Genomic DNA, 57671 nt, shown 5'->3' with positions numbered 1-57671 from the left:
AACGAGAAAGATTACGTTACAGCGCGTGCCGATTTAGACACGCTTATTCGTATTTCTCCTCGCTATACGGATGCGTATTTGATGCGTACGGAGGTGTCTTTGAAACAAAAAGATACGCTTCAGGCTATGACCGATGCCGACAAAGCGATTGAAATGGACCGCTATAATCCGGATACATGGACATCGCGCGGTATGCTTTTTTTGCAGCGGTCGAAGTACAGCGATGCCGAATCGGATTTGACGGAAGCAATCCGGCTTTCGGTGCGTAATGCCGGTGTGTATATCAATCGGGCATTGGCGCGTTATCATCAGAACAATTTGCGCGGGGCGATGTCGGATTATGATATTGCTTTGGATATCGACCGCAATAATTTCATCGGCCACTATAACCGCGGATTGTTGCGGGCACAGGTGGGCGATGACAATCGTGCCATTGAAGATTTCGACTTTGTGCTGAATATGGAGCCGGATAACATGATGGCTACCTTTAACCGCGGGTTGTTGAGAGACCGGACGGGAGATTACCGGGGTGCCATCGAAGATTATACAAGAGTGATTGAAGAATATCCTAACTTTCTTGCCGGTTATCAGTACCGTGCGCAGGCACGCCGGAAAACGGGTGACTTGAAAGGGGCGGACGAAGATGAATTTAAGGTGTTGAAAGCACAGATAGATGCCCAAAACGGAACGAAGAATCAAGCTACGGCTTCGGCGGATAAAACTCGTAAGAAATCGGATAAAAACATGAACAACTACCGGAAAATGGTGGTGGCAGACGAGGATGCCAACGAACGTAAATATAAGACGGATTATCGGGGACGTGTGCAAGACCGTAACGTAAATATCTTGCCGCAGCCGATGTTTGCACTGACATATTACGAGCGTCAGGACGAAGTGCGCCGGCAGGTTAATTACTCGAAAGCGATTGACGACCTGAATAATCGCCATGTGTTGCCACACCGGTTGCTGATTACGAACAATGAGACATCACTGACCGAGGAACAGGTGAAACAGCATTTTGCTTCGGTCGATGCCCAGACGTCGGTAATTGTGAATCATCCCGACAGTGCATTGAGTTATTATGCGCGTGCATTGGATTTCTATCTGGTGCAGGATTTCGATAATGCCATTGCCGATTTGGATGAAGCAATCAAGCAAGACTCAACGTTCTTCCCGGCTTACTTCTCGCGTTCGCTGATTTATTATAAACAGTTGGAATACCGTAAGCGAGACAAGACGTTCGATATTGAAACGGTTAACGACGATAAGAATGCGCAAATCCGTTCTTACGATTACAATCGCATACGTGAAGATTTGGATGAAGTGATTCGTTTGAATCCTGATTTCGTATATGCTTATTACAATCGGGGAAATGTTCATGCGTTGCTGAAAGACTACCGTGCAGCACTGGCCGATTATGATAAGGCAATAGAACTCGATTCGCGTTTTGCCGATGCGTACTATAACCGTGGACTGATGAATATTTTCTTGGGAAACAACCGTCAAGGCATTCAGGATTTGAGTAAAGCTGGCGAGTTGGGTATCTTCTCGGCGTATAACGTAATCAAACGTTTTACAGCGGCAGAATAACTTCTGCGGAAATAATGTGTTATGATGAATTATTTGGATGAATTAAACCAAAGTCAACGCGATGCCGTGCTTTATAATGAAGGCCCTTTGCTGGTGATAGCAGGAGCCGGCTCCGGCAAAACCCGCGTATTGACCTATAAGATAGCTTATTTGCTTGATAACGGTTACGAACCGTGGTCTATCCTTGCACTGACTTTTACCAACAAGGCAGCACGCGAAATGAAAGAACGTATTGCCCGTCAGGTGGGTATGGAGCGGGCGCGTTATTTGTGGATGGGTACTTTCCATTCGGTCTTTTCGCGTATCTTGCGGGCAGAGGCTGCTGCCGTGGGCTTTACTCCCAATTTTACTATTTACGATGCTGCCGACTCGAAAAGTCTGGTGAAGTCTATCATTAAAGAGATGAAACTTGATGATAAGACTTACCGTCCGGGGATGGTATTAGGACGCATAAGCAACGCTAAAAATCATTTGGTGTTGCCCGATGCCTATGCCGCCAGTGCCGAATTTTATCGGAGCGACCAAGATGCGAAGATTCCGCTGATGCGTGAGATATACGCCCGTTACTGGGAACGCTGTCGGCAGAGCGATGCAATGGACTTCGATGATTTGCTGGTTTATACCTTTTTATTGTTTAAGCAGCATCCCGACATTTGCCGGCGCTATGCCGAACGCTTTCGTTATATATTGGTAGACGAATATCAGGATACGAACTTTGCCCAGCATAGTATTGTGCTTCAGCTTACGGGTACTCATAGCCACGTATGCGTGGTGGGAGACGACGCTCAGAGCATCTATTCGTTTCGGGGTGCGAACATCGACAATATCTTGAAGTTTACCCAACTGTATAAAGATGCACGCCTGTTTAAGCTGGAACAGAATTACCGCTCCACGCAAACCATCGTAAAAGCAGCCAACAGCCTGATAGCCAAAAATAAGGAACAGATTCGAAAGGAGGTGTTCTCGGAAAAGGATAAAGGCGAACCCATTCCCGTGTACTCGGCGTATAGCGACATGGAAGAAGGTGAAATCGTAGCCAACAAAATCGGCAGGCTGCACGCACGCGACGGATATGCGTATAGCGACTGTGCCGTTTTGTATCGTACGAATGCTCAAAGCCGTATCTTTGAAGAATCGCTCCGCAAACATAATTTGCCTTATCGCATTTACGGCGGATTATCGTTTTATCAGCGCAAGGAGATAAAAGATGTAATAGCTTATTTTCGTCTGGCAGTGAATCCGAACGATGAGGAAGCCTTTAAGCGAGTGATTAACTATCCCACACGCGGAATAGGTGATACAACGCTGAATAAGTTGATTGAGGCTGCCACCCGGGAGAAAGTAAGCCTGTGGGCGGTTTTAAACGAGCCGTTATCTTATAATGTATCTATAAATAAAGGTACGCACACCAAGCTGCAAGGATTCCGCGATCTGATAGCGGGTTTTGTGGAAGGTGTGGAAACAAAAGACGCCTACGAACTGGGCAGCGGGATAATCCGGCAGTCGGGCATTTTGGGTGATATTTACCAAGACCGTTCTCCGGAAAATTTAAGCCGTCAGGAAAACATCGAAGAACTGGTTAACGGCATTCATGATTTCTGTTCGATGAGGCGGGAAGAAGGAAACGACCGAATCCGTCTGACCGACTATCTTTCTGAAATATCCCTTCTGACGGATCAAGACAGCAATGCAGACGAAGACCAGCCGAAGGTAACTCTGATGACTATCCATTCGGCAAAAGGACTGGAGTTTAAAAATGTCTTTGTGGTAGGCATGGAGGAAGGGCTCTTTCCGAGCCTGATGTCTTCTGATTCTTATAGAGCGTTGGAAGAAGAACGCCGACTGTTCTATGTGGCGATAACCCGCGCCGAGGACCATTGCTTTCTTTCGTATGCCAAGAACCGGTTGAAGTACGGGAAAATGGAATTTTGTAATCCCAGCCGTTTTCTGAAAGACATTGATGCACGTTACCTGAGCTTGCCGCAGGATACGTCTTTAACGCGGCAGGTGGACGAATACTCTTCCCGCTTCCGCAGCAACTTCTCGCGTAGAGATGAAAGTCCGGTATCTGCCACTGATATGTTCGCGGATGAACCGCGTAGGTTTGTGAAGCCTCAACCTCAACGCACATTGCGTAAAGTTCCGGTTTCATCTTCCGCCTCGGTCGGTGCAGGAGGAACGGCTCCCGTATCGCCCGGTCAGCAGATAGAGCATGAGCGGTTTGGCAAAGGAGAAATCTTGCGGGTAGAAGGTACGGGAGATAATTGCAAAGCCACCGTCCGTTTTCAGAACGCAGGCGAAAAACAACTGTTGTTGAAGTACGCACGCTTTAAGGTGATAGGCTGAAAGCGGCGATAAAAATGCTTGGTGTGTAAACATTTCCGCCCGATGAAAATGTAAGAAAAATCTTCGGCGTCATGCCCCGAAAACGCTAACGGTAGCATTGCCCATCCCAAGCGGTAGCGTTGCCCGGTTCTACCCATAGAACACATCGACGCTACGGCTTGCGTTTTTTAAAGTTCCGAGAAAAGTCGGATGACTTTTTAATAAGTTAAAAATGAACTGATTATATATAATATAAAAAGTATGTCTATGTTGAATCCCGACAACGTTCCTTCTCCGTGCTACGTCATGGAAGAAGATTTGCTGAGAAAGAATCTGAGTTTGATAAAACACGTAGCAGATACGGCAGGCGTAGAAATTATTTTGGCCTTTAAAGCCTTTGCGATGTGGAAGTCATTTCCTATATTCCGCGAATACATCGACTATACTACCGCCAGCTCGGAGTATGAAGCCCGACTTGCTTACGAAGAATTTGGCAGCAAGGCGCACACCTATTCGCCGGCATATACAGAAGCAAATTTTCCGGCTTTTATGCGTTATAGCAGTCATATCACTTTTAATTCACTGTCGCAATTCAATCGTTTCTACCCGCAAGTGAAAGAAAGCGGAGCGCCGATTTCGTGCGGCTTGCGTGTAAACCCTGAATATTCGGAAGTAGAAGTAGAGCTCTATAACCCTTGTGCGCCGGGAACACGTTTTGGAGTGACTGCCGATTTGTTGCCCGATGTGTTGCCCGAAGGCATTGAAGGATTCCACTGTCACTGCCATTGCGAATCGAGTTCTTACGAGTTGGAACGTACGCTGGTACACATCGAAGAACACTTCTCACGCTGGTTCCCGCAGTTGAAGTGGTTGAATCTGGGTGGCGGACATTTGATGACTCGTAGCGATTATGATACCGACCATCTTATCCGGTTGCTTCAGGGATTAAAAGCACGTTATCCCCATTTGCATATTATTTTAGAGCCCGGTTCGGCTTTCACGTGGCAAACAGGTACATTGGTTTCTACGGTAGTCGACATAGTGGAAAGTCGGGGGATACGGACCGCAATACTCGATGTCAGCTTTACTTGTCACATGCCCGATTGTCTTGAAATGCCGTACCAGCCTCGCGTCAGAGGAGCAGAATCTCTTCCGTCCGATGCCGTGAAATCCGCAAAAAAAGAAGAACATATTTACCGGTTAGGCGGAAACAGTTGTTTAAGCGGAGACTATATGGGCAGTTGGCGCTTCGATCATGAATTACAAGTAGGAGAGCGGGTGGTTTTCGAAGACATGATTCACTATACAATGGTGAAAACCAATATGTTTAATGGCATACATCATCCTTCGATAGCATTGTTGCACAGTAGCGGAGAAGTTGAAATCTACCGTACATTTAAGTACGAAGACTACCGCGACAGGATGTGTTGAAAAGTTTTCGGAAACATAATTTGTTACTTTTTGCGTTCTTATTCGTTAAAAAAGTATCATAAGTATTTGGTATTTTCAGAAAAAGCACTACCTTTGCACTCGCAATCGGGAAAGAGTTCCGATTGTTAGTAGAAAGATTGCGGAAATAGCTCAGTTGGTAGAGCATAACCTTGCCAAGGTTAGGGTCGCGAGTTCGAGTCTCGTTTTCCGCTCTTTCGCAGATTGACACGATTGTATATAACGTAGCAGCTTTTAGGTTGTGATAAAGTTGCCCAGGTGGCGGAATGGTAGACGCGCACGTTTCAGGTGCGTGTGTCGAGAGGCATGCAGGTTCGAGTCCTGTTCTGGGCACAAAGAAATATTTGGAGGAATGGCGGAATTGGTAGACGCGCTACTTTGAGGGGGTAGTGACAGTTATGTCGTGTGAGTTCGAGTCTCATTTCCTTCACCAAAAGATTGCGGAAATAGCTCAGTTGGTAGAGCATAACCTTGCCAAGGTTAGGGTCGCGAGTTCGAGTCTCGTTTTCCGCTCTTTCGTAGATTGACATGATTGTATACGTAGCACCTTATAGGTTGTGACGAATTGCCCAGGTGGCGGAATGGTAGACGCGCACGTTTCAGGTGCGTGTGTCGAGAGGCATGCAGGTTCGAGTCCTGTTCTGGGCACTTATTGCGGAAATAGCTCAGTTGGTAGAGCATAACCTTGCCAAGGTTAGGGTCGCGAGTTCGAGTCTCGTTTTCCGCTCATTATACAGCGTGTATTTAAATTAGAAATAGATTGCGGAAATAGCTCAGTTGGTAGAGCATAACCTTGCCAAGGTTAGGGTCGCGAGTTCGAGTCTCGTTTTCCGCTCTTTCGTGAACCGGTTGAACAAACCGGTTTTTTTATTGCTTATATGTTGGTAGGAATAGAGGGAATTGATATATTTGCGCCTGCTATTTAATAAAGATTTATCCAAACGAAAAGAGTATGAAAACTTATGACATTTACTTTTCTGACGGAAAAATGAGCGACAATAAAGGATTTGCGCTCAAAACGCTGGAAAAAGCTATTCACATGGCAGAAGACATGTTGCTAAAAGGAAACAGTTATATTGATGATTATGCAGGCGGAATCATCTCGGTTGTCGATTCGGAAGGAGAGACAGTATGGAGCAGCCCGATACCCAAAAAGAATTAAATAAATTTATAGGAGAGAATATATGTTTTCAGGCATTGTAGAAGAATATGCGGAAGTGGTGAAGGTGGTAAAAGAGCAAGAAAACCTTCATCTTACTTTAAAATGTTCGTTTGTCGACGAGTTGAAAATCGATCAGAGTGTTTCTCATAATGGTGTATGTCTTACAGTAGTGAGCATTCAGGACGGAACGTATACGGTAACGGCTATGAAAGAAACCATTGAGCGTTCTAATATCGGATTATTGAAGCCGGGAGATAAAGTCAACGTGGAGCGTAGCATGATGATGAACGGGCGTTTAGACGGACACATCGTACAGGGACATGTAGACCAGACTGCCGTATGTACAGCGATTGAAGATGCGGATGGCAGTTGGTATTTTACTTTTAAATACGATTTTAATCCCGAAATGGCGAAGCGCGGTTACTTTACGGTAGATAAAGGTTCGGTAACCGTCAACGGCGTAAGCCTTACGGTTTGCAATCCTACGGAGGATACGTTTCAGGTGGCTATTATTCCTTATACGTATGAGCATACGAACTTTCACACACTGAGCGTAGGCAGTGTGGTCAACATCGAGTTTGATATCATAGGCAAATACTTGAGCCGGATGATGCAGCTTAGCAAATAAACAGAAAATAAGAGTATAAAGAAAGGAGAGCGAAAGGAGGAATATTCCTCGATTTCGCTCTCTTTTTTTGTCTCTTCGTCTTCGGTTTATAGGTCTTTCAGCAGAATCAGATTGTTTTTTCTTGTAAAATCCTCGCGGGCTTTGATTAAGGCTTCCCATGAATCGGAGTAAAGATTACGGTCTATTTTGAAATCTTCCGAACCGTTGGCATCCAGTTTGGCAAGCAGCATACCCACTGTCAGTTGGTTGATGTCTACCCCCGGAATGTAACTGACGTCCTGCTCCTTTCTTTCGTTTACCGTTTCATAAATCAGTTGCATGTCTTGCAGCTCATAAAGGATTCGTTTGGTGAGACGGATGGGAATCTTGTGTTCCCTGCTGATTCGTTCTGCGGTGTAAGGCGATTTCCCTTCTTCAAAGCGTTTGCAGATGGCAGACAGTATGATGGTACAGAAAAAATCGTGGAAACGGCGGCTGATATTTTCGGTCTCTTTCCCGAAGTTGAAAGAGGCGAGATTCTGACTCACATAACTCATTTCCGCTCCGAACAGACAGATTGTCCATGAGATTTGCGTCCACAGCAAAAACATCGGTATCGCGGCAAAACTTCCGTAGATGGCGTTGTAGTTTGAAATCCATATCTGGCTGTTGACGTAGATGTACTGAAAAGCCTGAAAAGCACTTCCGGCAAGTATACCCGGAAACCACGCATGGCTCAACCGCACTTTCGTGTTCGGAATAAAAACATACATCCCGATAAACATTCCCCAAATCAGCATGTACGGAATCAGCCGGATAAAAAACTTAATGACAGGCGCAAGTAGAAGGAAGTTTTCCATCTCCTTCAGGTAAGTCGTCATAAAGATAGTCAATCCTCCCGATACCACGATAAGGATAGGGAAGAGCAGCATCATCGAAAAGTAGTCGGTAATCTGGCGGAACATCGTGCGTGGATATTTCACCTGCCAGATGGTATTGAAACTCAGCTCGATGTTGTCTATCAGATTATAAACCGTCCAAAGCAGCATGATTAAACCTACACCGATAAAGATGCCGCTTTGCGCGTGTTCAAGATACGAGTTAATCCACGAAATGACCAGCTCGGCCTGTTCTTCGGTAACGTTGCTGCGGAACATGGTTTCTACGAACGAGTCGAACCCGAAGCCGCGGGCGATGGCAAACAGCAAGGCAAGAATCGGGATGATGGAAAGTAGGGTACTGTATGTCAGGGCAGAGGCGCGTACCAGCACGCGGTCGTTCAGAAACTGGCGGACGGACAGGATGATGATTTTGATGCAGGCATAGAGCCGTCGCTGTACGGGCGTCACTTCGTCTTCCGTAATGCGCCAGATGCCGTTGCTGAGAAATTGCAGCCAATACCTGATTGTTGCCTTTTTCATAAAGGATAGTATTAAATAAAAGAGATGCAGCCGGACTGTAAGCCGGGTTCTGTTTCCCTGACGGGCAGGGATGTCTGTCATTTATCTACATCTGCCGTCACCGGCAGACTCCAGCGGTCTACCCTCCGACGTGGGGCGAGCAGCCCTCGTTAATGCCGGTTTACATGACCTTACAACTCCTAAGACGCACAGCCCGCATGTCGCCATGCGGCTGGTAGGCTCTTACCCCACCTTCTCACCCTTGCCTTTTTCCTTGCGGAGCGAGGCGGTTATTTTCTTCTGCGTTACTCCACCCTTGCGGATAGCTTTCTGTTAGGAAGTAGGATGCTCTGTGTTGCCCGGACTTTCCTCCTGTATAAAACATACCGGCGACAGACCGTCCGACTGCATCTCTCATCTGCAAAGGTACGGAAATAAACCGAATATATTGGTTTCGCTCGTGTTTTTTTATTTCAACCGCACTGTAAACTCTACTTTCTGAAGTACCGGCTCGTGGAAATCTGAAACATTTGTGGTTTTATCGGTTTCATTTTTTTTATTGAATTTGTGGCTATAATAAAATTCGTTACTTATTCGGCCGGAAAACTATCATAAATTCTACCGTATATGTCTCATAACACATGCGGTAGAGTGACCGAATCCATCCGCTTAGGTTGATAGACTTATGCGGATGCGTTTTTGCAGGAAAACTGAAAGGCTGTCAGAACCGACGGACGTGGGCACGGCAGAGAGTGGTAACGAATGTAAATTTGGCAGATGTGCCCGTTAACTGCGGTTAATGGGTATTCTTTCTTTGTTAAAAGACGGAAAAAAGAACTGACAACGTGTACAACCGTATGGATTTTGTTCTACTTTAGCAACTGAAAAGTTAAAACAAACTCGAAATTAACAAATAAAGAAATATAAGATTATGAAAACGTCAACTAAATTTGCGATAGGGGCAGCAGCTATGATTGCTGTCAGTGCCGGAGTGGCAGGAGTTACGGCGTATGCTGTAATGCAGAACAAGACGGAGGCGAATGCTTCTTTTTACGATTCTTTCCAAACGGTTCCGCTGACACGTACGGCGGCGATGGATGCTGCCAACATGCAGCCGGTTGATTTGACAAAAGCGGCTGAAAGTTCGTTGAACTCGGTGGTACACATCATGGCTATCCAGCGCAGCAAGACTCAGATAGTACAGGGGCAGCCGGATATTTTCGACTTTTTCTTTGGCGACGGTCGCGGACGCCAGCGTGAGGTGCAGACTCCGGAGCAGCGCGGATTCGGTTCGGGTGTAATCATCTCGAAAGACGGATATATCGTAACCAATAACCACGTGGTGGACGATGCCGACGAAATCAGCGTGAAGCTGCACGACAGTCGCGAGTTGAAAGGCCGCGTGATAGGTACAGACCCCGACACAGACTTGGCTTTGGTGAAGATAGAGGGCGATGATTTTCCTGCCATCCCGGTTGGAAACTCCGACGCACTGAAGGTAGGAGAGTGGGTATTGGCCGTGGGAAACCCGTTCAACTTGGGTTCTACCGTAACGGCGGGCGTGGTGAGCGCAAAGGCACGCAGCCTGCGTGCCAATCAGGTAGAATCGTTCATCCAGACCGATGCAGCCATCAATCAGGGAAACAGTGGAGGTGCGCTGGTTAATGCGCGCGGCGAGTTGGTTGGTATCAATGCCATGCTGGTTTCGCCCACCGGCGCCTATTCGGGCTACGGTTTCGCCATCCCCACAAGCATCATGACGAAAGTGGTGACCGACCTGAAAGAATACGGAACCGTACAGCGTGCGCTTTTGGGCATCATGGGTATGGATATGGGACGCGAAGAATATCCTGAAGAAATCCGTAAAGAGCAGAAAGAACTGGGAATAGGTTACGGTGTACAGGTATCTGAAGTAACGGATGAAGGCTCGGCTGCCGGAATTTTGCAGAAGAACGATGTTATTATCGCGCTCGACGGCGAAAAGGTTGAATCAATGGCAAGACTGCAAGGATTGCTCGCCAAGAAACGTCCGGGCGACAAGGTGAAAGTAACGGTATTCCGCGACAAGAAAGAAAAAGAATTTACCATCACGCTGAAAAATGCGCAGGGTAATACGAAAGTGGTTAAGAAAGCCGACATGCAGATTCTGGGAGCAGCCTTCCGCGAAGTGCCCGACGAACTGAAACGCCAGCTCAACTTGGGTTACGGCGTACAGGTAACGGGAGTTTCAAACGGACGCATGGCAGACAGCGGCATCCGCAAGGGATTCATTATACTGAAAGCAAACGGCAAACAGCTACGCAGCGTACAGGATTTGGAAGACGTGATGAAGGCAGCTTCGCAGTCGCCCGACCAAGTATTGTTCATGACAGGTGTCTATCCGTCAGGTAAACGTGCCAATTATGCAGTTGATTTGTCGCAAGCCGAATAAAAATATTCAACGGCAATAGGATTTCTTAAGGAAGAGATTAACATGGAAAGAAGGCGTGTTATGTTTTGTTAAACATACACGCCTTTGGCATATTTATTGGTGGTATAATTGTTGATATATGTAATTGATGAGATAGAATCTGAAAAACTTCCGTCCGAAAGGCGGATATTTTCAAATTTATTTTATAACTTTGCATCCAAATCGTTTTATATAAAATGAGACAATTAAAGATAACCAAAAGTATCACTAACCGAGAGAGCGCTTCTCTGGACAAGTATTTACAGGAAATCGGTCGTGAGGACTTGATTACTGTAGAAGAAGAGGTAGAACTCGCTCAGCGTATCCGTAAAGGAGACCGTGCGGCATTAGAGAAGCTGACACGTGCTAATTTGCGATTTGTAGTATCAGTAGCTAAACAGTATCAGAATCAGGGATTGAGTTTGCCGGATTTGATAAACGAAGGTAACTTGGGTTTGATTAAAGCTGCCGAAAAGTTTGATGAAACCCGTGGTTTTAAGTTTATCAGTTACGCCGTTTGGTGGATTCGCCAGTCCATCTTGCAGGCTTTGGCAGAGCAGTCGCGTATCGTACGTTTGCCGCTGAACCAAGTTGGGTCTTTGAACAAAATCAGCAAGGCATTCTCGAAGTTTGAACAAGAGAATGAGCGTCGTCCTTCTGCCGAAGAACTTGCTGACGAACTGGAAATTCCGGTTGATAAGATCTCGGATACACTGAAAGTATCAGGACGTCATATCTCTGTTGATGCTCCTTTCGTTGAAGGAGAGGACAACAGTTTGTTAGACGTGTTGGTAAACGACGATTCGCCTATGGCAGACCGCTCGTTGGTTAATGAATCACTTTCGAGGGAAATCGACAGAGCACTTTCTACGTTAACCGAAAGAGAGAAGGATATCATCCAAATGTTTTTCGGTATTAACACGCAGGAAATGACGTTGGAAGAAATTGGCGACAAATTTGGTTTGACTCGTGAGCGCGTCCGCCAGATTAAGGAAAAGGCCATCAGAAGATTAAGACAAAATTCACGTAGCAAGTTGCTCAAGTCTTATTTGGGATAAGAGAGCGTTTGGTTTCCGAAAAAGATTAATGCCATCCCGCACAGATATATCGGTGGATATGATGAAGTGTGCGGAATGGCATTTTTGTTTGTATGCAGGCTGAAGCGTCAGCCTTTTTCCTGTTAATGTTTGAGGTATTTTTTCATGCCGTCGGTATAGAATATCTGCATTTTCCCATTCTCGTCAGAATATATTAAGTAAGCATCCAGTTCGTCGTGAGAGTTACAAATGGCACGTGCAGAGTCGAGTCCTAACACCATAAATGCAGTGGCATACGCATCGGCAGTGGCACAGTTGTCGGCAATAACCGTTGCCGAAAGTATATTATGCTGTACGGGGTAACCCGTGCGCGGGTCGATGGTGTGAGCAAATTTCTTTCCGTCTTTATAATAATAATTACGGTAATTACCCGATGTTGCCATGCTTGCATTACTTATTTCCAATACGGTTTGCAGTTCCTGATTAACCGCAAGCGAGTCGTCTATCGGTTTGTTTATGCCGATATGCCACGGTTGCATACTGGCATTTTGCCCTTTCATAACCAGTTCTCCGCCTATTTCTATCATGTAATTCTTGACACCTTTGCGGTCAAGCAGGCGAGCCACGCAATCCACTCCGAACCCTTTTGCTACGGCACTGCAATCTAACGTTATCCGTGAATCGGTTTTTACTATTTCGCCGTTTACCAGATTGATTTTGTTGATTCCTATAAACTGGAGCAAACTGTCTACTTGTGCCGAATCAGGAAGAACAGAGTTTTTAAATCCGAATCCCCATGCGTTTACTAACGGGGCTACGGTGATATCAAAAGCTCCCCCCGTTTCATCCGAAATCTGTTTCGACAGATTAAAAACCTGCGTAAACATGGTGTCGGCTTTCATGCTGGTGTTGTTGTTGATGGCAGTAATGGTCGACTTCTTGTTGAACGGCGATAACGAGTAATCTACCTTTTGTAGTTCAGTTTCAATTTCATCTTTCAAGTTATCGTCCGACTGGTAGGTTATTTTATACGTTGTGCCGAAAATGAGTCCTTGATTGGTTTGATACGGTGCCTGTTTACGCAGGATAAGGATGGTTCCTATAATAAGGAAAAGAAGAAACGGCAACTGCCATTTCAGTTGTTTATTTGCCATGATGTGAAATAGCTTTTAATGATTCTGTAATAAATGTTCAATCAATATTTTTACTCCGATTCCGATAAGTACCAAACCTCCGAACAGCTCCATCCGCAGATTAAACCGTTTGCCGAAGAATACCCCTATGATACTTCCCGTTACGGATATGACAAACGAAGCGATACCGATAGCCCAAAGCGGATAAGATAGCGAAGCAAGCGTGTTGAAACCTGTAAAGGCAAACGAAATGCCTACGGCGAGTGCATCGATACTGGTAGCTATGGCGAGGGTAAGGATAACGCTGAGGCGGGTAGGGTCGAAGCAGCATTGTTCTTCGTCCTCCCGGAAGTGGGAGCGTATCATCCGGATACCCAAAAATGCCAGCAACCCGAATGCAATCCAATGGTCGTAAGCCTCAATCAGATGATTGAAACTGCTTGCACCTGCCCATCCGATAAGTGGCATTGCCGCCTGAAACAATCCGAAAAAGAACGCCATTTTCAGGAATATTCCCCATCGGATGCGGTGAAGAATAATTCCGCTTGTTACCGAAACTGTAAAACAATCGATGGCTAAGCTGACGGCTAAAAGCCAAATTTCCGCAAAACTCATTTAGAAAGGTAGATTATAAATCAAATTATACATTATGTTAAAACTGCTACTGGCGTTTTTCCCGAATCCGGGAACATACCACGGGATGGAGTTTTCGTGTCCCTTTACGTTCATCCGCATTTTGTAGCGTACGCTCCATCCCATGCAAAAACCTTTGTAGATTTTCACCTTTAAACCTACAACGCCTTCCATCCAGCTGGCATTGCTTTTTAATCCGCTATATGAATAAGGGAGGGTGATGATTTCTCCGTAATTAGGGTCGGTCATATCCGGTCCGTTAACATCGTATGAAAAAGAACTCATACCGTAACGTAAGCCTACATATAAATAGCCCGGCAGGTGGGTTTTCTTATGAAATACATTATAATCCATACCGATGCGGAAATAAGGAGCAGACGTTTTGTAATGAAGGTCATTCCCGTCATTAATAGCATCCGCCTTGCCGTATCCTATTTCCACCACGGGCAGGAAGCGGTTCTTGAAGTTTGCCTGCACAGCTACTTCGCTGCTCATGATGTCGCTTCCTAAAAAGTTACTTACCAGTCCGGCTATTTCTACCCCGATAGACGTCCCCTGATAAAAAGGTACCTCTTCTTTTTTTTCTTCTTTCGCCTCTTTGGATGCAGCTTTGTGTACTTGTCCGTAGCCGGAAAAAGGCGTTAGCAGGAAGCTACTCAGTATCAGCAACAGTGAAATATAATTTGAAATTCTCTTTTTCATTATTATCAATATTCGGATTAGTGATAACCAGTGAATCCATCATTCGATTGGTAGATGTAGCTTCGGTAACTTCGTAAAACATCATTGTCCCACAGTCTAAGTTCATGAAGTAGGGAATGTTACGATGCTTCACCGTGATAACATCTTGCCCCTGTCTGTTATATCGGATGATAAATTGAGTTTCGTTGTTGTAACTCAGCGGTAAGCTGAGCGAGCTTACGCTTGTTTCCCTGTTTATCAGCGTGTCATTAATGGTAGTATCGGCGGTAACCATTCGTCCTACTACGGTGAGCGTGTCTGTATATTCAATGCTTCGTCCGTACTGGTCGACAAAGTTGAACTGGGCATACGTCAACGAGTTGGGCGGGCAATTCTCTACCTCGCACGCCGGGAAAAAGAATACCGACATCAACAATACGCATAAAATAACCGGTAGTTTCTTCATGGGATTATAATTCTTTCTCGATTTGATATTTGTTTCTTTCCGGTGCGTTACGTACTATCAGCTCACCTATAAATCCGGCAAGGAATAGTTGAGTTCCTAATATCATGGTTGTCAGCGCCAGATAGAAATAAGGATTGTCTGTAACCAGTCCGTAAGGGTTCCCGTGATACATGTCATACAGCTTGGTTGCTCCCACGGTTATAACGGCTATAAAGCCTAAGATAAACATGATGGACCCCAAAAAGCCGAAGATGTGCATCGGTTTGATTCCGAATTTAGAGAGAAACCACAAGGTGAGCAAGTCCAAGTAGCCATTGACAAAACGGTTTAACCCGAATTTTGTCTTGCCATATTTGCGGGCTTGATGGTGAACGACCTTTTCTCCGATGCGGCAGAACCCAGCATTTTTCGCCAGATAAGGAATATAGCGGTGCATTTCGCCGTATACTTCTATGTTTTTGATGACTTCACGGCGATATGCCTTCAGTCCGCAATTAAAGTCGTGCAGATTATGAATACCTGATACGGCACGCGCCGTAGCGTTGAAAAGTTTGGTGGGAATGGTTTTCGAAAGCGGGTCATAACGTTTTTGTTTCCATCCCGATACGAGGTCGTAACCATCTTGGGTAATCATGCGGTAAAGTTCCGGTATTTCATCGGGACTGTCTTGCAAGTCGGCATCCATAGTGATTACCACATCGCCCTGCGCGCGCTCGAAACCGCAGTAGAGAGCCGGCGACTTCCCGTAATTCCGGCGGAACTTGATACCCTTTACTGCATCCGACTTACGGCTGAGTTCCTCAATGACCTGCCATGAACGGTCGGTGCTTCCGTCGTTCACGAAAATGATTTCATAGCTGAAGCCGTTGGCCTTCATTACCCTTGCAATCCATTCATAGAGTTCGGGCAAAGATTCTTCCTCGTTATAAAGAGGTACGATAACTGAAATATCCATTGTTTTTGATGTGCTATTGTTTTTTTCTTCTCATAACCAGCAAAGCGGTAGGTAACGCTAACAGAGTGCCGTATATAACGTTTTGCGATATGAGTTGGAATGTTATTTCAAGGGGAGACAGAGACGACACTACGCTGAAAGCCGTAATCAGTTGGTCGACCGAAGTCAGCATTTCGCCCGTTGCCGATGACTTGATAGCCTCTAACTGGTTCAGGTACATGTTAACCAGATATCCTTCGTCGATAAAGCGAAAGTAAATATAATGGGCTACCGCCGTCAGCATGGCTGCAAACACGTATGTGCAGAAAGTAAAAGAAAACGCACGCGAAAAACTGATAACTCCCTCGCAGTAATAGTTTCTGAACTTGCGGGTATAAATGTAGCCCAATATGGGGACGAAACAAGTTAGCAAGATGAAGAACAGTTGTAACAACGGAATGGTAAAACCTAACGGGAGAAAAGCGAATTTGAAAATCCAGAAAATACCCATAAAAGTTCCGTATCGCATGGCATGTTGCTGTATGGTTGCCGGTTTGTCTGTTGTCATGTCTGTTATATTGATTAATTCATGCAAAAGTACGTTTTTTCGCTTATCCATGCTATATAAAAGAATGAAAAATCACGTTTTTCAAGAAAAATGAGCAATTTTTTTTAATAGGGTATTGCGGAATAAAAAATAATGTTTACCTTTGCACCCGCAATCGAGAGAGATTGATGATGAAAATGAAATATGGGTAAGTCCCATACGGCCAGCTCCCTTTGAATCCTCCAGGGCTTGATCGCAGCAAAGGTAGAAGGTTGTAGCGGCGCGATATGGACAGCTTACCCACCTGCCTCTTTAGCTCAGTTGGCCAGAGCACGTGATTTGTAATCTCGGGGTCGTTGGTTCGAATCCGACAAGAGGCTCTCAATACTCGAACGAAGCTGTCTCAAAATGATTTTGGGACAGCTTTTTTTATGTCAAAACTCAAATCTGCTTCAATTTCCTACACCCGACAGAGGCATAAGAAGATATTTTCCGACGTTATAAGCCTGAAAAACGCTACCGTTAGTGTTGGCTGTTTCTAACGGTAGCGTTGAGCATTTCTACCCATAGTGTTGACCGGTTCTATGGGTAGCGTTTTTTCAGCCTTCAGACAGAGGATGAACAGGCTGCCGCTGGCAGGAGAAGCCGTGTTCTGAAGGGAGAGGAAGCGCATAAAAAAACGCTCAGATTATTATGGGAACGATGGCTGTTTCCATAAAATCTGAGCGATTCTTCTTATTTGTGGTTTCCGTATTTCAGGTTATTGTTTTTCCGGTTTCAACCATTTGTCTAACCACTTGAAGAACGTGCGTTGCCACAAGATTCCGTTCTGCGGCTTCAGCACCCAGTGGTTTTCATCCGGGAAGATAAGCAACTCGGCAGGCACTCCTCTCAGCTTGGCGGCATTAAAGGCTGCCATGCCCTGCGATGCAAGGATACGGTAATCTTTCTCGCCGTGGATGCAAAGAATCGGAGTATCCCATTTGTCGACAAAGAGGTGAGGAGAGTTGGCATAGCTGCGTTTCACAGCCGGATTGTTTTTCTCCCAGTACGCACCGCCTAAATCCCAATTCGTAAACCAAAGTTCTTCGGTTTCCAAGTATTGCTGTTCCATGTTGAAGAATCCATCGTGGGCGATGAATGCTTTGAAACGTTTGTTGTGGTGCCCGGCAAGCCAGTAAACAGAATAGCCTCCGAAACTTGCACCTACACATCCCAGCCGGTCTTTGTCTACGTAAGGCTCTTGAGCCATGTTGTCGATTGCCGTCAGGTAATCGTCCATGCAGTGTCCGCCGTAATTAGTGCTGATTTCTTCCAGCCATTCCATACCGAATCCCGGTAAGCCGCGGCGGTTGGGAGCTACGATAATGTAATCGTTTGCAGCCATGATTTGCAGGTTCCACCGATAACTCCAGAATTGGCTGACGGGACTTTGCGGACCGCCTTCGCAGAACAACAGCGTAGGATATTTCTTATTGGGGTCGAAGTCGGCAGGATAAACCACCCATGAAAGCATGTCTTTTCCATCCACGGTTTTCATCCAGCGCGGTTCTACCTTACCCAGTTTTAGCTGGCTGAAAATATGGTCATTTTCTTTGGTGATGCGGGTTACTGCGTTATTTGCCTGTAAATCTACCGTAAACAGTTCATCGGCTTCGCTGAGAGAATGACGTTTGGTGAGCAATTTCCCGTCGCCCAGCGTGGCTACCGATACATAATCGTACATTCCGTCTGTCAACTGTTTTACGTCACCTTCCAGATTCGTGCTGTGAATCATGCTCGTGGCGTGCCATACACCGGTGAAATACAGCGTTTTGTTGTCGGCAGCCCAGCAGTAGTCGTCTACGCCCGACTGGAAAGACTCTGTTACGTATTTCTTTGCTCCACTTTGAAGATTAAACACGCACAGGCGATTCCGGTCGCTCTCGTAGCCGTCGCGTTCCATGCTTTGCCAAGCAATGTATTGTCCGTCTGCCGAAAATTTAGGGTTGGTATCATAGCCCTTGTTCTTGTCGTTGGCATCTTCTTTGCACAAGTTGCGTGTTTCTTTGCTCTCCAGATTATATAAATAGATGTCCGAGTCTGTTGAAACAGCATATTCTTTGCCCGTCTTCTTGCGGCAGGTATAAGCTATCTGTTTTGAGTCCGGACTCCAAGCCAACTGTTCGATGCCTCCAAAGGGCTTCATGGGCGATTCGTACGGCTCGCCCGCCAGTATGTCGGTAGCTTTGCCCACTTCTTTGCCGTTAAAATCGGCTACAAATGGATGAGGAATGGTTTGCACCCATTCATCCCAATGTTTATACATCAAGTCGTCTACGATGATTCCGCTTGCCTTGTCCAAGTCGGGATAAATATCGGCGGTACGTTCGCCGTATTTGATTTGTGAGATGAAAAGCACTTTGGTTTCATCCGGCGAAAAGCGGAACCCTTCGATATCACCTTCGTAATGTGAGAGTTGCAGGCGTTCGGTTCCGTCCGGATTCATTTCCCAAATCTGGTTGCTTCCGCTTGCCGCGCTGAGGAAAGCTATTTTTGTTCCGCCTTTAATCCATACGGGTTCTCCTTCATTGGCAGAGGTCGTGGTAAGCAGAGTATTTTCTGTACCGTCGGCATTCATCACATAAATGGCGAGGTGACTTTTGTTTTCTTTTACGCTGTAATAAGAAACAGTGTAAGCTATTTTTGTTCCGTCCGGCGAAACGCTTGAGCTGCCGATGCGCCCCATTGCCCATAATGCTTCGGGAGTAAGCCGACCGTCGGCAATGGTAATTTCTTGTCGTCCGATAATTGGACTGTCATCTGTGGTTGTGTTTTCAGGACTTACACAGGCAGAAGTAGCCAACATCATGGCAGCTGTCATTGTCATAAGATCTGTTTTTTTCATTGATACAGTGATTTAGATTAGATATGAAATAATAACGAGTTGACCAATTCGCGGATTGCGGCTTGGCCAACTCGTAAAAGAGGTAACTTTAGTAAGTTGTTCTCAAGGGCAACGGGTTGACTTTTTTCGTCGCCGGAGAGTTTTATTCTTTGCGATATTTCTTCAAACGTTCTTCGCGTTCTTTTTGCAGACGTTCTTGTTCTTTTTGCAGAGCTTCCAGTTTTGCCATCAGTCCGGTCGGTTTACGTGCTGAAGGAGCTTTTTTGTTAGCTTCAAGTTGTGCCAACAGTTTCTGCTCGTCTGTCATTTTACGCATAACCCACATCGTCAAGATACCGATAAGTCCGGAGATGAAGTAATAATAGCTTAATCCCGAAGCGTATTCATTGAATATAAAGAAGAACATAACGGGCATGATGTACATCATCCATTTCATTGCCGCCATTTGTGGGTTGCTTCCCGTATCCTGCTGTTTCATCATGATAATCTGGTTGACTACCGTAGTAACGCTGAATAACAAGCAGAACAAGCTGAGGTGGTTACCCAGCAGGGGGATATGTGTACTCCAACTGATAAGGTCGTCGTATGAAGACAAATCGTCAGCCCATAAGAAACTTTGCTGGCGAAGTTCGATAGCGTTCGGAACGAAGAAGAACAATGCCATGAATACCGGTGTTTGAATCAGCATAGGCAAGCATCCTCCCATCGGGCTTACGTTATATTCCCGGTATAACGCCATGGTTTCCTGTTGTTTCTTCAGCGCATCTTCTTGCTTGGGATATTTGGCATTAATTTTATCTACATACGGTTTCAATGCCCGCATTTTTGCAGATGAGATAAATGATTTCCACGTAGTAGGCAGTACGAGTACCTTGACGATGATAGTCATTAATAAAATAACTAATCCCATGCTCAGTCCCATACTTGAGAGCCAGTCGAACAGGTTGATTGTGAACCAACGGTTAATCAGACGTATAATCGGCCATCCAAGATAAACGAGGTCTTCCAATTCTTGGTCTTTGTCTTTAAAGCTCAAATCGTTGCTTGCCAAAAGAGTCTTGAAGTGATTCGGTCCGAAATAGAATTGGAAATGACTTGGTTGTCCTCCTGTCGGGTCGAAGAAGCTCTGCATGTCGGCAGCATAATTCTTCATGTAACCGCTTCCTTGCTGTTCCATTTTAGATTCCAGCGTAGCGTTTTCAAAGCTCTTTTCTGCCATGAACACGCAAGAGAAATACTGGTTCTTAAATGCAACCCAATCCAATGTAGCCGGGATGGTCTCTTTTTCGTCTTTTGTTTCGCTCAAGTAATCAAAGCTGTCGTTTACCGGTTTGTAAGTCAACGAAGTATAACGTTGCTCAAACGTGTAACCTTTTTCCATTTGGCGAGCACGCTGCTTCCAGTCGATCGACATGTTTTTTACAGAAGGGGAGAAGAAATTCTCCATGCCGACTGCTTGCACACTCATATCTACGATGTAAGAGTTCGGAATCAGTCGGTAGTTAAAATCTAAATGTCCTCCGTTTTGTGCATTCAGTCGCATTGTTACCGTACTGTCTGTCACGTTTACCGGCTCAAAGAACAGTTGCTCGGTACGGATATTTTCATTTTTCCCTTCAAAGCCAAAACTCAACGAAGCGTCTGTTCCGTCGAACAAAACCAGTGGCTGATGTTGTTGGTCGTTATAATCTTTCAGCGTAGCTTTATATACACGTCCTCCCTTGTTGCTAAGAACTAATTGAACCACATCGTTTTCTAACGTGGTAAATACTTCTTTTCCCTTTGAGGCTGTATAAAACAATGAGGCAGAGTCGTACTCTATGGTTTGTTGAGCAGCTACTTCCTGCATCATTTTTGTTTGCTCTTGTTCCTGAAGAACCTGCTGAATAGAGTCTTGATAATGCTGTGCGCGTTCTCTTTCTTCTTGACTGGGGCGGTTGTAGATACCAAATCCTACGATAACCGCTCCAATCAGAACAAAGCCCACTAACGTGTTTTTATCCATTTGTTATAGTCTCAATTTATATGATTGTTATTTATCAATAGCAGCTTTTATGAATGACAGGAATAACGGATGAGGCTTCAATACCGTACTGCTGTATTCAGGATGGAACTGTGTGCCGATAAACCATTTCAAGGTAGGAATTTCTACGATTTCCACCAAGTCTGATTCCGGATTAGTTCCAACACATTTCATGCCTGCTTTTTCAAATTCAGCTTTATAGTCGTTGTTGAATTCGTAGCGATGGCGATGACGTTCTTGAATATGTTCGGTTCCGTATGCCTGATATACTTTTGATGTGGGGTCAAGTACACATTCGTAAGCTCCCAAACGCATTGTTCCGCCCATGTTGGTAATTGATTTTTGTTCCTCCATGATGTCGATAACGTTGTGAGGAGTCTTTTCATCCATTTCCCGGCTGTTGGCATCAGCATATCCCAACACGTTACGGGCAAATTCGATAGCCATACATTGCATACCGAGGCAGATTCCGAAAGTCGGGACATTGTGTGTACGGCAATACTTGATGGCTACGAATTTTCCTTCGATGCCGCGCTGTCCGAATCCCGGACAGATGATAATGCCGTCCATGTCTTTCAGTTGTTCCTCTACATTCTCGTCTGTTATCTTTTCACTGTTGATGAACTGAATCTCGGCTTTACGGTCGTTATATGTTGCTGCTTGTGAAAGAGCCTCAAGGATAGACTTATAGGCATCTTGCAAATCGTATTTTCCTACCAACCCTATCTTTACGATCTGTGTAGCGTGATGACGACGGTTTAAGAACTCTCTCCACGGGCCCAACGTCGGGGTTTCTCCTACCGGGAGTCCCATCTTTTCGAGAATTGTCACGTCTAACTTTTGTTCTTGCATACGTAACGGTACTTCGTAAATGGTAGGCATGTCCATTGACTGTACTACGGCACTTTCATCTACGTTGCAGAACAGAGCCACTTTCTTTCTTAAATTGCTGCTCAATTCATGTTCTGTGCGCAACACCAATATGTCGGGCTGGATACCTACCGATTGAAGTTCTTTTACAGAGTGTTGGGTAGGTTTGGTTTTCAGTTCGCCTGCTGCTGCCAAGTAAGGCACGTAAGTAAGATGCACGCACAGCGCATTTTTTCCCAATTCCCATTTCAGCTGGCGGATACTTTCCAGATAAGGCAGAGATTCTATATCGCCCACCGTACCTCCGATTTCAGTAATTACAAAATCGAATTTATATTTGTTGCCTAACAATTTTACGTTACGCTTGATTTCGTCTGTAATGTGAGGGATAATTTGAATGGTTTTTCCCAAATAATCGCCACGGCGCTCTTTATCTATTACACTTTTATAGATACGTCCGGTGGTAATATTATTCGCTTTGGTTGTCTGTATACCCAAAAAACGTTCGTAATGTCCTAAGTCAAGGTCAGCTTCATGACCGTCTACTGTCACGTAACACTCACCGTGTTCGTACGGATTAAGTGTTCCCGGGTCGATGTTAATATACGGGTCAAACTTTTGGATGGTTACGCTGTAGCCTCTGGCTTGCAGCAATTTGCCGATAGATGATGAAATGATACCTTTTCCTAAAGAAGAGGCTACACCACCTGTTACGAAGATATACTTTGTTTCTGCCACAATATTGAGTTTTTTAAAAATTAATTTCCTTTGAAATCTTTTTTCCAAGTTGCAAAATTAGAAAAAAAAGCTGAATCATAGGTTATGGGGAAATAAAAATATGTAATTTTGCGAAGAATACCGATTTTAAAACAACATGATGAAGAAATTAGGCACACTTTTATTAATAATCTATTCTTTGGGAAGTGGGTTATATGCGCAAGAAGCGCAACGAGATTTATTACAAGGGGGTGATTCGATAGTGACGGAGAAAGCAGTGCTGCTTGATACGCTGGATGCCGTGCGTGGTAATGCGAGGGCGGCAGGCGACTCCGCAGTAACGCTTAAAGATGTAATCGACATACAGGCTGATTCCTTGTTGCTTGAGATAGAAAGAGCTGCTGTTCATTTTGAAGATTCAGTCAATCATTTGAAAGATTCATTGATGAAAGCGAAAATCATGCGTCAGGCAGCAGAGTCGAAACCTTTGCCGGAGGTGATCGCATTTAAGAATCTTATTAAAAATTATCGTACATATTTTTCTGAATGGGAAGACCGCTGGGATGACCTTTATTTGCAGATTACCGGAATTAGGTCTGATGCTAATTTCTATAAGCTCGCCATGCCTGCCACGTATTATCGTGCGCCTATCGAGCAAAGCATGAGTATAGAGGGATGGAAGCCTGTGATACCTTTTGTGCAAGATGATTATAGAGAGAAGGATATTCAGAACTTGCCGGATTTGAGGCGGTCGGCAAAGGTGGATAATTACATCAACCGCCAGTTGTTAAACTTCTATGTGCAATATCCGAGCTTGGTTAAGCAGAACGAGGCTGTATTGGAAGGGGTAGAACCGCTGTCCGGCAATTTGGTAATTCAGAATAGGAAGAAAGAAAAAGTACGCTCGATGGCACACCGGGAAAAGGTGGATAAGGTAGATGAACAAGATTTGTTGGTGATAAAACCCAATTTCTGGAAATTTACAGGCGACAGTTATCTGCAATTCTCGCAGAACTACATTTCCCGTAACTGGTATAAGGGCGGTGAAAGTACGAAATCTATGTTGGCGGGATTTACGTGGACTGCCAATTACGATGACCGGCAGGGCATTCAGTTTGAAAACAAAATAGAGTGGAAGCTGGGTTTCGTAACGGCTCCTTCGGATACGCTTCATTCCTATAAGGCTAATAACGATATGTTGCGTCTTACTTCGAAGTTGGGATTGCGCGCTTTCGGTACGTGGTACTATACCATTTCCGGCGAATTTAAAACCCAGTTTTTTTCTAACTATGAAACCAACTCCGATAATTTGGTTTCGGCTTTCTTCTCTCCGGCTGAGTTGAACGTCGGTTTGGGTATGGACTATAAATATACGAAAGACGGGGTATGTAATCTTTCCGTTCTGATAAACCCGCTCAACTATACGCTGTATAGCGTGGCGAACGACCGTATCGACCCTACCAAGTTCAATATAAAGGCGGGAAACAAGCGAGAGAGTGTATGGGGTTCACGTTTGGAAGCTACCCTGTCATGGAAGATTATTAAAAATCTTACTTGGGATTCGCGCTTTTCGTATACTACGAATTATGAAAAGGCAGTTGGCGAATGGGAAAATACATTCACCTTTGCTTTCAATCGTTTCCTGTCTACGAAACTCTTTGTTCATGGGCGATTCGATGACAGTGTTCCGCGTGTAGAAGATTTAAGTTATCTGCAATTACAGGAGTTGCTTAGCTTCGGATTGAATTATACATGGTAAAGTTTCTTGGAGTTCTGTAATTACTTCTGTTTGAGGAGAGTATAAAAACAAATATCCTACCGCTATATTCCGAAAAACGCAACCGTTAGTGTTGGTTGTTCCAAGCGGTAGCGTTGACCAACTCTACCCATAGAACGCCTCCGTTCTATGGGTAGTGTTTTTTCAGGTCTAATAAAAAAGCATTGTCGCTTCCGTTTTTGCGGGGCAACAATGCTTTTTCTCTTTCTCAGCCGTCGGCTTATCTTACAGTTACTTCATCGATAAAGAACCACGAGGGATTTCCTACGCCGTAATGCCAGTGCGGACAAACCTTCGTTCCGGTTACTTCCACTTTCAGGTAACGGGCTTTCAGAGGCTGTTTCGATTCCATTTTAACCCCTCTGAACAACACCATGTTCGAGCGTTCTTCTTCCATCTCTATCGTCCCCCATGCCTGATAGTTCTTCCCGTCTTCCGAATAGCTGTATGTTACCTTCAGCGGGAAAAGAATCCAATGACCTATCTGGTGCAGAAAATCGGTTTCGATGTAGGATACGTCTTTTACTTCACCCAAGTCGACGATAAAACCGCCGTCTTTGCCTTCCCAGCCTACCCAGCTCTCCACAAAGCTGGCTCCGCCGAACAAACCGTCGGTCAGCGCCGTTTTGCCCAACTCGGCATATTTGCCCGTAGGTTCGGTAAGGTAAGTTACTTTAGCCCCTAAAGCTAAATTTTTTTCATTGCGCGGCATGTAACGTTCGCGGTATAACTTGCAGTAATCCAGCGCGCGGTTGTTACGTTCGTTAATGGCAGGGTTGTTAAACCGTTTGGCTTCTGCTTCAAAGTAGTTTAGTTTGGCAGTTACGTCATCGAAATCTTTCTCCGGCTGTGTGCGGATGATTTCAAGTTCTGAATAAAGCAAAGGCAGGCGGGTACGTTTTACGCGCTCCAGCAGCACAGGGTCGCCCGCTACGGCTGCTTCCGCCTTGTCGAACAACTGTTTGTAGCGTTTCATCAATATCGGTTTCAGCATACCGTTTTTATGCGAGATGGGAGAGTCATAAATCCACAACCGGAGTCCGCTTCCCCACAGTGCGCCCTGTATGATTTTGATATACTGATACAAATATTCGCCTGCCGCACCGTAGTAACCTTTCAAGAAATGTTGCATCAGCTTGTCGGCATCCGCATCGGGATTCCACATCAGTTTCGACGCCAAGTAAGAACGCAGTTCGGCAAAGTCGCCTCCGTAACTGCTGGCTATCTGCGAGAAGTGCATTTTTACGTGGTGGTCGCGGAAGATGCGGATATTGTCTTGCATGATATGCAGGTTAGGGAAGGGCGACAGATAACCGTCGAAATTGATTCCGTAATCCCACACGAATATGTTGTCCGTAATGTCCGACCATCCCTTCAGCGCCTTCATGAAATACTGTCCGCTTGGATTTTCCGTAAGCGATACCTCACGGTCGCAGTCGATGTCGCAAAGCATCACCACCACGTTTGGCAGCGGTTTCACGTTCTTAGGCGGATTCATGGTATACAGATATGCCAGCGTAGCGATTTCCTTGTCCGGGAAACGTGCCGCTAACTTATTGATGAAATAAATCAAGCTGCCCGACGGAGAGCCTGCTGCGTCGTCCAGCTTTTTACATTCAGGACACGTACAGTTGGTATTGTTTCCATCGTTTTGGCTTACGCTGATAATTTTCTTGTCGGGATTCGCCTTGAATATGGAGTCGATACGCTGTGCCACGATTTCGAATACCTCCGGATTAGTCAGACACCACTGTGCGCCCGGATGCCGTTTGCCGTCGAAGTAAGCATAATACTCCGGATGAGTAGTCCCGTACTCCGATACGGGCAACAGTTTGTTGAATGTATGTACCCAGTAGTTCGCAGCAAACGCTTCGGCAGGTTCTTCCAACCGGTACCACCATTTGTATAAAGAGTCTGTCTGAAGCGCATAGTTCTGTGTCTGACGGTAACGGAAAGCCGGATTATCGGTTTTGTTGATAGATGGAAGCGAGATGTCAGAACGCTTTTCCAACTTATATTCATTATTTCCCCAATAATCTACCCCCAAGTAATCTTCGAGCAATGACACCACGCCGTATACAGCTCCGTTGTCTTTTCCTGTAATAACCAGCTTGCCTCCGGTGGTAGAAATTTGGTAACCGTCTTCTTTTACATCGTCCGATGCCGAAGTACCAATCAAGATGTCGCCTGCAGCCGCTTTTCCTTTCTGCCGGATATCCAGTCGGCATCCGCTTATTTTTTGTACGAAATCTTGCAGGATGTTGGCAGCCGTGCGGTTCACTTCAGTTTGTTCTGCCAATACGATTTTAGAATTGCTTTTCCCGTTTTTAACCAAGTCTACCTGTGCGTATGCCGAGGTTCCCATAGAGATTGCTCCGGAGAGCAATAAAAGTTTAAAGAAATCTGTTTTCATGATTGATTTTGGTTTATTAATATAAGGGGTGTACCGTCATTGTTGTCAAACGCGATACACCCCAAGATGCTGGTATGTGATTAGTGTGTTTAGTTATTCCAGACCGATTTCGTCAACGAAAATAAACGCCGGGTCACCTTTTCCCCAATGCCATGCCGGGATATGATATTCCGGCTGAGCGATGATTTTTACATACCGGGCGTTTGTAGGTTCGAAAGTTAACTCATGAGTATAGATACCGTCTTTGGCATCTTTGGTAGCCACCGGGTAAGTTTCCGATTTTACTTCCTTGTAATTCTTTCCGTCGGCAGATACCGCCACGGTCAATTTGCGCAGATCAAGAACTTCATCTACGATTACCACGTCCGTTCGTACCCACGCTTTGCTGATAGATGTTTCTTCCTGCAAGTCAATCACGGCTTCCATGTCGTTTTTGTAGAAAGCAATCCAGCGTCCGGTACGGTAGTTGTTCGTACCCGTCAGTCCGTCTATCAGCGTGTTGGCTCCTTCGTATTTATATTTTTCATTGATAGGCTGAAGCATGGTTATGGGTTTCATGGTCGCTTTGTTGAACGCGATTTCTTCTTTCAGCGCATTACTGCTTCCGTTTGCACGTATCGCTGCGGCTTTCAGCGTACAGCTTTTGTCTATTTTCAGCGTATCGGTGTAACGTTCAGAAGAAGCCGTAGGCTCACTGCCGTCCAGCGTATAGTAGATGGGAGCATCGTCTATTGTACTGAGAACCACATCGAGCACGTTTTCTGCCGTATTGGGGAGATAAGTGGCTCTTACTCCGAACACGTGTTTCGCATAATTGTAGTTTTCTGTATCATAGATGTTGATGAGTCGAGTAAGGCGTTTCAAGAAGTTGTCATAATTCTTCTTTTCCGGCATAGTCCATTGGATTTCTGACAAAGCAGCCATACGCGGCAATTCCATGTATTCCACTTGACGGAAAGTAGGAATGTATTCTGTCCATAAGTTCGCTTGCACACCGATGATGTGTTTAGCTTCTTCCGGGGTAAGAGCCGAGGGCACGGGTTCGTAGTTGTACACCCGGTCAACCGGAATGTAGCCGCCGATGGCAATCGGTTCGTTCTCCGTATCGGTAGTCTGATAATAATCGAAATACAGATGTGAACTTGGTGTCATGATGGCATCGTGACCTTGCTTGGCAGCTTCGATTCCACCTTCAATTCCGCGCCATGACATGATGGTAGCGTTAGGAGCCAGTCCGCCTTCCAGCGTTTCGTCCCAGCCAATCATTTGCCGTCCTTTAGAATTCAAGAACTTCTCGGCATGATTGATGATGAAGCTCTGTAACTTCTGTTCGGCAGTATGATGCGTATCGTCCTTCAGTCCCAGAGCCTTGATGCGTGCCTGACATTTCGGACATTTCTCCCAGCGTACCTTCGGACATTCGTCACCACCTACGTGGATGTATTCCGACGGGAAGATTTCAACGATTTCTCCCAAAACATCATCAATGAATTCCAGCGTCTTGTCGTTGCCTGCGCAAAGCACATCATCAGAGATACCCCATTGCTTCCATACCTCATACGGACCGCCCGTACAGCCCAGTTCGGGATATACCGTCAAGGCAGCCTGCATGTGTCCGGGCATGTCGATTTCCGGAATTACCGTGATATGACGCTCTTGTGCATATTTTACAATGTCTTTAGCTTCTTCCTGTGTATAGAATCCACCGTAAGGCGTATTGTCGTATTCGCCCGAATTGTGTCCGATAACCGTTCCTGAGCGTTTTGAGCCTATTTCAGTCAGTTTAGGATGTTTCTTTATTTCGATGCGCCAGCCCTGATCATCGGTAAGGTGCCAATGAAGACGGTTGATGTTATGTAGCGCCAGCATGTCGATGAAACGTTTTACAGAGTCGGCGGTGAAGAAATGGCGTGAAACGTCGAAGTGCGCTCCGCGGTACGCAAAGCGGGGATAGTCATTAACCACCGTAGCAGGGAACACCACATCTCCCTGCGCCGTAGGCATTGCCTTGCGCAGCGTCTGGATACCGTAGAACACACCAGCTTCCGAAGCTCCGGTCAGCGTAATCTGCTGTTTCGAAACCTCCAGCCGATAAGCCTCCTGATTGCTGTCACTCAGTCCGAGTGCCAAAACAATGGCATTCGAAGACGGAGCTTCATCGGTAACCTGTATGGTTTTTCCCGTTTGTTCGCCGATGTATTCTGTCAGAAACTCAGCATTCCGTTTCATTACTTCATTTCCTTTGGGATATACGATAACCGTATTGTCGGTCAGCGTAAAGTCTCCTGTCGTGCTTGCCTGTATGTCTTGCGGCAACGGAATCACTTCAAAATTAGCTTGGTTCACTGTGCCCGGAGAACAAGCAAAAAGTCCTCCGCACAAAAAGAACAATCCTAAGATGTACTGTTTTTTCATATAAATAATATTGATTAAATATGTGTGTAAATTGGATAATAACTTTATCGCGATGAATTTAAAAACAAGCCGACAACTTTATGAATACGAAAGCATATTCTGACTGATGTATGGGGTTGTTTTTTGCTTTTATAGCTGAATGATTTAAGCATGTGTTTGTAAAGTTTTTATTGAGTCAACAAAAAGTAGTTACCGTTTTTCACGGTTATTTTTTAGTGCAACAAACTTACAATTTTTTTCGGATATATTTATGTAATACTGAAAAAATTTGCTTTCTCCGCGCAAGAAAAACTTTTTTTATAAAAATGATAGGGGTGGAATCTGTCCTCCTGAATACATCGGTTTACCTGCCTCGTGCATTCAGGAGGATGATTCCAACCCCTATATGATAATTATCGAAATGTTTTCCGGATTATTCGTTAGCTACGTAAACATAAAATGCAGTAACATCTACACGACCCGGTACAGTAATCATTTGATATTTTAGATAACGGGTAGCTCTTGGTTCTTTGAATGCAATTGCTTGAGCAGAACCGTACGTTTGTACCGTATTCATCGATTTCCAATCTGTGCCATTATCGGAAGTAAACACTTCTATTTCTGTTGGTGCATATCCGGCTCCCCAATGTCTGGTTTGAATGCCGGTTACGTTATAAACTGCTCCGAAATCTACAGTGAACCAGAAAGGAACTCCATTTGTGGCAACATCACTTCCACCGGTGCCGGCTACAGTATTGGAGTTCGGATTTTCTACACCTTCCATGAATTCGAACGTCCAATCAGTTTTGTTCGTCATGAGTGTGCTGTTTTCAGGAGCATAACCGAAGAATAAGAACTCTTCAGGTTTTGCCTGTTCCTTTTTGATGTTAACTTTAATACTTTGATTAAATTCAGAATTGGTAACATCGGCAGCTGTAGTAGAAATTCCATCCATCTGTATGGTTAGTACCATATCACATTCTGCATTGTTGGTTACAATATCCGACCAGTCGGTGATGCTGATTGTTACATCTTCCGATTTAGTTTCTCCTGCTTTGATTGTTGCAGTATTGGAAGATAATATCACTTTGTCCGCACTAATGCTATCGCAAGTAGCCGTAATGTTCACAGTAACATCTTGACTTGTTGGTTTATTCAGTGTAGCCATAACTTTATATTCTACACTGCCTTCTATGCCTTTATCTTCTACGTGTTTCAGTGTAAAAGATTCAATGGGTCTGAGGTAATCTGATTGCAGCAGTGAAACGTAGCTCATGTTCCATTCGTTCACTTGATTTTCATCATCATCGTTACACGAAGTGAAAGAAACCGTTCCGCCAATGAATGCTGCCATCAGCATATATTGAAAAAACTTTTTCATATCGTTTATTTGTTTATTTATAATATGTATTATTTCCAATCTGTAGCTGTATCGGTAGACAAGATACCGTCAACCCACGTAATAGGTTGGCTGGTTTCCAATGTGTGTCCCTTTCCGGTTGCATCTTCGAAGATGGTATAAGTTCTTCCGTCTCTTGTTTCAGTTGTACCTTTATCCATGCGCCAGTATGCTTCCAATCCGGTAGAGTTCGGGCTTACCTGTGTCATGCTGTTGGCTATTTGTGTGGCATTGCGTGCAACAGACCAGATACGTACTTGGCTGACCAAAATTTGACATCCTCTCCACCAGCCGCTTTGGTCGCCGTCGCCATCTGTAAACCAACCGATTCCTTTAAATTTCAGACACGGATCTGAGCAAGCTAATTGTCCGCTCTCGATGCCATTAACGTAGATACGGTAAGTAGCTCCGTCGAATGTTACTGCCAAATGTTGCCACTTGTTAGATTCGAAGTTATGGCTCGGGTTTACATAACCATTGTGTAACTGGATTTGAACCAATGAGTGAGCAGCCCATCCGTTTGCTTCATCAGGACTTTGCGGGTCTTCAAAGCGTAAAAGAACCGATCTGTTTTCGCCGTCGCTTGTAGTAAATACGGCACGGTTACGGTTATTCGTGTCACTTACTTGGAAACGAACTTCAACGGTATATTGTGAATAAGTTTCCGGATTTGCAGCATACTCGGGTGAAGACAAGTTAGCTCCATGAATGAACTGCGGAGCAGAGAATTCAACTATATTTTCTGCCAAAATGATATAAGTACCCGTGTTAGGCATTACCGGATAATTACCATCGGTTGATTCCAATCGTACCGGCAGTGCGTATGCTTCTCCGGAATAAACCATTTCTTCCGAAAAGGCTTTTAATGTTACGATAGAGGCCTCAGCATTATAGTTTCCTGCTTTGATTACGATATCTTCCGGTAACGTGTATTGTCCTTCCGGAATAGCAATGTAGCTTGTACCGTTTTTGGTATTATATTCATCTAAGATAGTAGGGTCAACTACCAATTTGAAGTGGCTGTCAGTTGAAACAGCATTACTTACATGAATATTCAAGGTGGTAGAACTTTCGCCCGTAGCTTGTACGGTCAGTTTTGAACTGCTTCCTGAGAGTGCTTCATCAATGTAAGCATGTGTGTCGAGAGCTTGATATTCAGCATTGTCACATGCTGTAAATGTTCCTAATCCGGCAATGGAAGCCGATAGAAACAATGTTTTGATATAATTTAGTTTCATAAGTTTCATCTGTTAATATTTAACCAATGAGTGTGAAGAAGAATTCATAATCTGAATTGCGTTACGCAGATTCTTATACTCTGGAGTAGTTCCGTATTCAGCTTCCATGTGGTAAGTTCCTACGCCGCCTTTACGGAAACCGTTGCTCGGTTGCCAGCGAGCCATGCCTTCCAATGATTTCATTGTATTTCCGTAACGGTCAGTGTAATTATATCCACCGTTCATAGCAGCGTCTACTGCCTCGAAGTTTTCAGTCATGATAGTCATGTTGGTAACACGTTCTTCGCCAAGTTCTTCTCCGTAGGTCTGAATCAGTCCCGGTCCCGCAACTCCGCCATCTATCAAGCGTCTGTCTAAGTTTGAATCTCCTGAAGCGTTATAAGCCTGAATTACAAAATAATCAAAGTAATGTCCGATTTCCGGTCGGCTTGTAATACTTTGGGGTTCACCGTCAATCAGCAGCAATTTTCCTGTGCCCGATTTTGGTCCGAAATATTTGCCCAATTCATCCACGAAGATAAACATACGATCGTCATCATCTACAATGTTACCATTGTTTCCATAGTTAGGCTCATAATCAATGTCGAATCCGTCGTAACCATACTTGGTAATTGTATCGGCTATTGCCGAAGCATATTTACGGATAGAAGCCTCTACTGCTGCTTCGTCGGTTTCGTCTTCAGGCCATTCCCAAAAGTCGTTTACAGCTTCTTGTTCAGAACTGTACCCTTTTTCTTCCCATGTGTCATAAACTTCTTGAGGAGTAATTTGAGTTCCTACCGAAGTGATAATGAAGCATAAAGTAAAGCGTGTACCTTTAGTTTTCTGACAGAACTCCAAATCTTTCTTTTGAGCTTCTGTTATGTTTCCCCAGTTTCCCCAAATAGAAACGATATCCACGCTGTCCGGAATACCGGCTAAAGAGTTTTTCATAAAAGCTCCTTCACCTGTCCAGTTACCAAACCATCCGAATGCAATTTGATGGTCTGTTTGTTTGTATGCACGAAGTGCAGCATAATATTCTTCCGAAGTCATTTCTTCAGGAAATACTTCGCGTTCTGCGTCTGTCCAGTCACTGCAACTGATGAATAGCGATGTAATTACCGACAAGAACAAACCGTATAATAAATATATTTTCTTCATATAGATTTGATTTAGATATTAGTTTTTCTTTGCCCATTTCAAGTCCGTAGCAGGAGAGTCTGAGCCATTTAAGTCTGCTGCTCCGGCTGAACAGTTTGCTTGATTATTGGTAGTTTCTGTATACGGATATTTCAAACGGCGCATACCGCGTTGACTGTTTATTACGCCATTAGACAAATTATCGATGCAAGGATAAAGTTCCGGATAACCTGTACGGCGGTATTCTGCCCATGCCTCGAAGCCTAACGGGTAATTGGCAATCCATTTTTGAGTAATGATGCGCTGGAAGTTCTTTCCGGTCAGCGTATTATCAGAATCATCCCATTTTACACTTACAGTATTAGATATAGTAGCAGGTGCTTTCTGAACATCATCTTTTGCATGGCTGACTGCGGGAGCTTGATTGATTTCCATATATTCACTTCCTGAAACAGAATATTGTGACATGGAATTTTCAATGCCCTCTTCGTAATACTCTTTTGCAGATTTGCTTCCTACATTCCACCCACGCAGTTTACCTTCAGCGCGCAGGAAAGATGTTTCAGCAGCGCAAAATACCAACATTTTGTCAGTAGCAGTATAGTTAGGCATAGAAAAGCCGGAAGCTGCATTCTTATCGAAATCAGAATCGCCGGTGCGCATTCCTACGTATTGTCCTTCCATGTTGGCTATTGTAGATGTTGTGAAATATTTAGAACGGCGCGGGTCATTATAAGCATTCATATAATCTACAATATTTGCATTTACGCGCAAGTCGCCCCAACTTACAGCTGCTAACTGGTAGGGATTGGTTTGTGTTCCGCAAGACATCATTGCATTATCGGCATTGGTTTCGATAAGTCCTGCCGGATGTGAAGTAGCTGCTTCTGCATTCTGTTGAGCCACATCGGGTAAGAAACTGCTGATACGCATCGCTACACGCAAGCGCATTGAATTAGCCAGTTTTGCCCAACTTGCATAATTACCGTTATAAACAGGGTCGTTTGAACCTAACGGGGCATTACCGTTAGTGTCTACATGATAATTATAGAGTACGTCAGCAGCATTTGCAAGGTCATCAAGGATAGCTTTGTACACCTCTTCTTGCGTATCGTATGCCACATAGAAATTACCTTTTTGTACTTGGCTGTAAGGCATCGGACCATACGTGTCAGCAACACGCAACATTGTAATGGCGCGCACCATACGAGCAAACGCATAGTAGTGTCCGGTTGAATTGGTTGCTTCTTGAACTTGGAAGAAGTTTCCGTAAATTTTTTCGAACGGTGTGTTCCACGGATTGGCATTCCAAGCATCGCTCGGATTATATGTTCCAAAATTGGTTCCACTCCAAGTGTTGGAAGGGCATAAATAACCTCCATACTGACCTACCATTTGTTCCTGCATCTGAGAATCATTTTGTTGAATATTTACAATGGTCTCAATCATGTTTTTCATCAATGTAGCAGGATCAGCTTCATGAATCTGATATTGATTCGTATTATATTCTTCGAACTTGCTGGTACAGCCTCCTGCCAAGAGTAATAGCGCAGCACCAGTTGTTATGTTTAATAGATATTTTTTCATGACCTTAGTCTATCTCTTTAGAATTGTACTTTTACATTAAAACCTATATTACGCAAGCTGGGTTGCATAAAGTAGTCAACATTCATATAGAAGTTACTTGCCGTAGATGCAGACAATTCAGGATCGAACGGAGCTTTACAGTAAATCATCCATAAGTTACGTCCTACTAAACCTACGGTAACGTTTGCTATATTTTTAAACCATTTCTTAGGAAGTGTATAGTTCAGGCTTAATTCTTGCAGGCGAACGTTCGTTGCGCTATACAAGTAGTAACGTCCGTAACCACCTTCACCGGTACCGATAGTCTGATAATATTTTTGTGCGTCTACCATGCCATTGTTAACCGGTACGCCACCGTTCTCACGGGCTACAGCCGATGCTTCTGATACTCCGTAATAGTCTAATACACCCTGAGTAGCAGAGTAAGCCAAACCACCTACACGTGCCGATAGTACGATGCCGAGGTCGATGCCTTTATAAGTAAAATGGTTTGTCCATCCTAAGTTGAAGTCAGCATCCAAATCGCCCACTTTAGTCGGAGTAGAAGAACTTGTCATACTGATATTTCCGTTTTGGTCAACACGGATATTTCCGTTGTTATCTCTGGTCAGTTGGTTATATACATAAATATCTGTCATAGAGCCTCCTTCAGTCAGAATAACGCGGGGAGCTACGTTTTCTTTACCCAACCATCCTACATACATTTCGGGCATGTTGATTTCTTCGCCGGTTACCGGGTTGATACTTCCGCTGGCAAGACGAATTACTTTGTTGCGGTTTAGCGTAAAGGTAGCGTTAGATGACCATCCGAAACCTGCCCATTCGTCTTGGAATCCTAATGCAAGTTCAAGACCTTGATTTTGTACGTTACCGGCTTGTACTACGGCCTGTTTGTAACCGGAAGAAGACGGAATATCGACTTTAAACGTTTGGTTCAAGGTGTTTGAACGATAGTAGGTTGCGTCCAAATTGAAGCGGTTATCCCAGAACTTTAAGTTCAAACCGATTTCCCAAGATTTGGTTTTCTCGGGTTTCATGTTGTCCATCGGGTACAAAGTCGGATTCTCCCAGTTGTGAGTTTGGCCGTTATAGATAAATCCCGGATTGGTAAGGAAGCGGTCGAATGAAGAAGCTACTACGGTATAAGAACCGCGAACTTTTGCATAGGTTATCCATTCGGGGAGCGACATCATTTCAGACAATACAGCTGAAAGACCTACTGACGGATAGAAGAAAGAAGATTGGTTAGAGAAAGCTAATTTAGAATCCCAGTCATTACGTCCGGTAAGCGTTAAGTATAATTGGTTTCTCCAACTCAGTTCGGCACTTGCGAATACACTTTGGATTTCGTCAACGTATCCCGACGGTTCCGGTTTGTAGTTGGCAGACCAGTTGATGTTGTTCATCTGGAAGAAATTTGGGATAATCAAGTCGCCGGCTACTGACAATTCGTCAGAAGATACGTGGTAAATAGAACCACCCACATTGGCATTCAAACGGAATTCGCCGAATGTTTTGTCAATAGTAGCCAATACGTCGGCATACAGCGAGCGTTCTTGGCGCATAACGTCTTTCAAGCCACCTGCCAAACCACAGAAAGTTGTCAGGGTAGAAGCCGATTTTTCTTCACGGTTACGGTAATCAGAATTATCCAAATTAACACGACCTGTGATGTTAAACCAGTCTGTGACCTTCCATTTCAGTGAGGCGTTCAGCATGTAACGTTTCTTTTCTGAAGTACGGACGATACGGTTCTGAATCCAATACGGGTTTTGCAGAGACATACCTCCGTCTCCGTATGGCCAGTACTGCTCCATGTAGCCGAAGTTCGTGTTGTAACGTTCGTACAAACGGATTTCGTCGAAATTGTCGCCGCGCGGGAACAAGTATAGTGCAGGCAATGGGTTATAGTATTGACCTTGCGACACCATGTTTTTATTGTTCTGTACGATGTACTGGGCACCGATATCCAATGTCAGTCTGTCGTTTAGGAAGTTCGTTGTATTGCGGGCGGTAAAATTATAACGGTTGTAACTGTTGTTCGGGAGAATACCGTCCGTGTTTGTGGTAGAAGCCGACAGGTAAGTCTGGTTCTTGTCATTACCGGTAGACAAAGAAATAGAGTTGATGATGTTTGTTCCGGTATTAAAGAAATCCGACGGGTCATATCTGTTGCTTGTCGGGTCTCCCCAGCTGTATAATCCCGAACTTGTGCCGAAGCGGTTCTGCATTTCGGGCATGATATATGCCTTTGAGAATGTAGTACTGTTGGATACAGTTAGAGAAGTACGCTCGGTAGCTCCTTTTTTGGTGGTAATCAAAACCACGCCGTTGGCTGCCGCTGAACCGTACAGTGCCGCTGCCGACGGGCCGGTCATCATGCTGACGCTTTGGATGTCATCCGGGTTAAGGTCGGCTACAGCATCTGAGCCTCCCATGTCGCCGTACTGTCCTTCACCGCCACTCTTACCTGTGTTAAACATCGGCACACCATCAATTACATACAATGCGTTGTTGTCTTTAGTCAATGATTTCATACCACGCATTACCACACGAGTGGCACCACCGGCTCCGGTAGCACCGCTGCTGATTTGCACACCAGCTACTTTACCGGCCAATGAATTCATGAAGTTCGCATCTTTGACGGCAGTCAAAGCCTCGCCTTTTACCTCTTGTACGTTATAACTTAACGCTTTCTGCGAACGCTTGATACCCAATGCAGTTACAACAACCTCGTCTAACACTTCAGTGTCTTCCGACATGGTAATTTGTCCGAAATCGGGTTTGGCGGTCAGTGATAACGTTTTATAACCGATATAAGACACTTCAATTGTAGCGCCTTCGGTTACAGAAAGCGTAAAGTTACCGTCGATATCCGTAATCGTACCATTGTTCGTTCCTTTTTCAAGGATACTTACACCTATTAAAGGTTCTCCTTTGGCATCTACCACAGTGCCTTTTACTGTAACTGTTCCGGCCTGTTGTGATGCAGATAAATCGCTGAAATAAGATGTTCCGTTAGGATTCGCAAATGTTATACCACTTCCCGGAACCATCAGCAAAAGCAATAATAATTGCGAAAATTTGCCTCTTTTCATAGATTGGGTTAATTAAAATTGATTGATTATAGGTTTGATAAATCTTACATGATTAGCATTTCTCTATGTAAGTCTGTGTTTCTCTTAGGTTAGAGCCTGTTGTTTAAAGGATTTAGTAATATGTTTTTTCATAATAAATAAATTGTGTTTGTTATTCAAGTATTTTAATATAAGTTGTGATTAGCGGTGCAAATATATGTATTTTATTTAATAGATAACAGGATGAATTGAAAAAATCTGTTTTTTAAATAGAGAAATGTGAATCTTTTGCTCAATCAGTGGGTGAATTGAACTTTTTCGGTTTGGTATAAGGCTTGAAAAACACATGCGGTAGAACTGGTCGGTTCTATGGGTAGAAATGGTCAACGCTTCCGCATGAGATGAGTAACACTAACGGTTGCGTTTTTCGGGGATATATGAGCGGCGTTTTTTTTGTGCTTTCGTAAAGTAAATAAAATTTAATTAGTTGTATATCAGAGAAATGTCGGAAGATGGGATGTGGGGTCGATATGGAATATCGTCCTGCTGTTAAGATTGTATGCAAGGTGTTTGCCAACTGTTTGCTTTGAAATTTGGTTGCCGTTTTAATTTGTTGTATTTTTACGCTCGAAAAATAAGGGTGGCAGTTGGATGCGTTTTGATAAGACGTTTTGTCCGGCTGCGGAGATAAAAAATGATCGGATACATATATTATATTGTATAAGTAAAACTCAATGGACTTGATAGAAATACCATCGTTTGTTACCGTACTTGATTTTATCGGTACGTTTGCTTTTGCGATAAGCGGAATTCGTTTGGCGTCGGCTAAACGTTTTGACTGGTTTGGCGCATACATTGTAGGGTTTGCCACTGCTGTAGGCGGCGGTACCATTCGTGATTTGTTGTTGGATGTAACCCCTCCGTGGATGATTGATCCGATGTATTTGGTTTGTACGGCATTTGCCATGCTGTTTGTCATCATTTTCGGCAAATACCTGATCCGGCTTAACAATACTTTCTTTTTGTTCGACAGTATCGGGCTCGCTTTGTTTACGGTAGTAGGGTTCAGCAAGGCGTATTCGATGGGGTATTCGTGTTGGATAGCTATCATCATGGGTAGCATAACCGGAGCTGCCGGTGGTGTGCTGCGCGATGTGTTTATCAATGAAATACCGTTGATTTTCCGCAAAGAAATCTATGCGATGGCGTGTGTGGTAGGCGGGCTGGTTTATTGGTTTTGCCTGAAGGCAGGAATTGAAGATTATTTGGGGCAGATTATAGGTGGGGTGACTGTCTTTTTGGTTCGTATCCTTGCCGTGAAGTATCGGATTACTTTACCTATTCTGAAAGGAGACCCCGAAAATTTATAAACCGTGGGTTCGATTTGTTGCGTTTGGATGCGGTGGGTAGCCGTGGGAATGTTGCTGTTTTTGTTGCCACTGCAGGCGGTGGGGCAGGACAGTGTAAAGGTAGAACGACTGTTGTCGTGTGCTGCCCGGTTGCCGTCCGATAGCTGCCGGACACTTTTCTTTGCCCGCAATCTGTTGGGAGTTCCGTATGTGGCGGGTACGCTGGAGGAGAACGGACCGGAGAGGCTGGTTGTCTCGTTGCAAAAACTCGACTGTACTACGTTTGTCGAAACGGTGGTGGCACTTGTGGAATGCAATAAGCGGGGACAGTGTTCGTTTGCCGATTTCAAAAAGAACCTCGTCCGTGTAAGATACCGGGGCGGAAAGATAGACGGTTATGCTTCGCGTCTCCATTATTTCAGCGATTGGATTCATGCGAATGAAGCGCGAGGGATTGTCAGCGAACTGACAGACTCGATGAATCCGAGCATACGCATTGTTTCGTTAAATTTCATGACAGAACATCCCGATGCCTATCCTGCGTTTCGGAATTCTCCATCGGCTTACGCTGCAATGCAACAGGTAGAGCGGGCATGGGTGGATTATCGGATGTCCTATATCCCGAAAAGCCGAGTGATTTCCTCGGCTGACAGTTTGGATATACAAGATGGCGACATCATTGTTCTCACTACTTCTGTTGCGGGATTGGATGTGTCTCATGTGGGATTTGCCTGCCGGGTGGGTACGGTAGTTCATTTGCTTCACGCATCGTCCCGCTATAAGCAGGTAACCATTGAACCGGTTTCTTTATCGGATTATCTGCAATCTCAAAAAACGATTATGGGAATAAGAATAGTCCGTGTGAATGAACGTCGCTGAGAGTGATAAAACTGAAACCTTACGGTTATGTTGCGGCAGACTGACGTCAGTCTTGGAAATCTTCCAAATTGTTTAATTCGCCGTTTTCCATCATGTGTTTTATTTTCAGCCCTATCCTGATGAAATCTTGGCTGGTTGAATCCATCAGCCCGTTGGTAGCGGCACGTTCTAATAAGTCGGGCTGCTGGATGGTACCTTTGATGATAGCCCGAATCATCTGTTCCTGATTATTTAAAATGTAGTAGCAATACGCAATGGAGAAATAGCATGATTTGACGAGCAAAGGATATTCTTGCTCTAACCGTTTGAAAAACAAGAGTGCATCTTCTATCAATGCGTTGCGGAACAGCATTTTCGCAGTTTCTTCGATGATTTCTCCTTTGTCGATGGCCAATGCTTCCGCATAGGCTATTTCGGTGCGTGCTTTATCAATATCCTTTATACGAATGTAATACTCGGCAAGAGTAAGATAAAGTTGGGCATATTCGCTGTCGTGTTTTAGTGCATCGTCGATGTCTTTTTTCGACAACTCTAACTGATTGGTAAACAGATAGCAGGTAGCCCTTCTCTGAAGTGTGACACCCCATTCCAAGTCGGAAAGTTGGGTTTTGTCTATAATCAGGTTTAAATATCTGATTGCCTTTTCGTAATCTTGTATCGAGATGTAACATTCTGCCAGTACCTGCCAGATTTGTCCTTTATATGGATGGGTTTCTTCTATTTTGTGGAAACATTCGATAGCTTTCTGTAAATTTTCATTCTGCACATAGCAAAGCCCCTTTATTTCAATAGCCATTGGGTTCTCAGGCTCGATAGCCAGTGCAAATTCAATGGATTCAACGGCTTTTTCCGTGTTTTCTAATTGTAGGTAACAGCGGGAAAGGTTAATCCAATGTATAATGTCGTAAGGATTGTCATCCAGTAACCGGTTGGTATAATAGACAGACTTTTCAATATTGCCAAGATCAAAATGACAACTTGCCAGAAACTGCCATGTCTCACGGTTTTCGGGGTTTGCTTTATATGCTTTTTTCAGCCATTTGTACGCATATTCCTTATGGTTTGTTTCCATATAGACGTCAGCAATATCAAGCAGCGTTTCTACTCTTTCCTCTTCATCTTCTTCATCTTCTACCATTTTGGTGAAAATTTCTTCTGCTGCTTTGATTTTCCCTTGTTCCACCCAAAGTGTGGCACGCAGAAACAGCACTTCGCTGTCTTGCTGGTCGGGTAAAAGCTCCAAAGCCTTTTCCGCTTGGTCGTATTTACCTTTTGCAATTAAGTTATGGCAGCAATATATCATTACATCAAGATCGTTCGGATGAAGTTTAAAAGCATACGCAATAGCCTGCTCAGATTCGGCTATCATATTTTTACTGGCATAATATTCGGCTATTTGTGTCAGTTCGTTACTCTCAAAGTACGTTGATGTATTTTCACGTACCATGTTTTCGTATTTTGCCAGTAATTCTTTAAACTTGGGGTGTTCAAAAGAAGAAGATAAATCGTTTCTCATCATGAAAAGAGAGCGGACAGAATAGATTTGTTTTTATACCGTGATGAGGAAACTGTATCATGAAAAATCATGAATTTGTTTCATAATCAGTCCCCTCCTCACGGTATGTGTTAGTTTATTTATTAATCTTGCTCCATGTATCTTTCAGTGATACTGTGCGATTGAATACCAAGTGTTCCGGTGTAGAATCTTTGTCGACGTTGAAATATCCGATACGCTGGAATTGCAAGTAATCAAGCGGTTTGGCATTGGCAAGGAATTTTTCTACATAACATTCCTTTAATACCTTCAGCGAATCCGGATTAATCATTTCCTGCATGGCTTCCAGTGCCGAACAGTTTTTCTCTTCGCGGATGGCAGCCATCGTGTCGCGCGGATTTTCTACTTTCCACAAGCGGTCATACAAGCGTACTTCTGCCGTCAGACAGTGATTGCAGCTAACCCAGTGAAGCGTACCTTTTACTTTCCGGTTGGCTTCCGGCATTCCGCTTTTCGTATTCGGATCGTATTCAGCATATACCTCTGTCACGTTACCGTTTTCGTCTTTTTTACATCCGGTACATTTTACGATATATGCATTTTTCAGTCTCACTTCTTGTCCCGGAGTCATGCGGAAGTATTTCTTCGGCGCATTTTCCATAAAGTCTTCTCGTTCTATCCATAATTCGCGGCTGAACTCGATGATGTGGGTAGGCGAGTTGGGGTCTTCCGGATTATTGATAGCCTCCATCTCTTCTACTTTACCCTCCGGATAATTGGTAAGAATCAGTTTGACCGGATTTAATACAGCAGATACACGGGTGGCACGGGTATTCAAATCTTCGCGAACTGCACTTTCAAGCAAGGCAAAGTCGTTTAACGCATCATAGGTAGTATAACCGATTTTGTCGATAAACTTATGAATGGATTCCGGCGAATAACCTCTGCGTCGGAAACCGCAAAGTGTCGGCATACGAGGGTCATCCCATCCGCTTACCAGTCCTTCTTTAACCAGAACCAGTAAATTACGTTTGCTCATCAGCGTATAGTTCAGGTTGAGCTTATTAAACTCATACTGATGAGGACGATTATCGTCGAGGTCTTTGCCGTCTTTAACCCAATCAACGAACAGGTCATAAAGCGGACGGTGTACCACGAACTCCAGTGTACAGAGAGAGTGGGTTACACCTTCGAAAAAGTCGCTTTGACCATGTGCGAAGTCATACATCGGATAAGCCTTCCATTTGTCTCCCGTGCGATGGTGAGGAGTTTTTACAACCCGGTAAATGATAGGGTCACGGAAGTGCATGTTAGGGTTAGCCATGTCAATTTTTGCACGGAGTACCATTTTCCCCTCCTCAATTTCGCCGCTGTTCATTTTCTGGAACAGTTCAAGGCTCTCTTCGATAGGGCGATTCCGATACGGGCTTTCCACTCCCGGTTGGGTAGGTGTTCCCTTCTGTGCAGCAATTTCTTCCGAAGTTTGCTCGTCTACATACGCTTTTCCTTCCTTGATGAGGCGGATGGCGAAATCCCACAACTGTTGAAAATAGTCGGAAGCATAATATTCATGTCCCCATTGGAAACCTAACCATTGGATATCCTCTTTGATAGCTTCTACATATTCCACGTCTTCTTTGGTGGGGTTGGTATCATCGAAACGCAAGTTACATACGCCACCATACTTTTTTGCAATACCAAAATCGAGACAGATGGCTTTAGCATGTCCGATATGTAAATATCCATTAGGTTCAGGCGGAAAACGAGTTTGTATTCTTCCCCCGTTTTTCCCTTCTTTTAAATCTTTTTCTACGATTTGTTCGATAAAGTTCAGACTCTTTTTTTCCGAACTTTCTGTTACATTCATTTCAGTCATAGCGTTTTTTCCTTTACACTTTTGTCGACAAAAATAAGTGTTTTCCTGCGAATAACCTAATTCTTGTTAGCGTATAAACAATAGTTCGCGATATTTGGGCAATGTCCACATCTGGTCATCAATAATAAGTTCGAGCTTGTCGATGTGGTAGCGTATCTCTTCGAGCATAGGTGCGATGGTATCGTGATAAGCGATAGCTTTTTCCCTTTCTTCAGCAATTCGGTTGGCAACCTTTCGTGCTTCCACCATAGCGTCAACACGTTCTTTGATGAATGCCGTATGCTGGGCTATCTCTCGGATAATCGCCAGATTCTCAGCTGAAAGCGAAGCTGCTTCATCGGCAGGGAAAAGAGATTTCATCTTGTATGCATTGTCGATGAGCTTCGTCTGATACTCGATAGCCACCGGAACGACGTGATTCATTACCAAATCGCCCAATACCCGGGCCTCGATTTGAATCTTTTTGGTATACATGTCCCATTTCACCTCGTTGCGTGCCTTTAATTCCTTCCGGTTCATTACACCTGTTGATTCAAACATCTGAATGGTTTCAGGTTTCAAATAGTTATCGAAGATTACAGGACAACTGGTTTCGCAATCCAATCCGCGGCGTGCAGCTTCTTCTTTCCATTCTTCGCTGTATCCGTTTCCGTCAAAACGGATGGGTTTGCATTCTTTTATATAACGGCGGATGACTTGAATGATGGCAGAAATTTTAGGTTCGCCTTGTTCGATTAATACATCTACGTCTTTTTTGAATTGAATCAGTTGTTCGGCTACGGCAGCATTGAGGGCAATCATCGCACTGGCACAGTTGGCTTCTGAACCCGGCGCACGGAACTCAAAGCGGTTTCCGGTGAAAGCAAACGGAGACGTTCGGTTACGGTCGGTATTGTCGATTAACAACTCCGGTATCTGGGGAATATCCAGTTTCATACCTTGTTTGCCGGCCAAAGATATCAAATCGTCGTTGGTGCTTTCTTCCAAATGATCTAACACTTTGCTGAGCTGAGTACCGAGGAAAGAAGAAATAATGGCAGGAGGAGCTTCGTGCGCACCTAAGCGATGAGCGTTTGTAGCACTCATGATAGAAGCCTTCAGTAATCCGTTATGATGATAAACAGCCATCAGCGTGTTGACTACGAATGTTATGAATCGGAGATTTTCTTCAGCCGTTTTACCCGGAGCCATTAAAAGCACGCCTGAATCTGTTCCTAATGACCAGTTGTTGTGTTTACCTGAACCGTTTACGCCCTTGAATGGCTTTTCATGTAATAACACACGGAATCCATGATTGCGGGCTATTTTGCGCATCAAAGACATGATAAGCATGTTGTGGTCTACTGCCAAGTTACATTCTTCGAAGATAGGAGCCAGCTCAAACTGATTCGGAGCTACTTCGTTATGGCGCGTTTTCACCGGAATGCCCAATTCCAAAGCCTGTATTTCAAGGTCTTTCATGAATGCAGCGACACGAGAAGGAATAGCGCCGAAATAATGGTCTTCCAACTGCTGGTTCTTGGAAGCCTCATGTCCCATCAATGTACGTCCGGTAAGTAATAAGTCGGGGCGAGCTGCATATAATCCTTCGTCTACAAGGAAATATTCTTGTTCCCATCCGAGGTACGAAACTATCTTCTTTACAGAGGGGTCGAAATAATGCATTACGTCTAAAGCCGCTTTGGTCACAGCACGAAGTGCTTTCAGCAAGGGGGCTTTATAGTCCAAAGACTCACCGGTGTAAGCTATGAAAATGGTAGGAATACACAGGGTATCGTCTACAACGAATACAGGTGAAGAAGGGTCCCAAGCACTATACCCGCGAGCCTCGAACGTATTGCGGATACCACCGTTGGGGAAAGAAGAACCGTCTGATTCTTGTTGAACCAAAAGTTTTCCTGAAAACTCTTCTAACATACCTCCTTTGCCGTCGTGTTCAACAAAAGCATCGTGTTTCTCAGCCGTACCTTCTGTCAGGGGTTGGAACCAGTGTGTATAATGAGTAACTCCTAATTCCACCGCCCACTTTTTCATGCCGGCTGCCACTTCATCAGCAATGCTTCGGTCGAGTGCTGCTCCGTTATCTATTACGTCTATCATTTTTGCGTAGACTTTGCTCGGCAGATATTTAAACATTTTCTCCCGATTGAAAACATATTTGGCAAAATATTCGCTCGGACGTTCGGTGGGATGCGGAACATCAACGGGCTTTTTGTGGAATGCTTCTTCTACGACTCTAAATCTTAATTTTGACATAATACCTAATGTTTGTATAGTTTTAATAGTTGGTTATTCTTATAAATATTGGCAGATACGTCTCATGCCTTCTTCACATTGTTTCCGTTCGCCGAAAGCAGTCAGTCGGATGTATCCTTCTCCGTTCGGTCCGAATCCCACACCGGGGGTACTTACTACATGGGCTTCATATAAAAGGTGTTCGAAAAATTGCCATGATGTAAAGCCTTTAGGAGCTTTTACCCAAAGATAAGGGGCGTTTTCTCCTCCTGAAACTTTAAGTCCTGTTCCGTCAAGATACCGTTTCATAAGACGGGCATTGTCCATATAATAATCTGTCATGGCTTTTACCTGCTCTTTTCCTTCGGGAGTATAAATAGCGGCAGCTCCTCGTTGGGCGATATAAGAAGCCCCGTTGAACTTTGTGTTTTGGCGTTTGCTCCATAATTTGTTCAGGCTGATTCGTTCTCCTGTCAATGTGGCTGCTGTTACCTCTTTAGGGATAACGGTATATCCGCATCTCACTCCTGTAAATCCTGCCGTTTTTGAAAAGCTGCGTATTTCGATTGCCACCTTTTTCGCTCCTTTTATCTCATAAATGGAATGCGGAATATCCGGCTGGCGAATATATGCTTCGTACGCAGCATCGAATAAAATAAGCGTGTCGTTGGCAAGCGCATAGTGTACCCACTTCTTTAATTCGTTTTTGCTTAATACGCTACCTGTCGGATTGTTGGGATAGCATAAATATATAATGTCTACCCGCTGGGTAGGAAGCTCCGGTATAAAATTGTTTTCCGGTATGCACGGCATATAAACCACATTGCTCCATTGATGGTTTGTTCCCAAGATTCCTGCCCGTCCGCACGACACGTTCGAGTCTATATAAGCCGGATAGATAGGGTCGGTTACACCGATGCTGTTGTCATGGCGCAAGATGTCGCCGATATTTCCCGTATCCGATTTGGCTCCGTCGCTGATGAATATCTCGCTTGGACTTAAACTGATACCTCGCTGTGCATAATCGTTTCTCAGTATGGCTTCAATCAGAAAATCGTATCCTTGCTCCGGACCATAGCCATGAAACGTTTCGGGGCGAGTGAGATCATCAACCGCAGCTTTCATAGCTTGGGCGCACGCCTCGGGGATAGGACGGGTTACATCTCCTATTCCTAAATGAATTATGTCTGCCTTTGGATGGGTTACCCGGAATGAATTAACCTTTTTGGCTATATCCGTAAACAGGTAATTATCCGGAAGTTTCATCAGATGTTCGTTGACTAATGCCATGCTAACTTTAACGCGTTCTATATTTGCGGCAAAATTACGAAATTTATGTTATTTTTACTGCGATACGTATTAGTTTTTTTTCGTACTTTTGCGCCAAATTAAAATCATAGAAAAAATGAATCCGGCTTTGATAGTTACTCGCAAGCAGAGAATACTGAGAGAAATTAAAGATTACTTGATGATCGGTTTAGGAATGATTATGTATGGTATTGGATGGACAGGCTTCCTTCTGCCCAGCGATATCCCTTCTGGTGCCGTTCCCGGCATTGCTTCTATTATTTATTGGGGGACGGGATTTCCGGTGCAATATACTTATTTAATTATTAATTTCTTATTATTGCTTCTTGCGCTGAAGATATTAGGATTGAGGTTTTGTTTGAAAACCATATTTGCTGTTTTTACGTTGACGGCTATATTGGCGGTAATCCAGAATGTGGTTACAGGACCACTGATTCATGACCAGCCTTTCATGTCTTGCGTTTTAGGTGCTTCTTTCTGCGGCGCAGGTATTGGTGTGGCTTTTTCGGCAAACGGCAGTACGGGCGGAACAGATATTATTGCTGCTATCGTCAATAAGTATCGCGATATATCATTAGGACGTGTTATCTTGATTTGCGATGTGATTATTATTTCATCCAGTTATCTGGTATTGCATAATTGGGAGAAGGTGGTTTACGGTTATGTAGTGCTCTTCATCTCAAGTTTTGTACTCGATCAGGTAGTAAACAGTGCACGTCAGTCTGTTCAGTTCTTCATCATATCGAAGAAATATGAGGAGATAGGAAAGCGAATCAATAAGGACATGCACCGTGGCGTAACGTTTCTTGACGGGGTAGGGTGTTATACCAATAACCATGTGAAGATGATGTTCGTGTTAGCCAAGAAAAGTGAATCGAATACCATATTTCGTTTGATTAAAGATATAGACCCTCAGGCTTTTGTTTCCCAAAGTGCCGTTATTGGTGTTTTTGGTGAAGGATTTGATAGGATTAAGGTTAAATAGATTTATAAAAGCAAGAAATTTATGGTGACAACAAGTGTAGATATTGTAAGAAAGTTGGCGGCTCAATATCATTGCCTGATGAGCCGCGAACAGATTCATGCGTTGGCAGATATAATAACTTGTAAGAAGTATAAGAAGGGTGAACGGATATTAGACGAGAAAGAGACCTGTAAGGCGATGTTGTACCTTGAAAAAGGGATGACGCGCCAATTCTATTTTAAATATGACAAAGATTTAACCGAACATATTGCTTATGAAGGCGGGATTGTGGTCTGTTTGGAGAGCTATTTGAAGCAAGAACCCACCCGCTTGATGATAGAAACGCTTGAGCCTACCGTATTGTGGGAGATTCCGAAAGAGGAAATCGAACATTTATCGTTGAAAGAAGCAGAGATAGGTGTGCTTTACCGTAAGTTTTTCGAATATTCACTGATTGAATCTCAGGTAAAAGCCGATACCTTACGGTTTGAGCCTGCTCACGAACGTTATAACAAATTGCTTCAGCTTCATCCGGAGATTTTAAAGCGTGCTCCTTTGGTGTATATAGCATCTTTGCTCCAGATGACCCCTGAAACATTAAGTCGTGTACGCTCTGCGAATCTGAACGATAAATGAGTGTTTCTCAGAATAATACGAGACCTATTTCAAAAACACCTTTGTCGTCGAATTTTCCTTCTCCCTTATAACGGCGCAACCATTCATAACCGCCCGATGCAAATACTCCCAAGCGGCGGGTTATGCTATACTCTAAATTAAGGCGCGGTTGTAAGGCATAGAGGCGGGCAGGGTAGCCATTGTTTTTATTATCTAATGTCTCAATGTGGTAAAATCCCATGTCTGCGCTGATGTCAAAGCGAGAGGTAATCGGATAATGAACGCCCGCCCGATAAAATCCGCTTACTGAAAAATCTTTGTCGAATCCAAGATGATAAGTTCCCGCTCCCAATGTGGTATAAGTAAAGCGGTTCTTAAAGCGTACGGCGAGGTTCAGCTTGCTGGCGTTTCCTCCGGATATAATCATCTGGATGCGTGTTTCCGGCTTCACGTTGATACATCCTATCTGTCTTGTCTTGTCGCTTTGGCTGACATTCACGATACCCAGTTGCAATCCTTTTTGGCTTTCATTGGCTACGTTGCCTATCCCAACCTGAAGTCCGTTATTCTGCGCGCTATAATTAGAAATACCAAGCTGTACACCCTTGTTTTCTACACTGACGTTTCCTAACCCCGCCAGTTGTAAACCACGGTTTTCTTTACCTGCCACATTTAATAAAGACGTCAGTTGAAGTCCGCAGGTGTTTTCGCCTACCACGTTCATCAGTCCTCCGATGGCTACTCCTTTGTTGGTTTTCGAACTGATGTTTCCCAATCCGGCTATCTGTAAACCTCCGGTGTTGTTTCCTCCAAGATTTATCAGTCCTCCTAAAGAAAATCCTTTTAAGTCTTTACCAGTTACATTTCCGAGCCCCGATAACTGAAAACCTTTGGCAGATTCTCCGTTGATGTTCATCAATCCGGCAAGGAGTACGCCTTTCGAGTTATCCCCTGTAACGTTGGCTAACCCGGCAAGTTGGAAAGCAGATACGTTTAGCCCCGTAACGTTGGCAAATCCGGAAATCTGTACACCGTCTACCTTATAGTGTACAATGCTGGATATAAGGTTAATACCTACTCCGTTTAGTCTACTGAAATTACTGAGCAATCCTATGTTAAGGCCGGTCTTGGGCGGAAAATTCTTTTTGTTTGTAATATTAAGCGATATATTCGCCGTTTTCTTCAGGCCTTTCTTCTTAGTTTGGGCTGAAAGAGGAATTGCCTCTGCCGATAGACATATCAGCAGAAGCAATGCTATGGTTTGCTTGTTCAGTTTCATTTTGTTGTTTATTTTACGTCTTGATACAAGAAACGTTTGATACTCTTCTTGGGAGTCTTTTCAAACTCTTCCGGATAAATCTTTACGCGGGCTATCTGGGAGTAAGCGGGCAACTCTTGGTTGAGTGCTACCCGGTTTTCTTCCATAACCTTTTCTATATCTTCTTTGGATAATCCTTGTGCAAAGGCTTCATCGAAATCCGGATAAATCAGTGCGGCAAGTTTATTGTCGCTTTGCTGAATGATAATACATTCGCTCACATAAGGCATGGTATTCAGTCTGTCTTCTATTTCCTCCGGATAAATGTTTTGTCCGGACGGACCCAAAAGCATGTTTTTGCTGCGTCCTTTAATGGTCACGTTTCCGTCGGCATCCATAATACCGAGGTCGCCCGTATGCAGCCATCCGTCTTTGTCGATAACTTGCCGGGTCGATTCCGGATTCTTATAATATCCCAGCATTACGTTATCTCCCCTTGTCAGGATTTCACCCACGATATGTGCCGGGTCGGGACTGTCGATACGCAGTTCCATACGCGGTACTACCTTTCCGCACGAACCGGGCTTAAAGCGTTTCCAGTCTTCGTAACAAATAATGGGGGCACATTCCGTCATGCCGTAACCTACGGTGTACGGAAAATCAATGCTGCGGAGCAACTTTTCTACATCTTGGTTAAAGGCAGCTCCACCCACAATCAGTTCGTAGAAATTGTTTCCGAACGCCCGAATCATGTGTTCGCGTACGGTTTCTTTTATTTTGTCGTTGATGATGGGTACTCGCAGTAAGATTTTCATCTTCAGCGTTTCCAGTTTCGGAAGTATATTCTTTTTGATAATTTTCTCAACGATGAGGGGAACCGAAATCACGATATGAGGCTTTACTTCGGCAAAGGCTTGGAATATGATTTTCGGACTCGGCATACGGTTGAGGAAATAAACGTGACAACCGCAGCAGAACTCGTAGATGAACTCAAAAGCCAGACCATACATGTGTGCCATCGGCAATATGGAGATAACCCGATTTCCGGGCTGAAGTGTCAGCACGTCGAAAGCGAATTGTGTGTTCGACCATAAAGCACGATAAGGAATCATTACACCTTTCGAGAAACTCGTCGTCCCCGATGTATAATTGATAATGGCAAGTTCCTCGGTTTCATCTCGGCGGTAACTCACGTGTTCGCGCCGGAAATTGCGGGGAAATTTCTTCCCGAACATTTCGTTCAGATGTTCGCGGGCATACTCCAAATGTTTGCTCCGGCATACCAGCAACGTAAAGTCGGTCATTAAAATAATCCCTTCAAGGTTAGGCATTTCGGCTTCGTTAAGTCCCTCCCATACGAAATCGCCCACAAATAGCAGTCGTGCATCCGAGTGGTTTACGATATTATGTACGGTATCCGGTTTAAACTCGTGCAAGATAGGTACGGCTACTGCACCGTAGGTAAGGATTGCGAGAAAAGCTACTCCCCAGTGCGAACTGTTTCGTCCGCAAAGAGCCACCTTGTCGCCGGGTTTTACTCCGCTTTCGGCAAGTAAGATGTGGAGTTTTTCTATTTTGCGTGCTACATCTTTATATTGTAACGTCGCTCCTTTGTAGTCGGTTAAGGCATCTAAATCCCAATTATTTTTGATACTGTTTTCAATAAACGCCAAAAAACTTTTTTCCATAAATTTGTTTTTAATATTGCACAAAGTTGAATGCCTTTGTGCAAAGATATAGTATTGTTTTGTTTAATCCAACAGTTTCAATGTTTAAAATGTTTTTCTTTCAAGGTATGTTTTTCAGTTTTATTATAAAATAAATGGCAGGCTGATGTGGAATGGAAAAATCGTACTGTATGTCGGAGAAAAAGACCACCTCTTCTGCGTAGAGGGTTTATTTTTATAAATAAATAATGCAGAAATCGAATAAATTTTCTATCTTTGTCTACGGTTTAAGTGATATTAATAGATATTGTATGGAGAAAGTTATTATCAACTCGTACGAAGATTTTGAAAAGTTAGTCGGACATCAGATAGGAGTTTCCGACTGGATAGAAATTCCTCAAGAGCGTATTAATCAGTTTGCAGACGCTACGCTGGATCATCAGTGGATTCATGTAGATACGGAACGGGCGAAGGTAGAAAGCCCTTATAAGAGTACGATTGTACATGGGTATCTTACTCTTTCTTTGCTTCCTCATTTGTGGAATCAGATTATTGAGGTGAATAACCTGAAGATGATGGTTAATTATGGTATGGATAAGATGCGCTTCGGACAGGCTGTTCTGTCAGGGCAGCGTGTTCGTCTGGTAGCCGATTTGCAGTCGCTCGTAAACTTGCGCGGGGTGGCCAAAGCGGAAATCAAATTTTCCATCGAGATTGAAGGGGCTAAAAAGAAAGCCCTTGAAGGTGTTGCCACCTTTTTGTATTATTTTAATTGATAGAGATAATCTTAACTTATTGAATATCATCGGTGTTTCGAAAGCGCGCCTGCGTGCTTAAACGCTATGGGATGAACTTGTTGAAACATCCGCATGTGTCAGTGAACACATCCGTATGTGTAGGGTTACACATGCGGATGCGTTTTTTAAGCGCGGGCATGGATTGCGTGTTCTGCTTCCGGCAAGGTAAAAACAGGGAGGGGGAGACGTGATTCATGCCTGACTTTTATGGGATAGAAATTAGTTATGACTGACGAAGTGAAACAACAATTGTGCGCGTGGGCACAGGCTTATCACTGTACGGATTTTATAGATACCGACCCGGTACAGTTTCCGCATCGTTATCGTGAGCAAAGGGACATTGAAATCAGCGGATTGCTTACTGCTGTATTGAGTTTCGGAAACCGGAGCATGATACTGAGGAAGGCGGATGAGCTGGATGCCTTAATGGGACATTCTCCTTTGCGCTATGTATTGTCCCGGCGTTGGGATGATGATTTTAAAAGCAATGACCGGCGGAGTTTTTATCGCATGGTTTCTTATGCTGCTTTCCGCTGTTATTTTGAAAAGTTGTATGCGGTTTATGCTGCCGGTAAAACGTTAGAAGACGCTTTGCTCGGTTATTCAGGCATTCCGATGCAGCAGTTATGTGCCTTTTTGGGGGTATCCGACCGTAATCCGCAGAAAAAGTTGAACATGTTTTTAAGATGGATGATTCGACGCGATTCGGAAGTTGACTTCGGTGTATGGAAACGTATGAATCCTGCCGATTTGTTAATTCCGCTGGATACGCATGTTTGCCGTGTAGCATATCATATTGGGCTGACAGACAAGTCTTCGTTTTCCCTGACTAATGCCCGGCGGATAACCGAAGCGTTGGCACAGGTTTTTCCCGGAGACCCGTGTCTGGGCGACTTTGCCCTGTTCGGTTATGGGGTGACGCACAAGTAGCCTTTAAAATTTCATCGAAGCATAGAAACCGTAATGACCGTCTCCGGCAACGGGGCTGATGGTGAGTTCGTGTTTCTTTGCAAAAGGACGGGTAAAGATGTACGAACTTCCGGCTCCGATAGCAGCTCCGGCAGCAACGTCCCACCAGTCGTGTTTCTTCCCGTAGACTCGGCTCCATCCTACGTAAGTGGATAAGACATAAGCCGGAAGTCCCCATTTCCATCCGTAGCGGCGTTGGATAAAAGCTGCTGCCGTAAACGATACGGAAGTGTGCATGGAGGGGAAAGAGTGGTTGTCGCTGTGGTCGGGGCGGTCTTTCTTTACAATGTATTTTAGCGCATACGTAACGCCAAGTGTGGTTGCGCCTGCGAATACTCCCTGTTTTAATCCTTCCCAATCTTTATTGATTAAAATGGCAGTCAGTCCGGCTACCGGAAGAAGAATTGCGCCTACGTCTCCCGATGTACGTACCGCTTTGCGGCTGCCCGTAACTGCTATTTCTTGTGCTTGGATGGAGACTGCAAGGCAGAGAGCTGTCAGAAAACAAATAATTGATTTCATCTTTTGGCTAAAATAGTTTGGGGATAAATATAATAAGTCCTATCGTGGCTGCTACTACGGCTAACATCAGAACAGCTCCTGCTGCCATGTCTTTTGCCCGCCCGATGGCTTCATTGTAATCCGGTGAAATGACATCGGCAAGGGCTTCGATGGCAGAATTGACGGCTTCTGCCGCCAGCACGGAGCCTATGGAAAAAACAACAGCAATCCACTCTCCGGCAGATAACCGAACGATTAATCCGGCTACGATGACGCACACCGCCGAAAAACAATGTATCCATGCGTTATGCTCGTGCCTGATTAACCATTTGATTCCGTTGAAAGCATAGCGGAAGCTGAGCAACCGCTTGCGCAGAGTGAAGCCGTCGTTTTTCATTACGTACTACCAGTTTATCGTAACTTCTACCGGGCAATGGTCTGACCCGAAGATTTCCGTGTGAATTTTAGCGCCGGATAATTTGTCAGCCAAACGTTCGGAAGCGAGGAAATAGTCGATACGCCACCCTGCGTTTTTTTCGCGTGCCTTAAAGCGGTACGACCACCACGAATAAATGTTCTCCTGTTCGGGATAAAAGTATCGGAACGTATCTATGAATCCGGCATCCAGCAGCGTCTGGAACTTTTCGCGTTCTTGGTCGGTGAATCCTGCATTCATACGGTTGTTTTTCGGATTCTTTAAGTCGATTTCCTTGTGTGCCACGTTCAAGTCTCCGCATACCAATACGGGTTTCTTGGCATCTAATGACTTTAAGAACTTCCTGAAGTCATCTTCCCACGTCATTCGGTAATCCAGCCGTTTCAGTCCGTCCTGCGAATTGGGAGTATATACAGTGACCAGATAAAAATTCTCCATTTCCAGTGTTATGACACGTCCTTCGTGGTCGTGCTCATCAATACCCAGCCCGTAGCTGACGTTCAGCGGTTGATGTTTGGTAAATATGGCTGTACCGGAATAACCTTTCTTTTCGGCATAGTTCCAGTAAGAAGTATATCCATCGAAAGCAAGATCAAGCTGTCCTTCCTGCATCTTTGTTTCTTGCAGACAGAAAAAGTCGGCATCAAGTTGCTTGAAAGCATCTCGGAATCCTTTGTCACAGCAAGCACGTATGCCGTTTACGTTCCATGAAATAAGTTTCATCATAAAAGAGTATAGGGGTTAGATAAAAAGAATATTATTTTTTTAAGTCGAACAGATAAGTCAGCTTTCCTCCGATGTAAGAGTGAGCCGAGCGTGAGAAAAAGTCTTTCTTTGTACTGTTATAAAAGTCGCTTAGTCCGAAGTAGTACCTTGCTTCCAGAATGAAATTGCCGATACCGGTGCGCGCTTCCAGTCCTCCTCCGCCGATGATACCATAGTCGAATTTATTTTCAGCCATTTTGCCGTATTGTTCATTGACTCCGTTCGGACGTTCTGACGGATGCCACGGGTCGCTTTTTTTCTCATTCTCGCTAAGCAGGAAGCCGACTTGTGGACCAAGATTAATGATGAACCTCACTCCATGTCCTTTGTCTTTACCGAAAGCAAGGTGTGCCATTAATGGAATCTCAATATAATTCATGGCGCGCTGATAAGTATCGCCACTCCCGTCTTCAATACTTTCTTTCCAGCCTCGTTGCGAGTAATTGATTTCCATTTGGATACCGCAAATCATTTTGAAATATTTTTCGGAGATATAACGGGCTGTCACGCCGATATTCGGACCGATTAATTTGCTTTGCTTAATGCTGGGGTCGAAGCTGACGTTGCTTAAATTCACCCCTCCGTTGACTCCGACTGAGAAGTTATGCCGTTCGTCCTGCAACTGGGCTTGGGCAGACAGGCTGATTAAACAAAAAAGCCCACAGATAATTATTTGGTATATTCTCATGAATCGATTGCTTCGTTATGTATGTTAAGTTCTGCTTTATGTAGAGGATTAGTCAAAATCAAGTTTTATCAATTCGAAATCTTTGGTAAGATGAACGAAGAAAACCTTTCGGTTGATAAACCCTCCCCAATTATTAACGCGCTCAAACTTGAATCCGGTTTGTATCGGGATAACTTGGATGGCATTTAAATTTTCTTCCAGTTTATTTCCGTGTTGAGACAATCCTTTCAAGAAAAAGTAGCCGGTATCAAAGCCTAACATGCCGTACTTCGGAAAGATGTTTGCCATGTCTTTGCTATACCAGCGACGATAGCTTTGAGTGAAGTCTACGGCAGCCGGAAATAGATTGTTGGTATAGAAAGAAGAATAGAAATAAGTGTCAAGTTCGTAAAAACTTGCCAGATAATCTTGTGTATAAGTTTGCCATTCCGGATAGCCAAACAGATGGATATCTGCCTCCGGATGGCTGCGCCGTATCTGCGTTAGCTGAGGAACCAGTCTGTTCAAAGCCAAATCCTGTCCGGATGTAGGGATGAATATGTTTGTTTTATTCGCGTCAATGGCAGCAAGCAGTTTAAGCGTATCTACGTTGGTTATCGATTGATAGCTAATCTGATTATTGCTCAACTCTGTCTTCATGCCTTTGATAAATTCGTCTTTATCCTTGCTTCCTGTTCCCGCATCGAGAAAGACTACATTGGCTTTACTGAATTTGCGGAGGAAGTGTTCGTATACCTCTGAGTAAAGGTAAGACTGAGGCGTGTTTACCTGATAGACATACGGATTGCGGAATACTTGTTTTACTTCCGGAGAAAAAGGTATAACCACACGGACTTTGTTCTTTTCGGCAAAATCGGTCAGCTGATTGATACTGTTGGCATGTACAGCCCCGAATATGATATCCATATCCTTTAGTTCCGGTTTTGACAGAATGGTACCGGTCGAAGCCGTGTTCCCTTTTGTGTCATAGGTATAAATATCCAAAGAAACGCCTTGCTTCTTTAAACTGTCTACCGCAATAAGAAAACCTTCATAATATTCTATCATGCGTAATTGCTCGTCGTGGCTTTGACCTTCTGTGAAAGGTAATATGACGGCGGCTTTTACGGTTTGTATTTTACGGGGCGAGGGCTCACTCTGTTTGAATAATTCTTCATTGGAGGGAGCGCTGACCGGAGTCTTTTCCTGCGTGTCTTTTACCGGTTGTGATGCGGGATAAGGTATGAAGAGAAACATCCCCCGTTTCAGTTTCCCGTTTTTTAATTCAGGGTTGGCTGCAATTAGTTCTTCTTGTGTGATGCCATACTTCCTGCTGATGCTGAATATGGTTTCCTTGCGGGCCACCTTGTGCATATCCCGCCACTCGTTGCTGTGTGCGTTTGCTTCAGAGTCTTTGCCTGCGTTTGCCAGATTCTCCTGAGGTTGTTTTATAGCACTCTGTGCTGGAATGGAGATTACCTGTCCGATACGGAAATTGCTTGCGCTCAGTCCCGGATTGGCATCGCAGATGGCTTGTGCCGTTACGTTGTATTTAACGGTCAGTTGATACAGTGTTTCTCCAGCCTGTATCGTATGGAAAGTTGGCTTTTCTTGATTTGAACCACTGTTTACCTGCGGGATTTTTAAGGTTTCTCCTGCCCGTATTTGTTTTTCGCAACCGGGGTTCAGACGTACGATGTCTTCTATCGTTACGTTATACATGCTGGATATGGAGTAAAGACTCTGTCCTTTGGTTATTGTGTGTAAAAAATATTCGTTTCCGTTCTGCGCCTGTACGGGGGTTCCCATGCTGCCGAACGTTAATACCAAAGACAAGCAAAGTGTATGAATGAATTTCATCGTTTTCTTGTTTCGAGATTTGTTGATTGGCAAAAGTACAAAAAAGTTCGGTATAGCTTTCAATGTATGATATAAAACTTTTAAAATTCGCTGATAAATCTTTTAGAGCTTGT

At 44.3% G+C, this 57671-nt stretch carries 42 protein-coding genes, 8 tRNA genes and 1 other RNA gene (1 of these 51 running past the window's edge); 22 read left to right on the top strand and 29 right to left on the bottom strand.

Features of this window, described 5'->3' with window-relative positions:
- The 12 genes from M3085_RS08480 to M3085_RS08425 form a co-directional block, all read left to right on the top strand.
- A protein-coding gene (locus M3085_RS08480) for a tetratricopeptide repeat protein (protein ID WP_204498769.1) crosses the window boundary here: on the top strand, nucleotides 1–1590 show its 3' portion. Its footprint begins 414 nt before the window's first position; the window shows 1590 of its 2004 coding nt (coding positions 415–2004); its start codon lies off the left edge, out of view; its stop codon occupies nucleotides 1588–1590.
- A gap of 21 nt (nucleotides 1591–1611) precedes the next feature.
- Entirely contained in the window at nucleotides 1612–3936 is a 2325-nt protein-coding gene (locus tag M3085_RS08475) for an ATP-dependent helicase (RefSeq protein ID WP_249052792.1), read from the top strand.
- 246 nt (nucleotides 3937–4182) lie between these two features.
- A complete protein-coding gene (nspC, locus tag M3085_RS08470) occupies nucleotides 4183–5346 on the top strand; it encodes a carboxynorspermidine decarboxylase (RefSeq protein WP_249052856.1) in 1164 nt (387 codons plus the stop codon).
- 139 nt (nucleotides 5347–5485) lie between these two features.
- Nucleotides 5486–5558: transfer RNA gene (locus tag M3085_RS08465), tRNA-Gly, on the top strand.
- 58 nt (nucleotides 5559–5616) lie between these two features.
- Nucleotides 5617–5697, top strand: a tRNA-Leu gene (locus M3085_RS08460).
- Between the two features lie 13 nt (nucleotides 5698–5710).
- Nucleotides 5711–5797, top strand: a tRNA-Leu gene (locus M3085_RS08455).
- Between the two features lie 7 nt (nucleotides 5798–5804).
- Nucleotides 5805–5877, top strand: a tRNA-Gly gene (locus M3085_RS08450).
- 54 nt (nucleotides 5878–5931) lie between these two features.
- A tRNA-Leu gene (locus tag M3085_RS08445) sits at nucleotides 5932–6012 on the top strand.
- Between the two features lie 6 nt (nucleotides 6013–6018).
- Nucleotides 6019–6091, top strand: a tRNA-Gly gene (locus M3085_RS08440).
- 35 nt (nucleotides 6092–6126) lie between these two features.
- Nucleotides 6127–6199 (top strand) — tRNA-Gly (locus tag M3085_RS08435).
- Nucleotides 6200–6316: 117 nt separating this feature from the next.
- Complete coding sequence (locus M3085_RS08430) at nucleotides 6317–6526, top strand: hypothetical protein (RefSeq protein WP_178256400.1); 210 nt, start codon at nucleotides 6317–6319, stop codon at nucleotides 6524–6526.
- A 22-nt stretch (nucleotides 6527–6548) separates the two neighbouring features.
- The gene (locus M3085_RS08425; protein WP_178256401.1) at nucleotides 6549–7154 is read left to right on the top strand and encodes a riboflavin synthase; all 606 of its coding nucleotides are present in this window, start codon (nucleotides 6549–6551) and stop codon (nucleotides 7152–7154) included.
- An 86-nt stretch (nucleotides 7155–7240) separates the two neighbouring features.
- On the opposite strand, the gene M3085_RS08420 is transcribed toward M3085_RS08425, so the two are convergent.
- On the bottom strand, nucleotides 7241–8554 hold the full coding sequence (locus tag M3085_RS08420; protein ID WP_191709226.1) for a YihY/virulence factor BrkB family protein: 1314 nt from the start codon (nucleotides 8552–8554) through the stop codon (nucleotides 7241–7243).
- Nucleotides 8555–8576: 22 nt separating this feature from the next.
- Nucleotides 8577–8942: RNase P RNA component class A (rnpB, locus tag M3085_RS08415), an RNA gene on the bottom strand.
- A gap of 522 nt (nucleotides 8943–9464) precedes the next feature.
- On the opposite strand from rnpB, the gene M3085_RS08410 reads away from it, so the two are divergent.
- The gene (locus M3085_RS08410) at nucleotides 9465–10964 is read left to right on the top strand and encodes a trypsin-like peptidase domain-containing protein (protein WP_178256404.1); all 1500 of its coding nucleotides are present in this window, start codon (nucleotides 9465–9467) and stop codon (nucleotides 10962–10964) included.
- 215 nt (nucleotides 10965–11179) lie between these two features.
- Nucleotides 11180–12040, top strand: a complete 861-nt coding sequence (locus tag M3085_RS08405; RefSeq protein WP_178256405.1) for an RNA polymerase sigma factor RpoD/SigA — start codon at nucleotides 11180–11182, stop codon at nucleotides 12038–12040.
- Nucleotides 12041–12162: 122 nt separating this feature from the next.
- Here the strand turns inward: M3085_RS08405 and M3085_RS08400 are convergent, their stop codons facing one another.
- Genes M3085_RS08400 through M3085_RS08375 form a run of 6 tightly spaced genes read right to left on the bottom strand, consistent with a single transcriptional unit; the run spans nucleotide 12163 to nucleotide 16434 of the window.
- Nucleotides 12163–13173, bottom strand: coding sequence for an FAD:protein FMN transferase (locus M3085_RS08400; RefSeq protein WP_178256406.1), 1011 nt, complete (start codon nucleotides 13171–13173; stop codon nucleotides 12163–12165).
- Nucleotides 13174–13188: 15 nt separating this feature from the next.
- Entirely contained in the window at nucleotides 13189–13767 is a 579-nt protein-coding gene (locus M3085_RS08395; RefSeq protein WP_178256407.1) for a manganese efflux pump MntP family protein, read from the bottom strand.
- Nucleotides 13768–14487, bottom strand: coding sequence for a DUF6048 family protein (locus tag M3085_RS08390; RefSeq protein ID WP_178256408.1), 720 nt, complete (start codon nucleotides 14485–14487; stop codon nucleotides 13768–13770).
- Complete coding sequence (locus tag M3085_RS08385; RefSeq protein ID WP_178256409.1) at nucleotides 14438–14932, bottom strand: DUF6452 family protein; 495 nt, start codon at nucleotides 14930–14932, stop codon at nucleotides 14438–14440. Before M3085_RS08385 ends, M3085_RS08390 begins: the two co-directional genes overlap by 50 nt.
- A gap of 4 nt (nucleotides 14933–14936) precedes the next feature.
- A complete protein-coding gene (locus M3085_RS08380) occupies nucleotides 14937–15887 on the bottom strand; it encodes a glycosyltransferase family 2 protein (RefSeq protein WP_178256410.1) in 951 nt (316 codons plus the stop codon).
- Nucleotides 15888–15900: 13 nt separating this feature from the next.
- The gene (locus tag M3085_RS08375) at nucleotides 15901–16434 is read right to left on the bottom strand and encodes a DUF4199 domain-containing protein (protein ID WP_178256411.1); all 534 of its coding nucleotides are present in this window, start codon (nucleotides 16432–16434) and stop codon (nucleotides 15901–15903) included.
- Nucleotides 16435–16719: 285 nt separating this feature from the next.
- On the opposite strand from M3085_RS08375, the gene M3085_RS08370 reads away from it, so the two are divergent.
- Nucleotides 16720–16793 (top strand) — tRNA-Thr (locus M3085_RS08370).
- A gap of 380 nt (nucleotides 16794–17173) precedes the next feature.
- On the opposite strand, the gene M3085_RS08365 is transcribed toward M3085_RS08370, so the two are convergent.
- The 3 genes from M3085_RS08365 to M3085_RS08355 all read right to left on the bottom strand — a co-directional run bounded on the left by M3085_RS08365 (nucleotide 17174) and on the right by M3085_RS08355 (nucleotide 22931).
- Nucleotides 17174–19282, bottom strand: a complete 2109-nt coding sequence (locus tag M3085_RS08365) for a prolyl oligopeptidase family serine peptidase (protein ID WP_410554459.1) — start codon at nucleotides 19280–19282, stop codon at nucleotides 17174–17176.
- A gap of 160 nt (nucleotides 19283–19442) precedes the next feature.
- The gene (yidC, locus tag M3085_RS08360; protein WP_178257462.1) at nucleotides 19443–21305 is read right to left on the bottom strand and encodes a membrane protein insertase YidC; all 1863 of its coding nucleotides are present in this window, start codon (nucleotides 21303–21305) and stop codon (nucleotides 19443–19445) included.
- A 27-nt stretch (nucleotides 21306–21332) separates the two neighbouring features.
- On the bottom strand, nucleotides 21333–22931 hold the full coding sequence (locus M3085_RS08355; protein WP_178257461.1) for a CTP synthase: 1599 nt from the start codon (nucleotides 22929–22931) through the stop codon (nucleotides 21333–21335).
- A 136-nt stretch (nucleotides 22932–23067) separates the two neighbouring features.
- On the opposite strand from M3085_RS08355, the gene M3085_RS08350 reads away from it, so the two are divergent.
- Complete coding sequence (locus tag M3085_RS08350) at nucleotides 23068–24669, top strand: DUF3078 domain-containing protein (protein ID WP_249052790.1); 1602 nt, start codon at nucleotides 23068–23070, stop codon at nucleotides 24667–24669.
- 238 nt (nucleotides 24670–24907) lie between these two features.
- Here M3085_RS08350 and M3085_RS08345 read toward each other — a convergent pair whose 3' ends face one another.
- The 7 genes from M3085_RS08345 to M3085_RS08315 form a co-directional block, all read right to left on the bottom strand.
- Nucleotides 24908–27100, bottom strand: a complete 2193-nt coding sequence (locus tag M3085_RS08345) for a DUF4838 domain-containing protein (protein ID WP_249052789.1) — start codon at nucleotides 27098–27100, stop codon at nucleotides 24908–24910.
- A gap of 93 nt (nucleotides 27101–27193) precedes the next feature.
- Nucleotides 27194–29515 (bottom strand): family 20 glycosylhydrolase, encoded by a 2322-nt coding sequence (locus M3085_RS08340; protein WP_249052788.1) that lies wholly within the window; start codon nucleotides 29513–29515, stop codon nucleotides 27194–27196.
- A 412-nt stretch (nucleotides 29516–29927) separates the two neighbouring features.
- Nucleotides 29928–30875 (bottom strand): DUF4999 domain-containing protein, encoded by a 948-nt coding sequence (locus tag M3085_RS08335; RefSeq protein WP_249052787.1) that lies wholly within the window; start codon nucleotides 30873–30875, stop codon nucleotides 29928–29930.
- A 29-nt stretch (nucleotides 30876–30904) separates the two neighbouring features.
- Nucleotides 30905–32140 (bottom strand): DUF1735 and LamG domain-containing protein, encoded by a 1236-nt coding sequence (locus M3085_RS08330; RefSeq protein ID WP_317239277.1) that lies wholly within the window; start codon nucleotides 32138–32140, stop codon nucleotides 30905–30907.
- 3 nt (nucleotides 32141–32143) lie between these two features.
- A complete protein-coding gene (locus tag M3085_RS08325; protein WP_249052785.1) occupies nucleotides 32144–33274 on the bottom strand; it encodes a glycoside hydrolase family 18 in 1131 nt (376 codons plus the stop codon).
- An 18-nt stretch (nucleotides 33275–33292) separates the two neighbouring features.
- The gene (locus tag M3085_RS08320; protein ID WP_249052783.1) at nucleotides 33293–34840 is read right to left on the bottom strand and encodes a SusD/RagB family nutrient-binding outer membrane lipoprotein; all 1548 of its coding nucleotides are present in this window, start codon (nucleotides 34838–34840) and stop codon (nucleotides 33293–33295) included.
- Nucleotides 34841–34857: 17 nt separating this feature from the next.
- Nucleotides 34858–37938: a SusC/RagA family TonB-linked outer membrane protein gene (locus M3085_RS08315; RefSeq protein ID WP_249052782.1), complete on the bottom strand. Its 3081-nt coding sequence runs from the start codon at nucleotides 37936–37938 to the stop codon at nucleotides 34858–34860.
- A gap of 728 nt (nucleotides 37939–38666) precedes the next feature.
- On the opposite strand from M3085_RS08315, the gene M3085_RS08310 reads away from it, so the two are divergent.
- Together M3085_RS08310 and M3085_RS08305 are read left to right on the top strand one after the other, a co-directional pair.
- Complete coding sequence (locus M3085_RS08310; protein ID WP_178257466.1) at nucleotides 38667–39287, top strand: trimeric intracellular cation channel family protein; 621 nt, start codon at nucleotides 38667–38669, stop codon at nucleotides 39285–39287.
- A gap of 3 nt (nucleotides 39288–39290) precedes the next feature.
- Nucleotides 39291–40145, top strand: a complete 855-nt coding sequence (locus M3085_RS08305) for an N-acetylmuramoyl-L-alanine amidase-like domain-containing protein (RefSeq protein ID WP_317239276.1) — start codon at nucleotides 39291–39293, stop codon at nucleotides 40143–40145.
- Between the two features lie 46 nt (nucleotides 40146–40191).
- Here the strand turns inward: M3085_RS08305 and M3085_RS08300 are convergent, their stop codons facing one another.
- The 4 genes from M3085_RS08300 to M3085_RS08285 all read right to left on the bottom strand — a co-directional run bounded on the left by M3085_RS08300 (nucleotide 40192) and on the right by M3085_RS08285 (nucleotide 47041).
- Nucleotides 40192–41664 (bottom strand): tetratricopeptide repeat protein, encoded by a 1473-nt coding sequence (locus M3085_RS08300; RefSeq protein ID WP_249052781.1) that lies wholly within the window; start codon nucleotides 41662–41664, stop codon nucleotides 40192–40194.
- A 112-nt stretch (nucleotides 41665–41776) separates the two neighbouring features.
- Nucleotides 41777–43516, bottom strand: a complete 1740-nt coding sequence (locus tag M3085_RS08295) for a glutamine--tRNA ligase/YqeY domain fusion protein (RefSeq protein WP_249052780.1) — start codon at nucleotides 43514–43516, stop codon at nucleotides 41777–41779.
- Nucleotides 43517–43582: 66 nt separating this feature from the next.
- Nucleotides 43583–45772, bottom strand: a complete 2190-nt coding sequence (locus M3085_RS08290) for a glutamine synthetase III (RefSeq protein WP_191709239.1) — start codon at nucleotides 45770–45772, stop codon at nucleotides 43583–43585.
- 39 nt (nucleotides 45773–45811) lie between these two features.
- Complete coding sequence (locus M3085_RS08285; RefSeq protein WP_178257451.1) at nucleotides 45812–47041, bottom strand: LL-diaminopimelate aminotransferase; 1230 nt, start codon at nucleotides 47039–47041, stop codon at nucleotides 45812–45814.
- 115 nt (nucleotides 47042–47156) lie between these two features.
- On the opposite strand from M3085_RS08285, the gene M3085_RS08280 reads away from it, so the two are divergent.
- On the top strand, nucleotides 47157–48044 hold the full coding sequence (locus M3085_RS08280; RefSeq protein ID WP_178257450.1) for a YitT family protein: 888 nt from the start codon (nucleotides 47157–47159) through the stop codon (nucleotides 48042–48044).
- Between the two features lie 24 nt (nucleotides 48045–48068).
- Nucleotides 48069–48659, top strand: a complete 591-nt coding sequence (locus M3085_RS08275; protein WP_249052854.1) for a Crp/Fnr family transcriptional regulator — start codon at nucleotides 48069–48071, stop codon at nucleotides 48657–48659.
- Nucleotides 48660–48666: 7 nt separating this feature from the next.
- Here the strand turns inward: M3085_RS08275 and M3085_RS08270 are convergent, their stop codons facing one another.
- Both M3085_RS08270 and M3085_RS08265 read right to left on the bottom strand, forming a co-directional pair.
- Nucleotides 48667–49917 (bottom strand): LA_2272 family surface repeat-containing protein, encoded by a 1251-nt coding sequence (locus M3085_RS08270; RefSeq protein WP_249052778.1) that lies wholly within the window; start codon nucleotides 49915–49917, stop codon nucleotides 48667–48669.
- 8 nt (nucleotides 49918–49925) lie between these two features.
- Nucleotides 49926–51584, bottom strand: coding sequence for an AMP-binding protein (locus tag M3085_RS08265; RefSeq protein ID WP_178257448.1), 1659 nt, complete (start codon nucleotides 51582–51584; stop codon nucleotides 49926–49928).
- A 290-nt stretch (nucleotides 51585–51874) separates the two neighbouring features.
- On the opposite strand from M3085_RS08265, the gene M3085_RS08260 reads away from it, so the two are divergent.
- A complete protein-coding gene (locus M3085_RS08260; RefSeq protein WP_178257447.1) occupies nucleotides 51875–52339 on the top strand; it encodes a MaoC family dehydratase in 465 nt (154 codons plus the stop codon).
- A 246-nt stretch (nucleotides 52340–52585) separates the two neighbouring features.
- A complete protein-coding gene (locus M3085_RS08255; RefSeq protein ID WP_249052777.1) occupies nucleotides 52586–53290 on the top strand; it encodes a TIGR02757 family protein in 705 nt (234 codons plus the stop codon).
- 3 nt (nucleotides 53291–53293) lie between these two features.
- Here M3085_RS08255 and M3085_RS08250 read toward each other — a convergent pair whose 3' ends face one another.
- Genes M3085_RS08250 through M3085_RS08230 form a run of 5 tightly spaced genes read right to left on the bottom strand, consistent with a single transcriptional unit; the run spans nucleotide 53294 to nucleotide 57558 of the window.
- Nucleotides 53294–53851 carry a phosphatase PAP2 family protein gene (locus M3085_RS08250; protein ID WP_191709241.1) on the bottom strand — a complete coding sequence of 186 codons (558 nt, stop codon included), beginning with the start codon at nucleotides 53849–53851 and terminating at the stop codon, nucleotides 53294–53296.
- A 7-nt stretch (nucleotides 53852–53858) separates the two neighbouring features.
- Nucleotides 53859–54227 (bottom strand): diacylglycerol kinase, encoded by a 369-nt coding sequence (locus tag M3085_RS08245; RefSeq protein ID WP_249052775.1) that lies wholly within the window; start codon nucleotides 54225–54227, stop codon nucleotides 53859–53861.
- Nucleotides 54228–54233: 6 nt separating this feature from the next.
- Nucleotides 54234–54992: an exodeoxyribonuclease III gene (locus tag M3085_RS08240; protein ID WP_249052774.1), complete on the bottom strand. Its 759-nt coding sequence runs from the start codon at nucleotides 54990–54992 to the stop codon at nucleotides 54234–54236.
- A gap of 31 nt (nucleotides 54993–55023) precedes the next feature.
- Nucleotides 55024–55719 (bottom strand): porin family protein, encoded by a 696-nt coding sequence (locus M3085_RS08235; protein WP_178257442.1) that lies wholly within the window; start codon nucleotides 55717–55719, stop codon nucleotides 55024–55026.
- Between the two features lie 48 nt (nucleotides 55720–55767).
- The gene (locus M3085_RS08230) at nucleotides 55768–57558 is read right to left on the bottom strand and encodes a LysM peptidoglycan-binding domain-containing protein (RefSeq protein ID WP_249052772.1); all 1791 of its coding nucleotides are present in this window, start codon (nucleotides 57556–57558) and stop codon (nucleotides 55768–55770) included.
- Nucleotides 57559–57671: the final 113 nt, after the last annotated feature.

Source organism: Bacteroides caecicola (genome assembly GCF_023337095.1).
GTDB lineage: Bacteria > Bacteroidota > Bacteroidia > Bacteroidales > Bacteroidaceae > Phocaeicola > Phocaeicola gallinarum.
This window is presented reverse-complemented; position numbering and strand designations above follow the sequence as displayed.

Bases quoted from the DNA above. Each gene is read 5' to 3' on its own strand.
- M3085_RS08315 (WP_249052782.1), bottom strand. From the start codon at position 37,938: ATGAAAAGAGGCAAATTTTCGCAATTATTATTGCTTTTGCTGATGGTT.
- M3085_RS08230 (WP_249052772.1), bottom strand. From the start codon at position 57,558: ATGAAATTCATTCATACACTTTGCTTGTCTTTGGTATTAACGTTCGGC.
- M3085_RS08385 (WP_178256409.1), bottom strand. From the start codon at position 14,932: ATGAAGAAACTACCGGTTATTTTATGCGTATTGTTGATGTCGGTATTC.
- M3085_RS08330 (WP_317239277.1), bottom strand. From the start codon at position 32,140: ATGAAACTTATGAAACTAAATTATATCAAAACATTGTTTCTATCGGCT.
- M3085_RS08260 (WP_178257447.1), top strand. From the start codon at position 51,875: ATGGAGAAAGTTATTATCAACTCGTACGAAGATTTTGAAAAGTTAGTC.
- M3085_RS08300 (WP_249052781.1), bottom strand. From the start codon at position 41,664: ATGATGAGAAACGATTTATCTTCTTCTTTTGAACACCCCAAGTTTAAA.
- yidC (WP_178257462.1), bottom strand. From the start codon at position 21,305: ATGGATAAAAACACGTTAGTGGGCTTTGTTCTGATTGGAGCGGTTATC.
- M3085_RS08335 (WP_249052787.1), bottom strand. From the start codon at position 30,875: ATGAAAAAGTTTTTTCAATATATGCTGATGGCAGCATTCATTGGCGGA.
- M3085_RS08375 (WP_178256411.1), bottom strand. From the start codon at position 16,434: ATGACAACAGACAAACCGGCAACCATACAGCAACATGCCATGCGATAC.
- M3085_RS08390 (WP_178256408.1), bottom strand. From the start codon at position 14,487: ATGAAAAAGAGAATTTCAAATTATATTTCACTGTTGCTGATACTGAGT.
- M3085_RS08255 (WP_249052777.1), top strand. From the start codon at position 52,586: ATGACTGACGAAGTGAAACAACAATTGTGCGCGTGGGCACAGGCTTAT.
- M3085_RS08245 (WP_249052775.1), bottom strand. From the start codon at position 54,227: ATGAAAAACGACGGCTTCACTCTGCGCAAGCGGTTGCTCAGCTTCCGC.
- M3085_RS08235 (WP_178257442.1), bottom strand. From the start codon at position 55,719: ATGAGAATATACCAAATAATTATCTGTGGGCTTTTTTGTTTAATCAGC.
- M3085_RS08290 (WP_191709239.1), bottom strand. From the start codon at position 45,772: ATGTCAAAATTAAGATTTAGAGTCGTAGAAGAAGCATTCCACAAAAAG.
- M3085_RS08280 (WP_178257450.1), top strand. From the start codon at position 47,157: ATGAATCCGGCTTTGATAGTTACTCGCAAGCAGAGAATACTGAGAGAA.
- M3085_RS08320 (WP_249052783.1), bottom strand. From the start codon at position 34,840: ATGAAAAAATATCTATTAAACATAACAACTGGTGCTGCGCTATTACTC.
- M3085_RS08340 (WP_249052788.1), bottom strand. From the start codon at position 29,515: ATGAAAAAACAGTACATCTTAGGATTGTTCTTTTTGTGCGGAGGACTT.
- M3085_RS08475 (WP_249052792.1), top strand. From the start codon at position 1,612: ATGATGAATTATTTGGATGAATTAAACCAAAGTCAACGCGATGCCGTG.
- M3085_RS08270 (WP_249052778.1), bottom strand. From the start codon at position 49,917: ATGAAACTGAACAAGCAAACCATAGCATTGCTTCTGCTGATATGTCTA.
- nspC (WP_249052856.1), top strand. From the start codon at position 4,183: ATGTTGAATCCCGACAACGTTCCTTCTCCGTGCTACGTCATGGAAGAA.
- M3085_RS08345 (WP_249052789.1), bottom strand. From the start codon at position 27,100: ATGAAAACAGATTTCTTTAAACTTTTATTGCTCTCCGGAGCAATCTCT.
- M3085_RS08365 (WP_410554459.1), bottom strand. From the start codon at position 19,282: ATGACAATGACAGCTGCCATGATGTTGGCTACTTCTGCCTGTGTAAGT.
- M3085_RS08250 (WP_191709241.1), bottom strand. From the start codon at position 53,851: ATGAAATCAATTATTTGTTTTCTGACAGCTCTCTGCCTTGCAGTCTCC.
- M3085_RS08400 (WP_178256406.1), bottom strand. From the start codon at position 13,173: ATGGCAAATAAACAACTGAAATGGCAGTTGCCGTTTCTTCTTTTCCTT.
- M3085_RS08410 (WP_178256404.1), top strand. From the start codon at position 9,465: ATGAAAACGTCAACTAAATTTGCGATAGGGGCAGCAGCTATGATTGCT.
- M3085_RS08430 (WP_178256400.1), top strand. From the start codon at position 6,317: ATGAAAACTTATGACATTTACTTTTCTGACGGAAAAATGAGCGACAAT.
- M3085_RS08380 (WP_178256410.1), bottom strand. From the start codon at position 15,887: ATGGATATTTCAGTTATCGTACCTCTTTATAACGAGGAAGAATCTTTG.
- M3085_RS08425 (WP_178256401.1), top strand. From the start codon at position 6,549: ATGTTTTCAGGCATTGTAGAAGAATATGCGGAAGTGGTGAAGGTGGTA.
- M3085_RS08420 (WP_191709226.1), bottom strand. From the start codon at position 8,554: ATGAAAAAGGCAACAATCAGGTATTGGCTGCAATTTCTCAGCAACGGC.
- M3085_RS08295 (WP_249052780.1), bottom strand. From the start codon at position 43,516: ATGACTGAAATGAATGTAACAGAAAGTTCGGAAAAAAAGAGTCTGAAC.
- M3085_RS08285 (WP_178257451.1), bottom strand. From the start codon at position 47,041: ATGGCATTAGTCAACGAACATCTGATGAAACTTCCGGATAATTACCTG.
- M3085_RS08395 (WP_178256407.1), bottom strand. From the start codon at position 13,767: ATGAGTTTTGCGGAAATTTGGCTTTTAGCCGTCAGCTTAGCCATCGAT.
- M3085_RS08350 (WP_249052790.1), top strand. From the start codon at position 23,068: ATGATGAAGAAATTAGGCACACTTTTATTAATAATCTATTCTTTGGGA.
- M3085_RS08240 (WP_249052774.1), bottom strand. From the start codon at position 54,992: ATGATGAAACTTATTTCATGGAACGTAAACGGCATACGTGCTTGCTGT.
- M3085_RS08405 (WP_178256405.1), top strand. From the start codon at position 11,180: ATGAGACAATTAAAGATAACCAAAAGTATCACTAACCGAGAGAGCGCT.
- M3085_RS08325 (WP_249052785.1), bottom strand. From the start codon at position 33,274: ATGAAGAAAATATATTTATTATACGGTTTGTTCTTGTCGGTAATTACA.
- M3085_RS08265 (WP_178257448.1), bottom strand. From the start codon at position 51,584: ATGGAAAAAAGTTTTTTGGCGTTTATTGAAAACAGTATCAAAAATAAT.